Origin of the sequence: Janthinobacterium sp. TND4EL3, from assembly GCF_900156175.1 — a bacterium.
GTDB lineage: Bacteria > Pseudomonadota > Gammaproteobacteria > Burkholderiales > Burkholderiaceae_D > Janthinobacterium.
This window is the reverse complement of record NZ_FTMV01000007.1, coordinates 55,764-113,434: the sequence shown is the minus strand read 5'-3', so window position 1 is coordinate 113,434 and position 57,671 is coordinate 55,764. Positions and strand designations below refer to the sequence as shown.

The 57,671-nt window shown below is 62.4% G+C and carries 49 protein-coding genes (2 of these 49 cut by a window edge); 20 read left to right on the top strand and 29 right to left on the bottom strand.

What is annotated here, in order from left to right; genetic code table 11:
- Positions 1-1,831 carry the 3' portion of a putative bifunctional diguanylate cyclase/phosphodiesterase gene (locus BXA07_RS12930; RefSeq protein ID WP_244556262.1) on the top strand. Its footprint begins 254 nt before the window's first position, so 1,831 of the gene's 2,085 nt are visible here — the last part of the coding sequence; its start codon lies off the left edge, out of view; its stop codon occupies positions 1,829-1,831.
- Here BXA07_RS12930 and BXA07_RS12925 read toward each other — a convergent pair.
- Positions 1,828-2,868, bottom strand: a complete 1,041-nt coding sequence (locus BXA07_RS12925) for a porin (RefSeq protein WP_076568457.1) — start codon at positions 2,866-2,868, stop codon at positions 1,828-1,830. The two genes, BXA07_RS12930 and BXA07_RS12925, sit on opposite strands and share 4 nt — an antisense overlap.
- Positions 2,869-3,380: 512 nt before the next feature.
- On the opposite strand from BXA07_RS12925, the gene BXA07_RS12920 reads away from it, so the two are divergent.
- The 4 genes from BXA07_RS12920 (at position 3,381) to BXA07_RS12905 (ending at position 9,973) form a co-directional block, all read left to right on the top strand.
- Positions 3,381-6,188, top strand: a complete 2,808-nt coding sequence (locus tag BXA07_RS12920) for a valine--tRNA ligase (RefSeq protein WP_076568317.1) — start codon at positions 3,381-3,383, stop codon at positions 6,186-6,188.
- 114 nt (positions 6,189-6,302) lie between these two features.
- Positions 6,303-6,770 (top strand): DUF2147 domain-containing protein, encoded by a 468-nt coding sequence (locus tag BXA07_RS12915; protein ID WP_076568316.1) that lies wholly within the window; start codon positions 6,303-6,305, stop codon positions 6,768-6,770.
- Positions 6,771-7,044: 274 nt separating this feature from the next.
- Complete coding sequence (locus BXA07_RS12910; RefSeq protein ID WP_076568315.1) at positions 7,045-8,820, top strand: Ig-like domain-containing protein; 1,776 nt, start codon at positions 7,045-7,047, stop codon at positions 8,818-8,820.
- Positions 8,821-8,833: 13 nt separating this feature from the next.
- A complete protein-coding gene (locus tag BXA07_RS12905) occupies positions 8,834-9,973 on the top strand; it encodes an OmpA family protein (protein WP_076568456.1) in 1,140 nt (379 codons plus the stop codon).
- A 38-nt stretch (positions 9,974-10,011) separates the two neighbouring features.
- On the opposite strand, the gene BXA07_RS12900 is transcribed toward BXA07_RS12905, so the two are convergent.
- The 11 genes from BXA07_RS12900 to tyrS form a co-directional block, all read right to left on the bottom strand.
- Positions 10,012-10,482, bottom strand: a complete 471-nt coding sequence (locus tag BXA07_RS12900) for a YaiI/YqxD family protein (protein WP_076568455.1) — start codon at positions 10,480-10,482, stop codon at positions 10,012-10,014.
- Between the two features lie 32 nt (positions 10,483-10,514).
- The gene (gene ruvB / locus BXA07_RS12895; protein ID WP_076568314.1) at positions 10,515-11,570 is read right to left on the bottom strand and encodes a Holliday junction branch migration DNA helicase RuvB; all 1,056 of its coding nucleotides are present in this window, start codon (positions 11,568-11,570) and stop codon (positions 10,515-10,517) included.
- Between the two features lie 6 nt (positions 11,571-11,576).
- Positions 11,577-12,155, bottom strand: coding sequence for a Holliday junction branch migration protein RuvA (gene ruvA / locus BXA07_RS12890; protein ID WP_034784779.1), 579 nt, complete (start codon positions 12,153-12,155; stop codon positions 11,577-11,579).
- Between the two features lie 58 nt (positions 12,156-12,213).
- Complete coding sequence (ruvC, locus tag BXA07_RS12885) at positions 12,214-12,753, bottom strand: crossover junction endodeoxyribonuclease RuvC (RefSeq protein WP_076568313.1); 540 nt, start codon at positions 12,751-12,753, stop codon at positions 12,214-12,216.
- A gap of 190 nt (positions 12,754-12,943) precedes the next feature.
- The gene (purH, locus tag BXA07_RS12880) at positions 12,944-14,530 is read right to left on the bottom strand and encodes a bifunctional phosphoribosylaminoimidazolecarboxamide formyltransferase/IMP cyclohydrolase (RefSeq protein WP_076568312.1); all 1,587 of its coding nucleotides are present in this window, start codon (positions 14,528-14,530) and stop codon (positions 12,944-12,946) included.
- Between the two features lie 102 nt (positions 14,531-14,632).
- Positions 14,633-14,866: a helix-turn-helix domain-containing protein gene (locus BXA07_RS12875; protein ID WP_008445162.1), complete on the bottom strand. Its 234-nt coding sequence runs from the start codon at positions 14,864-14,866 to the stop codon at positions 14,633-14,635.
- A gap of 166 nt (positions 14,867-15,032) precedes the next feature.
- The gene (gene dusB / locus BXA07_RS12870) at positions 15,033-16,073 is read right to left on the bottom strand and encodes a tRNA dihydrouridine synthase DusB (RefSeq protein WP_076568311.1); all 1,041 of its coding nucleotides are present in this window, start codon (positions 16,071-16,073) and stop codon (positions 15,033-15,035) included.
- 107 nt (positions 16,074-16,180) lie between these two features.
- On the bottom strand, positions 16,181-16,825 hold the full coding sequence (locus BXA07_RS12865; protein ID WP_076568310.1) for a histidine phosphatase family protein: 645 nt from the start codon (positions 16,823-16,825) through the stop codon (positions 16,181-16,183).
- Between the two features lie 3 nt (positions 16,826-16,828).
- Entirely contained in the window at positions 16,829-17,467 is a 639-nt protein-coding gene (locus BXA07_RS12860; RefSeq protein ID WP_076568309.1) for a YbhB/YbcL family Raf kinase inhibitor-like protein, read from the bottom strand.
- 32 nt (positions 17,468-17,499) lie between these two features.
- Complete coding sequence (gene dtd, locus BXA07_RS12855) at positions 17,500-17,946, bottom strand: D-aminoacyl-tRNA deacylase (protein WP_076568308.1); 447 nt, start codon at positions 17,944-17,946, stop codon at positions 17,500-17,502.
- A complete protein-coding gene (gene tyrS, locus BXA07_RS12850; protein ID WP_076568307.1) occupies positions 17,943-19,208 on the bottom strand; it encodes a tyrosine--tRNA ligase in 1,266 nt (421 codons plus the stop codon). The genes dtd and tyrS overlap by 4 nt, the downstream gene beginning before the upstream one ends.
- 152 nt (positions 19,209-19,360) lie before the next feature.
- On the opposite strand from tyrS, the gene BXA07_RS12845 reads away from it, so the two are divergent.
- A complete protein-coding gene (locus BXA07_RS12845) occupies positions 19,361-20,728 on the top strand; it encodes a M23 family metallopeptidase (RefSeq protein ID WP_076568306.1) in 1,368 nt (455 codons plus the stop codon).
- 123 nt (positions 20,729-20,851) lie between these two features.
- Positions 20,852-21,946, top strand: coding sequence for an anhydro-N-acetylmuramic acid kinase (locus BXA07_RS12840; protein WP_076568305.1), 1,095 nt, complete (start codon positions 20,852-20,854; stop codon positions 21,944-21,946).
- A 153-nt stretch (positions 21,947-22,099) separates the two neighbouring features.
- Here the strand turns inward: BXA07_RS12840 and erpA are convergent, their stop codons facing one another.
- From erpA to rplM, 5 genes are all read right to left on the bottom strand, one after another.
- Positions 22,100-22,462, bottom strand: a complete 363-nt coding sequence (gene erpA, locus BXA07_RS12835; protein WP_029496047.1) for an iron-sulfur cluster insertion protein ErpA — start codon at positions 22,460-22,462, stop codon at positions 22,100-22,102.
- Positions 22,463-22,558: 96 nt separating this feature from the next.
- Positions 22,559-22,948, bottom strand: coding sequence for a bactofilin family protein (locus tag BXA07_RS12830; RefSeq protein WP_034785332.1), 390 nt, complete (start codon positions 22,946-22,948; stop codon positions 22,559-22,561).
- A gap of 90 nt (positions 22,949-23,038) precedes the next feature.
- Positions 23,039-24,076, bottom strand: a complete 1,038-nt coding sequence (gene argC, locus BXA07_RS12825) for an N-acetyl-gamma-glutamyl-phosphate reductase (protein ID WP_076568304.1) — start codon at positions 24,074-24,076, stop codon at positions 23,039-23,041.
- 178 nt (positions 24,077-24,254) lie between these two features.
- Positions 24,255-24,647, bottom strand: coding sequence for a 30S ribosomal protein S9 (gene rpsI / locus BXA07_RS12820; protein ID WP_076568303.1), 393 nt, complete (start codon positions 24,645-24,647; stop codon positions 24,255-24,257).
- A 9-nt stretch (positions 24,648-24,656) separates the two neighbouring features.
- Positions 24,657-25,085: a 50S ribosomal protein L13 gene (gene rplM / locus BXA07_RS12815; RefSeq protein WP_010393282.1), complete on the bottom strand. Its 429-nt coding sequence runs from the start codon at positions 25,083-25,085 to the stop codon at positions 24,657-24,659.
- 225 nt (positions 25,086-25,310) lie between these two features.
- Between rplM and BXA07_RS12810 the strand changes: the two genes are divergently transcribed.
- Complete coding sequence (locus BXA07_RS12810; protein WP_076568302.1) at positions 25,311-25,739, top strand: OsmC family protein; 429 nt, start codon at positions 25,311-25,313, stop codon at positions 25,737-25,739.
- A 160-nt stretch (positions 25,740-25,899) separates the two neighbouring features.
- Here BXA07_RS12810 and coq7 read toward each other — a convergent pair whose 3' ends face one another.
- Both coq7 and BXA07_RS12800 read right to left on the bottom strand, forming a co-directional pair.
- Positions 25,900-26,544, bottom strand: a complete 645-nt coding sequence (coq7, locus tag BXA07_RS12805) for a 2-polyprenyl-3-methyl-6-methoxy-1,4-benzoquinone monooxygenase (protein ID WP_076568301.1) — start codon at positions 26,542-26,544, stop codon at positions 25,900-25,902.
- 87 nt (positions 26,545-26,631) lie between these two features.
- Positions 26,632-27,063, bottom strand: a complete 432-nt coding sequence (locus BXA07_RS12800; RefSeq protein ID WP_076568300.1) for a hypothetical protein — start codon at positions 27,061-27,063, stop codon at positions 26,632-26,634.
- A 148-nt stretch (positions 27,064-27,211) separates the two neighbouring features.
- Between BXA07_RS12800 and BXA07_RS12795 the strand changes: the two genes are divergently transcribed.
- The 4 genes from BXA07_RS12795 (at position 27,212) to BXA07_RS12780 (ending at position 33,855) form a co-directional block, all read left to right on the top strand.
- On the top strand, positions 27,212-27,991 hold the full coding sequence (locus BXA07_RS12795) for an ABC transporter ATP-binding protein (protein WP_076568454.1): 780 nt from the start codon (positions 27,212-27,214) through the stop codon (positions 27,989-27,991).
- A 4-nt stretch (positions 27,992-27,995) separates the two neighbouring features.
- A complete protein-coding gene (locus BXA07_RS12790) occupies positions 27,996-29,192 on the top strand; it encodes an ABC transporter permease (protein WP_076568299.1) in 1,197 nt (398 codons plus the stop codon).
- Between the two features lie 180 nt (positions 29,193-29,372).
- Positions 29,373-30,266 carry an ABC transporter ATP-binding protein gene (locus BXA07_RS12785; RefSeq protein WP_076568298.1) on the top strand — a complete coding sequence of 298 codons (894 nt, stop codon included), beginning with the start codon at positions 29,373-29,375 and terminating at the stop codon, positions 30,264-30,266.
- A gap of 10 nt (positions 30,267-30,276) precedes the next feature.
- Positions 30,277-33,855 carry an ABC transporter permease/M1 family aminopeptidase gene (locus BXA07_RS12780; protein ID WP_076568453.1) on the top strand — a complete coding sequence of 1,193 codons (3,579 nt, stop codon included), beginning with the start codon at positions 30,277-30,279 and terminating at the stop codon, positions 33,853-33,855.
- A 53-nt stretch (positions 33,856-33,908) separates the two neighbouring features.
- Here BXA07_RS12780 and BXA07_RS12775 read toward each other — a convergent pair whose 3' ends face one another.
- The 4 genes from BXA07_RS12775 to BXA07_RS12760 all read right to left on the bottom strand — a co-directional run bounded on the left by BXA07_RS12775 (position 33,909) and on the right by BXA07_RS12760 (position 37,558).
- Positions 33,909-34,229, bottom strand: a complete 321-nt coding sequence (locus BXA07_RS12775; RefSeq protein WP_139335552.1) for a hypothetical protein — start codon at positions 34,227-34,229, stop codon at positions 33,909-33,911.
- A 231-nt stretch (positions 34,230-34,460) separates the two neighbouring features.
- Complete coding sequence (locus BXA07_RS12770; protein WP_076568296.1) at positions 34,461-35,924, bottom strand: catalase; 1,464 nt, start codon at positions 35,922-35,924, stop codon at positions 34,461-34,463.
- A 93-nt stretch (positions 35,925-36,017) separates the two neighbouring features.
- Complete coding sequence (locus BXA07_RS12765; protein ID WP_076568452.1) at positions 36,018-36,674, bottom strand: DsbA family protein; 657 nt, start codon at positions 36,672-36,674, stop codon at positions 36,018-36,020.
- Between the two features lie 20 nt (positions 36,675-36,694).
- Positions 36,695-37,558, bottom strand: a complete 864-nt coding sequence (locus BXA07_RS12760) for an MBL fold metallo-hydrolase (RefSeq protein ID WP_076568295.1) — start codon at positions 37,556-37,558, stop codon at positions 36,695-36,697.
- Positions 37,559-37,832: 274 nt separating this feature from the next.
- Between BXA07_RS12760 and BXA07_RS12755 the strand changes: the two genes are divergently transcribed.
- From BXA07_RS12755 to pcaC, 4 genes are all read left to right on the top strand, one after another.
- Positions 37,833-39,233 carry an alkaline phosphatase gene (locus BXA07_RS12755; protein WP_076568451.1) on the top strand — a complete coding sequence of 467 codons (1,401 nt, stop codon included), beginning with the start codon at positions 37,833-37,835 and terminating at the stop codon, positions 39,231-39,233.
- A gap of 29 nt (positions 39,234-39,262) precedes the next feature.
- Positions 39,263-40,675: an alkaline phosphatase gene (locus BXA07_RS12750; protein ID WP_076568294.1), complete on the top strand. Its 1,413-nt coding sequence runs from the start codon at positions 39,263-39,265 to the stop codon at positions 40,673-40,675.
- Between the two features lie 76 nt (positions 40,676-40,751).
- On the top strand, positions 40,752-41,483 hold the full coding sequence (locus BXA07_RS12745) for a hypothetical protein (protein ID WP_076568293.1): 732 nt from the start codon (positions 40,752-40,754) through the stop codon (positions 41,481-41,483).
- A gap of 61 nt (positions 41,484-41,544) precedes the next feature.
- Complete coding sequence (gene pcaC / locus BXA07_RS12740; protein WP_076568292.1) at positions 41,545-41,943, top strand: 4-carboxymuconolactone decarboxylase; 399 nt, start codon at positions 41,545-41,547, stop codon at positions 41,941-41,943.
- A gap of 71 nt (positions 41,944-42,014) precedes the next feature.
- Here the strand turns inward: pcaC and BXA07_RS12735 are convergent, their stop codons facing one another.
- The 3 genes from BXA07_RS12735 to dprA form a co-directional block, all read right to left on the bottom strand.
- Entirely contained in the window at positions 42,015-44,681 is a 2,667-nt protein-coding gene (locus tag BXA07_RS12735) for a DNA topoisomerase III (RefSeq protein WP_076568291.1), read from the bottom strand.
- Between the two features lie 273 nt (positions 44,682-44,954).
- Positions 44,955-45,419 carry a Smg family protein gene (locus BXA07_RS12730; RefSeq protein ID WP_076568290.1) on the bottom strand — a complete coding sequence of 155 codons (465 nt, stop codon included), beginning with the start codon at positions 45,417-45,419 and terminating at the stop codon, positions 44,955-44,957.
- Positions 45,420-45,513: 94 nt separating this feature from the next.
- Positions 45,514-46,617, bottom strand: coding sequence for a DNA-processing protein DprA (gene dprA / locus BXA07_RS12725; protein WP_076568289.1), 1,104 nt, complete (start codon positions 46,615-46,617; stop codon positions 45,514-45,516).
- A gap of 311 nt (positions 46,618-46,928) precedes the next feature.
- Here dprA and def point away from each other — a divergent pair, with 311 nt between their 5' ends.
- A complete protein-coding gene (def, locus tag BXA07_RS12720; RefSeq protein WP_076568288.1) occupies positions 46,929-47,471 on the top strand; it encodes a peptide deformylase in 543 nt (180 codons plus the stop codon).
- A gap of 96 nt (positions 47,472-47,567) precedes the next feature.
- Complete coding sequence (gene fmt / locus BXA07_RS12715; protein ID WP_076568287.1) at positions 47,568-48,524, top strand: methionyl-tRNA formyltransferase; 957 nt, start codon at positions 47,568-47,570, stop codon at positions 48,522-48,524.
- Positions 48,525-48,598: 74 nt separating this feature from the next.
- On the opposite strand, the gene BXA07_RS12710 is transcribed toward fmt, so the two are convergent.
- Positions 48,599-51,073: an IPT/TIG domain-containing protein gene (locus BXA07_RS12710; protein WP_139335550.1), complete on the bottom strand. Its 2,475-nt coding sequence runs from the start codon at positions 51,071-51,073 to the stop codon at positions 48,599-48,601.
- Positions 51,074-51,693: 620 nt separating this feature from the next.
- Between BXA07_RS12710 and metH the strand changes: the two genes are divergently transcribed.
- On the top strand, positions 51,694-55,488 hold the full coding sequence (metH, locus tag BXA07_RS12705; RefSeq protein ID WP_170909657.1) for a methionine synthase: 3,795 nt from the start codon (positions 51,694-51,696) through the stop codon (positions 55,486-55,488).
- A gap of 121 nt (positions 55,489-55,609) precedes the next feature.
- Positions 55,610-55,981: an SPW repeat protein gene (locus BXA07_RS12700; RefSeq protein ID WP_083708197.1), complete on the top strand. Its 372-nt coding sequence runs from the start codon at positions 55,610-55,612 to the stop codon at positions 55,979-55,981.
- Between the two features lie 215 nt (positions 55,982-56,196).
- On the opposite strand, the gene BXA07_RS12695 is transcribed toward BXA07_RS12700, so the two are convergent.
- Both BXA07_RS12695 and BXA07_RS12690 read right to left on the bottom strand, forming a co-directional pair.
- Positions 56,197-57,477 carry an EAL and HDOD domain-containing protein gene (locus tag BXA07_RS12695; protein WP_076568285.1) on the bottom strand — a complete coding sequence of 427 codons (1,281 nt, stop codon included), beginning with the start codon at positions 57,475-57,477 and terminating at the stop codon, positions 56,197-56,199.
- 136 nt (positions 57,478-57,613) lie between these two features.
- A protein-coding gene (locus tag BXA07_RS12690) for a class II glutamine amidotransferase (protein ID WP_076568284.1) crosses the window boundary here: on the bottom strand, positions 57,614-57,671 show its 3' portion. Its footprint extends 722 nt past the window's final position; the window shows 58 of its 780 coding nt (coding positions 723-780); its start codon lies off the right edge, out of view — the gene reads right to left on this strand; the stop codon is at positions 57,614-57,616.

Sequence of the window (57,671 nt, the reverse complement as noted above, 5' to 3'; positions counted from 1 at the left end):
CCTGCTGGCCACGGCCTATGTGTACCAGCTGGTATCGCGCAATTCCGTGATTGCCCGCATCACGGGCGAACGCACGGCAGCCTTGCAGTTTGCCAATTTGCGCCTGTCCGAGGATATCGCCGCGCGCATGCGCAATGAAAAATCGCTGCGTTTGCGCGAGCGCATCATCGAAGTGTCGGCCAATGCCATCATCCTGTGCAGTGCCGATGCGCCCGGCCACCTGATCGAATACGTCAATCCCGCTTTCGAGCGCATCACCGGCTATGCTGCCGCCGAAGTCATCGGCCAGCGCCTGGAAGACTTGCAGGGCCCCGAGCAGGGGCGGCAGGACATGCACGCCATTACGGCGGCCCTGCGCGAACAGCGCGAGGGCAAGGCCATCGTGCGCAATTTCCGCAAGGATGGCAGCTGCTACTGGAGCGAGCTGTTCGTCGCGCCCGTGCGCGACGATGGCGATGGCCCCGTGAGCCACTTTGTCGTGGCGCAATACGACATCAGCACCGTCATGCGCTTCGAGCAGGAACTGGAATTCCAGTCGCGCCACGACATCCTCACGGGCCTGGCCAACCGTGCCCTGCTGCGCGAACGGCTGGAGCAGGCGATGGCCGTGACGCGCCGCAGCACCCTGCCCCTGTGGGTGGTGTTCATCGATCTCGACCGCTTTAAATTCGTCAACGATACCCTGGGCCACGATGCGGGCGACCAGGTGCTGAAGAACGTGGCCGAACGCCTGCGCGACGCCACGCGCGACGTCGACACGGTGGCGCGCCTCGGCGGCGACGAATTCGTGCTGCTGCTGCCCCAGCACGGCAATGGCGAGCCGGGCGCCGCCATGCTGCAGCGCATCCAGGACGCCGTGGCGCAGCCGCTGCAACTGGGCGAGTATGAATTTTGTCTCAGCTGCTGCATGGGCGTGGCCGTGTATCCCGACGATGGCCAGAATGCCGACACCCTGATCAAGCATGCCGACATCGCCATGTACCGCGCCAAGGAGCAGGGACGGGGCCACTGGCAATTCTATGCCTCGGGCATGAATGCGGGCACCCTGGAGCGGCTGGGACTGGAAAGCGAATTGCGCCACGCGCTGGCGCGCGGCCAGTTCCACCTCGAATACCAGCCCCAGCTGGATCTGGCCAGCGGCGCGGTCGTGGGCATGGAAGCGCTGCTGCGCTGGCAGCATCCGCAGCTGGGGCGCATACCACCGGCCAGCTTCATCGGCCTGGCCGAAGAGATGGGCTTGATCACGCCCATCGGCGACTGGGTCTTGCGCACGGCCTGCGCACAGGCACGCGCCTGGCAACTGGCCGGACATGGCCCGCTGCGCCTGGCCGTCAACCTGTCGGCGCGGCAATTCAAACAAAAAAACCTGCTGCAGGCGGTGGCGCAGGCGCTGGCCGAGACGGGGCTGGCAGCGGCCCATCTGGAACTGGAATTGACGGAAAGCATGGTCATGCATGACGTGGAACAAGCCACGGCCATCATGGGCAATCTGAAGGCGCTGGGCGTGCAACTGTCGATCGACGACTTCGGCACCGGCTATTCCAGCCTGGCCTACCTGCGCCACTTCCCCATCGACGTGCTGAAAATCGACAAGACCTTCGTCAGCGACATCACGCACAGCATGGACGACGCGGCCATCGTGCGCGCCATCATTTCGCTGGCGCACAGCCTGCGCCTGAAGGTGATTGCCGAAGGCGTGGAAACGGCGCAGCAGCTGGCCTTCCTGCGCCAGCACGGCTGCGACCAGATGCAGGGCTATCTGTTCAGCCGTCCGCTGGCCGCGTCCGCCTTCGAGCAACTATTACTGCAGGGACAACTCCTGCCCGCTTAAAAAGCGTGGCGCATGCCGATGTTGAAGGCGCGGTTACCGCTACCCGCTTCCGTGGCGTTGCCCACCATGTAGGCGGCGTCGTTGCGGTTGCGGATGTGTGCGTAGGCAAGATATACCTTGCTGCGCTTGGACAAGGCGTAGGTGGCGCCGATGGCCAGCTGCTGCGCATCGCGGTTGGCCGCGTCGCGGTCATCCTTGCGCACGTACGAGGCCAGCAAGGTCGTCGCGCCGAGCGGCACGGAGACGCCGACGATGGCGTCGCGGCTGTCCGTCGAAGCGGCGGGCGCCTGCGCCGCGCCATACGGGTTTTCCGCGAAGAACATCGAACTGCCCTCGCCCGTGTTGCGGCCATAGCCGGCAAACGCCGTGGCCACGCCGAGGTTGTAGTTGCCCGCCAGAATGGTGTTGTTCGCGTCAGCCTTGCCCGGCTCGCCGGCACGGCTTTGGCGCGCCAGGCGCAGGGTCAAGGGACCGTTGACATAGCCCAGGGACAGGCCCAGCGAACGTTGATCTGCCGCAATACCCGTGTGTTCGCCAGCACCATACATGACGGTGGCCGTCACGCCGCGCAGTTCGGGCGAGGTGTAGCGCACGGTATTGTCGATGCGCGTGGCCGAAAAGCCGGCCAGGTTGGTCGCCGCGCCCGCGAAGCCGCCCTCGAAGGGGTCGGCCACGTCCGTCAGGGCCTGGCTTTGCAGATTGTACTGGCGTCCCACGGTGAGCATGCCCAGCGGGCTGTCGATGCCGACAAAGGCCTGGCGGCCGAACAATTGCCCTGCCTGGTCGGAGCGGCCCGTGTCGCTCAGGACGCCCGCTTCCAGGGTGAACACGGCTTGCAAGCCATTGCCCAGCGCTTCCGTGCCGCGCAAGCCCAGGCGCGAGCCGGCCGAGATGCCGCTGGTGATCTTGCTGACGCCGCCTTCCTGCACCAGGCCCGCATCCATCAGCCCATAGACATCGACGGACGACTGGGCATGGGCGGCAGGCAAGGCGCCGAGGGTGGTGGCAAGACCTGCAACGATGGCGATTTTTTTCATGATGATTTCCTTGTAAAAGCGAAACCAGGAAAGCAGCGGCCACGGCAAGGCCACAGGCGGCAAGGCGCCATGCGGGGTGTGCCGTATCAAAAGACGACGCGCCGGACAACAGATCCTGGCTAAGCTGTGGCGGCAGCGAGCAATGGGGCTCCGCTTTGATTCCGCCGTGAATGGTGCACCGCTGGCGGTGCGCGTGGCTCAGGCGCCCGGCCCGGAGGGGACGCACTGAAAGTGGCTGGCATCGCTGATGCGCTGGCCTTGAGACGCGGACGAGTGCTGGATATGAAACTTTAATACAACCGCGTCTGCTGGCGCCGTCCGCAAGGATGGGGCAGGAGGCGCCGAGGCCGGCATTATAGCATCGGCCACCCTTTCAGCCCCGTTTTATTGCGCCTTCTGTTGTTAGTTCGTGGCCCGCCAGGCCGCCAAAACACTGAAAAAGGCCTGTTGCGACGCTGCAGGCGATGCCGCGTCATCTATAATGGTTCCTTTTGCCAATCACACGCCAAATCATGGAATTAGCCAAGTCTTTCGAGCCCGCCGACATTGAACAATTCTGGCGCACCGAGTGGGAGCAGCGCGGTTACTTTAGCGCCACCCTCGATGCCGGAAAACCTTCCTTCAGCATCCAGTTGCCGCCGCCGAACGTCACCGGCACCCTGCACATGGGCCATGCGTTCAACCAGACCATCATGGATGGCCTGACCCGCTACCACCGCATGCTGGGCCACAACACGGCCTGGATACCGGGCACCGACCACGCGGGCATCGCCACGCAAATCGTCGTGCAGCGCCAGCTGGACGCGCAAAAGATTTCGCGCCATGACCTGGGCCGCGAGAAATTCGTGGAAAAAGTGTGGGAATGGAAAGAAAAATCCGGTTCCATCATCACCGGCCAGATGCGCCGCCTGGGCGCCTCGGCCGACTGGCAGCGCGAATACTTCACGATGGATGAGCCGCGCTCGAAAGTGGTCACCGACGTCTTCGTGCGCCTGTTCGAACAGGGCCTGATCTACCGCGGCAAGCGCCTGGTGAACTGGGACCCCGTGCTGGGCACGGCCGTGTCCGACCTGGAAGTGGTGTCCGAAGAAGAAGACGGTTCCATGTGGTACATCAAATACCCGCTGGCCGACGGCAGCGGTTTCCTGACGGTGGCCACCACGCGTCCTGAAACCATGCTGGGCGACGTGGCCGTGGCCGTCGATCCGACGGACGAGCGCTACACGGCGCTGGTGGGCAAGATGCTCAAACTGCCATTGACCGACCGCGAAATCCCCATCATCGCCGACGAATACGTCGACAAGGAATTCGGCACCGGTTGCGTGAAGATTACCCCCGCGCATGACATGAACGATTACGCCGTCGGCCAGCGCCACAAACTGGCGCAGATCGTCATCCTGACCCTGGACGCGAAGATCACGGACGACGCGCCCGCAGCGTATCGCGGCATGGACCGCTTCGCCGCGCGCAAGCAGATCGTCGCCGACCTCGACGCGCAAGGCTTGCTGGAACAGGTCAAGCCGCACAAGCTGATGGTGCCGCGCGGCGACCGCACGGGCGTCGTCATCGAGCCGATGCTGACGGACCAGTGGTTCGTCGCCATGAGCAAACCGGCCCCGGAAGGCACTTTCTTCCCCGGCAAGTCGATCGCGGAAACGGCGCTGGACAAGGTCGCCAGCGGCGAAATCAAGTTCGTGCCGGAAAACTGGAGCACCACCTACAACCAGTGGCTCAACAACATCCAGGACTGGTGCATCTCGCGCCAGCTGTGGTGGGGCCATCAGATCCCGGCCTGGTACGACGACAAGGGCAATATCTTTGTTGCGAAAACGCAAGCCGAAGCGGAAGCCAAGGCGCAGGCCGCCGGCAGCACGGGCCCTCTGAAACGCGACGACGACGTGCTCGACACGTGGTTCTCGTCCGCCCTGGTGCCGTTCTCGACGATGGGTTGGCCTGAAGAAACCACGGACATGAAGGCCTTCCTGCCCTCGTCCGTGCTGGTGACGGGTTTCGACATCATCTTCTTCTGGGTCGCGCGCATGGTCATGATGACGGCGCACTTCACGGGCAAGGTACCGTTTGAAACCGTCTACGTGCACGGCCTCGTGCGCGATTCGACGGGGCAGAAGATGTCCAAGTCGAAGGGCAACACGCTGGACCCGATCGACCTGATCGACGGCATCGACCTGGAAGGCTTGATCGTCAAGCGCACCACGGGCCTGATGAACCCGCGCGACGCGGAAAAGATCACCAAGGCGACGCGCAAGGAATTCCCGGAAGGCATTTCCGCCTACGGCACGGACGCCGTGCGCTTCACCATGGCCAGCTATGCGTCCTTGGGCCGCAACATCAACTTCGACCTGGGCCGCTGCGAAGGCTACCGCAACTTCTGCAACAAGATGTGGAACGCCACCCGTTTCGTCATGATGAATACGGAAGGCAAGGATTGCACGGCCAACGACGTTGATCTGTCGCAAGCGGACAAGTGGATCATCTCGCTGCTGCAAAAGGCGGAGCTGGACGTGGCCAAGGGCTTCGAAGACTTCCGTTTCGACAATATCGCCGCCACCATCTACAAATTCGTCTGGGACGAGTATTGCGACTGGTACCTGGAAGTAGCCAAGGTGCAAGTGCAGCAGGGCACGGAAGGCCAGCAGCGCGCCACCCGCCACACCCTGCTGCGCGTGCTGGAAGTGGTGCTGCGCCTGGCCCATCCTATCATCCCGTTTGTCACGGAAGCCCTGTGGCAAACGGTGGCGCCTTTAGCCGGCAAGACGCTCAAGGTGGAAGGTGATTCGATCATGATGCAGCCGTATCCGATCGCCAACACGGACAAGATCGACGAATCGGCCGAAGCGTGGATGCAGCAGCTGAAGGCCTTGACGGACGCGACGCGCAACCTGCGCGGCGAAATGCAGATCTCGCCTTCCGTGCGCGTGCCGCTGATCGTCGAAGCGGGCAATGCCACGGAAAAGGCCGCGCTGGCCTCGTACGCACCGTACATCCAGTCGCTGGGCAAGCTGGCCGACGTGCAGATCGTCGATGCGCTGCCGGACTCGCCAGCGGCCGTCGCCATCGTCGGCACCACCAAGCTGATGCTGAAAGTGGAGATCGACGTGGCGGCCGAACGTGAGCGCCTGGGCAAGGAAATCGCCCGCATCGAAGCGGAAATTGCCAAAGTCAATAGCAAATTAGGCAACGAAAGCTTCGTCGCGCGCGCCCCGGCTGCCATCGTTGCGCAAGAAAACGAGCGCTTGCTCAGTTTTTCGGCGACAATTGAAAAACTGCGCGAACAGTTTGCTAAACTAGCCAGCGCATAAGGCAAGTTTGGAAGGATTGCGCGGCGTTCCCGTGACGCCGCGCAGCACTCTTGGTCTTGCCTTGGTATATAAACTGTTCGTGACACGATCAAAAAAAACCAAAGGAGACTAACGATGCGTACTGTATTGAAAACCAGCGTCACCGCAAGCATCATGATGGCCGCCCTGGCCATCGCCGGCAGCGCCGCCGCGCGCGACGGCAACTTCACCCCAGTCGGCACGTGGAAAACCATCGACGACGCCAGCGGCAAGCCGAAATCCCTCGTCGTCATCACGGAAAGCAACGGTGTCTTGCAAGGCAAGATCGACAAGCTGTTCCGCGGCCCGAACGAAGATCAAAATCCCAAGTGCGACAAGTGCACGGGCGCCAACAAGGACCAGCCCATCATCGGCCTGGTGATCCTGTCCGGCCTGAAATATGACGGCAAGGAATGGACGGGCGGCGAAATCATGGACCCGGCCAATGGCAAGACCTACAAGAGCAAGGCCGAACTGATTGAAGGCGGCACCAAGCTGCAAGTGCGCGGCTATATCGGCGTGCCGATGTTCGGCCGCTCGCAGACGTGGGTGCGCGAAGAGTAAGCACCGCGTCCCTGCCCTGTCGAAGCCGGCCCTGCGCCGGCTTTTTTGTGTCTGTTTTCCGCACACGGCCGTTGTTTTCCAGGCCGAATCGCTCGCGTTTGCGCCAATTAGCTGCCAAAGACAGCCTATGCGCGCCACCGAACATACTTGAAGTTTCCTAAATGAAATAGTGCATGTCTGTGACGCCATCGCCTGTAGCGAAGGGCGGCATGGCTCTGCCGGATGACCTCATCCGCGGATGCCCGGCAATGACTGCCATGCACAAAGGAACCATATGACACTCTTCAAGCGATTTTTGAGCCCGCTGCTCTTCCCGGCCGGTTTGCTGGCCATGGCCATCCTGGCCGGTTGCGGCGGCGGCGACCAGGGACGCGATCCCATCCTCGGCTTGCCGGGCGCCACCTTGTCCAGCCTGGCCGTCACGCCAGCCACGGCCACGGTCGCCATCGGCGCCGGCCAGCAATTCACGGCCATCGCCACGTATAGCGACGGTTCTTCGCAAGACGTCAGCGCCAAGGCGGCCTGGACATCGGCCACGCCCGCGACCGCGACAGTCAATGCGGGCACGGGCCTGAGCACCGGCATCGCCGCCGGCAACAGCAACATCAGCGCCGCGTTCGGCGGCAAGAGCGCGGCGGCCCAGCTGACTGTCTCGCCGGCCACACTCACGGCCATCGCCATCTCGCCGCTCGCGCCATCGATCGCCATCGGCGCCACGCAGCAATTTGCGGTGACGGGCAGCTTCAGCGACGGCGCCACGCGCGACGTCACGGCCGTATCGGCCTTCGCCTCCGCCAGCCCCGCCACGGCCAGCATCGCCGCGGGTGGACTGGCGCTGGGCAAAGTTGCCGGCACGACACAGATCACTGCCACCACGGGCACGCTCACGGCCAGTACGCTCTTGACCGTCAACCCGGCCACCTTGCTGTCGATCACCGTCACGCCGCAAAACCCCATCGTGCCAGTGGCCGCCACGCGCCAGCTGGCCGTCCTTGCCGCGTATTCGGATGGCAGCAGCGTTGACGTCACTGCCGGCAGCACCTTCGTGTCAGTCACGCCAGCGGCAGCCACGGTCGCCAGCGGTGGCCGCGTCACCGGCATTGCCTTTGGCAGCAGCGTCATGAACGCGAACTTCAACGGCAAGACAGCCAGCACCACCGTCACCGTGCCTGCCGCCACCGTGGTCAGCATCGCCGTCACGCCGGCCACCGCCAGCGTCGCCGTTGGTGCCCAGCAGCAATTCGTCGCCACGGCAACGTATTCGGACAGCTCGAACGCCATCATCACCAACAGCGCCAACTGGACCTCGGCCACCATCGCCAACGCCACCGTACTGAACACGGGTATCGCCACCGGTGTTGCCGCCGGCACCAGCAGCATCACGGCCACGGCTGGCGGCCAGTCGGGCAGCGCGCTGCTGACCGTGACGGCAGTGGCCATTCCACCGCTGTTCAATTCCATCAATCTGGGCCGCGCGGCGCCGTTCGGCGTGCTGGCAGGCACCTCGATCACCAACAATTCGGGCGGCACCACCCTGATCACGGGCGACGTCGGTGCGCCCTCGCAAACGGTCGATCCGACCCAGGCGGCCGGTTTCACCAACTACAAGTCGGGCGCCATCCTGGCCGGCGCCATGACGGACCTGCAAGCAGCGATCACGGACGGCAATAGCCGCAGCTGCGACGTCAGCTTTGCCGGCGGCATCGACCTGGGCGGCCAGACCTTCGGCCCCGGCGTGTATTGCTATGCGGGCGCCATCAGCATCACGGGCACGCTGACCCTGAACGGTCCCGGCGTGTACATCTTCCGCACGGCATTGACGCTCGATTCGACCGTCAATTCGGTGGTTGCCCTGAATAATGGCGCCACGGCCGACAACGTCAGCTGGCTGCCCGTCGGCCCCACCACCCTGGCCGCCAACAGCGTCTTCAAGGGCAATATCCTGGGCCAGTCGGCCGCCATCACGGTGGGCGACAATACGACCCTGCTCAATGGCCGCGTGCTGACGGCTGCCGCCGTTACCCTGCGCAACAACCAGATCACCAAATAAACGGGACATGACCATGACGATCGCACACACACTGGGCGCCCTGGGCGTGATGACGGCCTCGCTGCTGGCAGCGAACCCGGCGCAGGCGCAGGACAACACCTTCATCAATCCGGACTGGGCCAGCAGCGCCTGGTACATCGGCGCCGGCGTGGGCCAGTCGCGCGCCAATATCGACGAGCCGCGCCTGCGCGCCAGCCTGGCCGCCAACGGGGAGACGGTCACCGGTTTCAGCAAGGACCAGCGCGACACCGGCTATAAATTGTTTGTTGGCCGGCAACTGAACCAGTATGTCGCCGTGGAAGCCGGTTACTTTGACCTGGGCAAGTTCGATTTCCAGTCCACCACCAGCGGCAACGGCGTGCTCAACGGGCAAGCGGGCTTTCGCGGCGTGAACCTGGACCTGCTGGGCCAGCTGCCGCTGTCGCAGCGTTTGTCCCTGCTGGGCCGTGTCGGCATGCACTACACCAAGACCAACACGGAATTCAGCGGCAACCGCCTGCTCGGTTCGACGAACACGCATGCCAGCGAGCGCAAGCTCAATGCCAAGCTGGGCCTGGGCCTCGAATACAAGTTCAGCGAAGCGCTGGCCCTGCGCGGCGAAGTCGAGCGCTACCGCGTGAACGATGCCGTCGGCAACCGCGGCGACGCCGACCTGTATTCCGTCAGCCTCGTGTATAAACTGGGCCGCCCGGCCAGCGCCACGCCCGCCTACCAGCCGGCGCCCGAGGTCGCGCCCGTCGTCACGATGGCGCCGCCCTTGATCGAAGCCAAGCCGGCGCCGGCCCCCGTGTCGGAAAAAGTGTCGTTTGCTTCCGAAGCGCTGTTTGATTTCGATCAATCCACGCTCAAGCCGCAAGGCAAGGCGGCGCTGGACCAGTTGCTGGGCCAGTTGAACGGCATGGACCTGGAAGTGATCGTCACGGTCGGCCATACGGATGCCGTCGGTCCGGATGCCTACAACCAGAAGCTTTCCTTGCGCCGCGCCGAAGCCGTCAAGGCTTACCTGGTGGCGCAAGGCGTGGAAACGAACCGTATCTACACGGAAGGCAAGGGAGAAACCCAGCCCGTGGCCGACAACACGAGCGCCGCCGGGCGCGCCAAGAACCGCCGCGTGACGGTGGAAGTCGTGGGCACGAGAAAAGTCATGCGTTAAGTTTGACGCGCACAAAAAACCGGCTTGCGCCGGTTTTTTTACGTCTGCGGCGCTGCCGGCCTGCGGTGATGCTTGCTCAGATGCCGGTCCAGGCTGTTGGCGAACTGTTGCCGGTCGGACTGGCTGAAGGCGGCCGGGCCGCCCGTGTCCACGCCGCCGCTGCGCAATTCTTCCATGAAGGCGCGCATCGTCAGTTGCTGGGCGATATTGTCTTTCGTATAAAACTCGCCGCGCGGGTTCAGCGCAAAACCGCCCTTGGCCAGCACGTCGAACGCCAGCGGGATGTCGCCCGTGATGACGAGGTCGCCGGGATTGAGCAGCCGCACGATTTCCTGGTCGGCCACGTCGGCACCGGATGGCACTTGCACGGTACGGATGAAGCGCGACGGCGGCACGCGCAAGCCCTGGTTCGCCACCAGGGTGAGCGGCAGCTCCAGGCGGTCGGCCACGCGGTACAAAATGTCCTTGATGACAACGGGACAGGCATCGGCGTCGATCCAGATCTGCATGCCCGGCATGCCCGGCCTTCCCTCGTCCGCCATCACAGTTCCCACGCTTCGCCGCCCGGGCCCATGCGCGGCGCGCTGACGCCGAAGTGCAGGTAGGCGGCCGGCGTGGCGACACGGCCGCGCGGCGTGCGCTGCAAGAAACCTTGCTGTATCAGGTAAGGTTCCAGCACGTCTTCGATGGTGTCGGCCGCTTCGCCGATGGCGGCCGCCAGGTTGCCGATGCCGACGGGGCCGCCGCCGAACTTGAACAGCACGGCTTCGAGCAATTTACGGTCCATCACGTCGAAACCGGCGGAATCGACGTCGAGCATGGCCAGCGCACGGTCGGCCACCACCTTGGTGATGTCGCCATTGCTTTTGACCTCGGCGAAATCGCGCACGCGGCGCAGCAGGCGGTTGGCGATGCGCGGCGTGCCGCGCGCGCGCTGGGCGATCTCAATCGCGCCTTCCGGGTCGATGGGCGCCTTCAGCAAGGCGGCGCTGCGCGTGACGATCTTCGTCAGTTCGCCCGTGTTATAGAACTCGAGGCGCGCGACGATGCCGAAGCGGTCGCGCAGCGGGTTGGTCAGCATGCCGGCGCGCGTGGTGGCGCCCACTAATGTAAACGGCTGCAGATCGAGTTTGACGGAGCGGGCGGCCGGGCCTTCGCCGATCATGATATCGATTTGATAATCCTCAAGGGCCGGATACAGGATTTCCTCGACGACGGGCGACAGCCGGTGGATTTCATCGATGAACAGGACGTCGTTCGCTTCCAGGTTCGTCAAAATCGCCGCCAGGTCGCCCGGGCGCTCCAGCACGGGGCCGGACGTCTGGCGCAGATTGACGCCCATTTCGCGGGCGATGATGTGCGCCAGGGTCGTCTTGCCCAGGCCCGGCGGGCCGAACAGCAAGGTGTGGTCGAGCGCTTCCTTGCGCTGGCGCGCGGCCGTGATGAAGATTTCCAGCTGGTCGCGGATCTTTTCCTGCCCCACGTACTCGTCGAGCTGCTTGGGCCGCAAGGCCCGTTCGATCGCCTCTTCATTGTGCGAGATGGGCGCCGCGTCGATGATGCGCTGTTCCGTGAAGCTGTCGGTCTGGATGCTCATGCCCTATCAGCCTTTCGACAGCGCTTTCAGCGCCAGTTTGATGCCGTCCGACACACCACTGCCGGCCGGCACGTTTTTCACGGCGGCCAGCGCTTCCTTGTCCGAGTAACCGAGCGCGACCAGCGCGTTGAGGATGTCCGACTGGGCATCGGGCGCCGCGTGCGCGCCCAGCGGACCAAGATCCGCTCCGATCTTGCCCTTCAATTCCAGCAGCAGCCGTTCCGCCGTCTTCTTGCCGATGCCCGGGACTTTCACGAGGCGGCCCGAATCCTGCAGCGTGATGGCCTGCGCCAGGTCGGCAATCGTCATGCCCGAGAGAATCGACAGGGCCATGCGCGCGCCCACGCCCGTGATCTTGATCAACTGGCGGAACACGGCCCGCTCGGCCGCATTGCCGAAGCCAAACAGCAGGTGCGCATCTTCGCGGATGGCCTGGTGCGTGAACAGCACGACTTTTTCGCCCACGTGGGGCAAGTTGTAAAAGGTGCTCATCGGCACGTCGACTTCATAGCCGACGCCCTGGCAATCGACCAGCAATTGTGGCGGATTTTTTTCGAGCAAAATACCGGAGAGACGGCCTATCATCGCGTGTTCCTAATGTTGTGTATCGTGGTTTTTATGGATTATGAGGGCCATGCCGCAGTTAACCTACTAAACGGCCGCGCTTCATGCGCAAGCCCTGCAGCTGGGGTGCCAGCGCACCGAGCATGGCCAGCGCATCGACGCTGTTGGCGTGGCAAATGGCCACGCCCAGGGCATCGGCCGCATCCGTGCCCGGCAAGCCGGGCAAGGACAGCAGCCGGGAAACCATCTCCTGCACCTGCTCCTTGGCCGCCTTGCCGTGGCCCGTGACGGCCTGTTTCACTTGCAGGGCCGTGTATTCGGCCACCGACAGGTCAGAATTGACGAGTGCGCAAATGGCCGCGCCGCGCGCCTGGCCCAGCAGCAAGGTCGATTGGGGATTGACGTTGACAAACACTTTTTCGATGGCCGCGCAATCGGGCTGGTAAGTGCCGACGATCTCGCTCACGCCCTGCAGGATGATCTTCAGGCGCGGCGGCAATTCCCCTTCGGAACCCGTCTTGACGGTCCCCGACGCGATATAGCGCAGCTTGTTGCCGTGTTTTTCAATGACCCCAAAGCCGGTCGTACGCAGGCCAGGATCGATGCCAAGAATAATCATCGCCAGATTCTATAATGAATACGGCAGGCACCGGTGAATAACCGGTGCCTGCCGTTTTGTCACACTTAAGGAAGGTGGGATAAACCGTAGCGAGCGGCGATGCGGCGTGGCCGAGAAGCGCAACTGTGCTGTAGCACAGTGAGCATCGCAGGCCGCGCCCCGCGCCGCGCCGTAGGTTTAGACCGCCTTCTTAATGACGGAAGTGACGCGTTCCGGTATACAACATGACCACGCCGCGCTCGTCCGCCGCATCGATCACTTCCTGGTCGCGCATGGAGCCGCCCGGGTGGATGACGCAGGTCGCGCCCGCGTCGACGACGACGTCAAGGCCGTCGCGGAACGGGAAGAAGGCGTCCGACGCCACGACGGAGCCCGCCAGCGACAGGCCCGCGTTTTGCGCCTTGATCGAGGCGATGCGGGCCGAGTCGATACGGCTCATCTGGCCTGCGCCCACGCCCAGGGTCATGTTATTGCCGCAGAAGACGATGGCGTTCGACTTGACGAATTTCGCCACTTTCCAGGCGAACATCAGGTCCGACAATTGCTGCGGCGTCGGCTGCAGCTTGCTGACGACGCGCAAGTCGCCGATGCCGACGTTTTTCGCATCCGGCGATTGCACCAGCAGACCGCCGCCGACACGCTTGAAGTCCATGGCGTTGACGCCATTGCCCAGCGGAATTTCCAGCATGCGCACGTTTTGTTTGCTCGACAGAATTTGTTTCGCTTCGGCGGAGAACGATGGGGCGATCAGCACTTCGACGAAGAGCTTGGCGATTTCGCCGGCGGTGGCGCCGTCCAGTTCGGTATTAAACGCGATGATGCCGCCGAATGCCGAGGTCGGGTCCGTCTGCAGGGCGCGCGCATACGCTTCGGCCGCATTCTTGCCCAGCGCGACGCCGCATGGGTTCGCATGCTTGACGATGACGCAGGCAGCGCTTTGCTCGAAACCGCCCATGCTCTTCACGCATTCCCAGGCCGCATCGGCATCGGCGATGTTGTTGTACGACAATTCCTTGCCCTGCAGCTGGCGGTAGTTGGCCAGTGCGCCATCGATGGTGACGAGGTCGCGGTAGAAGGCGGCGCTCTGGTGCGGGTTTTCACCGTAGCGCATGTCTTGCACTTTTTCAAAGGCAACGTTCAGGATTTGCGGATAGGCGCCGCGCTCGGCGTGCACTTTCGTCGGGCCCAGGCTGGTCAGGTAGTTGGTGATGGCGCCATCGTATTGCGCCGTGTGCGCAAAGACTTTTTTCGCCAGCATGAACTTGGTGTCATAGCTGACGTCGCCGGCCTTGCCGTCGGCCGAGCGGATTTCCGCCAGCACGGCGTCGTAGTCGGTCGGATCGCAGATGACGACCACGTCCTTGTGGTTCTTGGCCGCCGAACGCAGCATGGTCGGGCCGCCGATATCGATGTTTTCGATCGCGTCTTCCAGCGTGCAATCGGCCTTGGCGACCGTGCCCTGGAACGGGTACAGGTTGACCACCACCATGTCGATGGTCGGCATGTCGTGCTCGACCAGTTTCGACATGTGCTCAGGGAAATCGCGGCGCGCCAGGATACCGCCATGCACTTTCGGGTGCAGGGTCTTCACACGGCCATCGAGCATCTCCGGGAAACCCGTGTAATCGGCAACTTCCGTGACGGGAACGCCGTTGTCTGCCAGCAACTTGGCGGTGCCGCCCGTGGACAGGAGGTTGACGCCGAGGGCGGACAGGGCGCGGGCGAATTCGAGAACGCCGGTCTTGTCGGAAACGGAGAGGAGAGCTTGTTTGATCATGGCTGTGGCTAGGTGGTTAAGTGTTCTTGGCGAATGGCGCCGCTCAGTCGTCTGGCTGAGGCGGCGGCGGATTCAAATCTTGGCGTCACTTGCATGCCGGCATTACAGCAAACCGTGCTCCTGCAATTTCTTGCGCAGGGTATTGCGGTTGATGCCCAGCATCTGCGCGGCATGCGACTGGTTGCCATCGGCGCGTGTCATCACGACTTCCAGGATGGGCTTTTCCACGGTCAGCACGACCATGTCATAGATATTCGATGCTTGCTGTTCGCCCAGGTCATTGAAGTAATCTTCTAGACTTTTCTGTACGACTTCCTGAATGCTTTCTTTGCTCATTTTTATGCTTCAACCGGCTGAACACCTGGCCATCGGGCGCCGCGTCGCTCATGCGGTCCGCGTGCTGCCCTCTTGCCTCGGTGTTGTAATTAATATTGCATGACGCTCTGTATAGGCGCTCGCCCTTGTACTGCTGGTACCTGACACACCACTTGTTGCTATCTGCTCATGCTGCCGTGGCCGTTTCTATTAGGCCACTTTCACTGGATTCGGAGAGGCGGTATTGTAACCGTTCGCCAAATTTCCATTGCGACTCAAAAAATTGATCCACGGCCAGCAATTGCGCGTCCGTCGACTCCAGCAAGTTCATTTGCTGGCGGAACGCCTCGCCGCCTTCCAGATCCTTGACGTACCAGCCGATGTGCTTGCGCGCCGTGCGCACGCCGAGAAATTCCCCGTAAAACGCGTAATGGGCGCGCAAATGCTCGTCCATCAGGGTGCGCACTTCGTCCACGTAGGGCGCCGGCAACAAGGTGCCGGTACGCAAGAAATGGTCGATTTCGCGGCAAATCCACGGCCGGCCCTGCGCCGCGCGGCCGATCATGACGGCATCGGCGCCCGTTTGATCGAGCACAAAGCGGGCCTTCTCCGGGCTGGTAATGTCGCCATTGGCCACCACGGGGATGCCCACCGATGCTTTCACGGCGGCAATGGTTTCATATTCGGCATCGCCCTTGTAGCCATCGGCACGCGTGCGGCCGTGCAAGGTCAGCATCTGGATGCCCGCTTGCTCGGCGATGCGGGCGATTTTCAGGGCGTTCTTGTTTTCGCGGTTCCAGCCCGTGCGAAATTTCAGGGTGACGGGCACGTCAACGGCGTTGACGACGGCGTGCAGGATCTTTTCGACCAGGCTTTCGTTTTGCAGCAGGGCCGAACCGCACCAGCTGTTGCACACCTTTTTGACGGGGCAACCCATGTTGATGTCGATGATCTGCGCGCCCCGGTCCACGTTGAACTTGGCGCAGTCGGCCAGGTCTTGCGGATCGGCACCGGCGATCTGCACGGCTTTCGGCTCCATTTCGCCTGCGTGGTCCGTGCGGCGCGAACTTTTTTCCGTCGCCCACAGGCGCGGATTCGACGCCGCCATCTCCGACACGGCGTAACCGGCACCGAGCTGCTTGCACAACTGGCGGAAAGGCCGGTCCGTCACGCCCGCCATGGGAGCGACGAAAACGTTGTTGCGCAGAATGTGAGGGCCGATTTGCACTGAAGAACCTGGAATGGACGGAGGAACCTGCTATTTTAACCGATTCCCTGCCTAATTAATAAGCACTATTTTTTTGGCTCAGTGCGTCAGAGTGACAATGAGGCCGCTTAACTCAGCTCGTCCATCGCGGGCACGCTCAGGTGATCGATGTCTCCCCAGTGCTCCAATTGCAGCTTACCATCCGCGTAAGAAAAACGGTTGACGCTGGCATTTTGGACCTGGAAGTCGCGCGGACTGTCGAGCGCCATGCCGATCGCCTCGCGGTAGGCGCACTCGAGCACGCCGCCGTGCGCCACGATGGCGATCGTCTGGCCGTCATGGCGTTCGGCCCAGCGGGCGATGGCGCCATTCGCGCGCGCATAGAACTGGCGGAAGCTCTCGGCGTCGCGCTCGCCCGACGGCATCACGGCGTCGATCTGGCGCGATTGCCATTGCGCATACTCGTGCGGATAGCGCGCGGCAATATCGGCATACAGCAAGCCCTCGAAGGCGCCATAGCAGCGCTCGCGCAGCAAGGGGTCCGTCTGCACGGGCAGATTTTTCAATTGAGCAATGGCTTGCGCCGTCTGCTGCGCCCGTTGCAGATCGCTGGCGAGGATGGCGGCCAGCGGCTCATCTGCCAGCGCCTGCCCCAGCGCGGCCGCCTGCGCCAGGCCCGCCTCGTTGAGGGCGATGTCGATATGGCCCTGCAGGCGGCGGCCCGCATTCCAGGCCGTTTCGCCATGGCGTATCAGTAAGATCGTGGTGCTCATGCTTTATTTCTTCAGGGTAAGTGCCAACTCGGGGTTGAGCGAGTAGGCGACGACGAGCTGGGCTTCGTCGAGGATGTGGCCGTAGAGCGCGGCATGGGCTTGCTGCCCCGTAAAACGTTCGGGCAAGGCCAACTTTGGCACGTCGAGCGCATACAGGCGGAAAATGTAGTGGTGGATGCGTTCGTCATTCCACGGCGGGCACGGGCCATCATAACCGTAATAATCGCCGGCCATGGCGGCATCGCCTGCAAACCAGCCCGTGTAGTCATTCAAACCTTGCCGCAGCCCATTACCAGTAGCGGCCGCCTTGCCGCGTGGCGTGATGCCGCTGGAAAATTCCCCGGCGGCAATGGAACGCATGGCGGGCGGCACGTCGAGCAAGCTCCAGTGATAAAAATCGCCGCGCGGCGCCGCCAGCGGCAAGACCTGGCCTTCAACATTGACCAGGCTGGCGTCCTGCGGCGCATCGGGATCGATGCAGAACAGCACCAGCGACTCGGTGCCGTTCGGCACCTCGTCCCAGGCCAGATGGGGATTGCGGTTGCCGGCAAGGCGCACGCGGCTGGCCGGATCGATCTCGGCAAAGGCATGGTCGGCCGGCATCAGGCCGCCATCACGAAACGTCTCGCTCCACAATTTCATCGCTTGCTCCCCTTGTAGTTATTGTTTTGCACTTATTTAGCGTTCACTTGCAGCCAGAAGGTGACGGGGCCGTCGTTCGTCAGCGACACCTGCATGTCGGCGCCGAACTGCCCCGTTTGCACGGTCGCATGGCGGCTGCGCGCCTGGTCCACGAAATGCGTGAACAGGCGCAAGCCGTCCTGCGGCGCGGCCGCCGGCGTGAACGACGGGCGCGTGCCGGACTTGGTGTCGGCCGCCAGGGTGAACTGCGGCACCAGCAGCAAGCCGCCGGCCACGTCCGTCACGCTGCGGTTCATCTTGCCCGCCGCGTCGGCAAACACGCGGTAACCGAGCAGCTTGGTCAACAGGGCGTCCGCTTCCTTCTCCGTATCGCCGCGCTCGGCGCACACGAGCACCATCAGGCCGGCGTCGATGGCGCCGACGGTGGCGCCGCCGACGTCGACTTTGGCCTGCGTGACTCTTTGCAGCAGCGCGATCATGCCGTCAAGGTGACGCGCGCGAAACTGCGCTTGCCAACTTGCAACACGAATTCGCCGGCCGCCACTTGCAAGCCCTTGTCGCTGATGACGGTGCCGTCGATGCGCACGCCGCCCTGGTCGATCTTGCGCATGGCTTCCGACGTCGATGGGCACAGGCCAGCCTGTTTCAGCAATTGCGGGATGCCCAGCGGCGCGCCAGCCAGGGTCACTGCCGGGATATCGTCGGGAATGCCGCCCTTCGAGCGGTTGACGAAGTCGGCCAGCGCATCTTCGGCCGCCTGCTGCGAGTGGAAACGGGCGACGATTTCTTGCGCCAGCGCAACCTTGGCGTCGCGCGGATTGCGGCCTTCCTCGACTTCGCGCTTCAACTGGGCCAGTTCGGCGATCGAGCGCCACGACAGCAGCTCGTAGTAGCGCCACATCATGACGTCGGAAATGCTCATCAGCTTGGCGAACATGGTGTTGCCCGGTTCCGTGATGCCGATGTAATTATTCTTCGACTTGGACATTTTTTCCACGCCGTCCAAACCTTCCAGCAGCGGCATGGTCAAAATACACTGCTGCTCCTGTCCGTACTGCTTTTGCAGTTCGCGGCCCACCAGCAGGTTGAACTTCTGGTCCGTGCCGCCCAGTTCCAGGTCCGATTTCAGGGCCACCGAGTCGTAACCCTGCATCAGCGGGTACAGGAATTCATGGACGGAAATAGGAATGCCGCCCTGGAAGCGCTTGGTGAAGTCGTCGCGCTCGATCATGCGCGCCACCGTGTAGTGGGAAGCGAGCTGGATGATGCCGCGCGCGCCCAGCGGATCGCACCACTCGGAGTTATAGCGGATTTCGGTCTTGCTGGCATCCAACACCAAAGATGCTTGCGCGAAATACGTCATCGCGTTAATCTCGATCTGTTCCTTCGTCAGCGGCGGACGCGTGACGTTGCGGCCCGAAGGGTCGCCGATCATGGAAGTGAAGTCACCGATCAGGAAAATGACTTGATGGCCGAGGTTTTGCAGCTGGCGCATCTTGTTCAGCACGACAGTGTGACCCAGATGCAAGTCGGGTGCAGTGGGGTCCAGGCCCAGTTTGATGCGCAGCGGAACGCCCGTTTTTTCGGAGCGCGCTAATTTTTGCGCAAATTCGCTTTCGATCAAGAGTTCGTCGACGCCACGCTTGGTAATCGCGAGGGCTTCTTGTACTCTGTCCGACAGCACAAGCGCGGTCTGAGCGGCGTTAGCCTTTGTAGGCGATGCGGTGGTGTTGATTTCCATAAAATTTGACTGTATATCTCAAAATGGTAGTAGGTTTGCGGAGTTTGTTATAATGCTCGATCCCATCAATCTTGCCGTATGAGCGAACCAAAATAACAACAACAAAGAGCGATAGTTCAGGTCACGTTCAAGGGCAAATTTTAACTGATTGCATGAACCCTATACATAAAATCACAGGCTCACGCTTGTACACACAGCTGACGACGACACGCAAGGCACGCATTATTGGCGCGTCGGCGGTGCTGCTCGCCGTGGCCGCCTTCGGCGCGGTCGCTGTGTCGCCCATGGCGCCGGACGCATCCGACCTGCCGGTCACGTCGATCGCCCAGAATCTGGAAATGCCGGATATCGCCTCGCAAATTTCCGCGATGGAACAGGTAGACCAGAATTTCACCCACGAAGAAAAAGTCCGCGCCGGCGATACCCTCGCCACCCTGCTGACCCGTCTCGGCGTGGATGATCCGGCGGCCGCCAATTTCATCAAGACCGACAAGATCGCGCGCGGCGTGATGTTGCTCAAATCGGGCAAGCGCGTGCAAGCGCAAACGTCCGAAACTGGGGAACTGAACTGGATGCGCGCCACCCTCGTCGATGGCACCGACAAATCGGTCAAGAACATCCTGATCTCCCGCAAGGGCGACAAGTTCGTGGCCACGGAAGTGGCAGCCCAGCTGGAACGCCGCGTTGAAATGCACGCGCGCAAGATTACTTCCACCCTGTTCGCCGCCACCGACTCCAGCCTGGACGGCACCCGCCTGCCAGACTCGATTTCCGCGCAAATCGTGGAAATGTTCTCCACCAATATCGACTTCCGCTCCGACCTGAAACGCGGCGACTCGTTTAATGTTGTCTACGAAACATTCTGGCAAGATGGCGAATTTGTCCGAGCGGGCCGCATCCTGGCCGGTGAATTCACCAACCGCGGCACGACTTACCAGTCCGTTTGGTTCGAAGACCCAGCCAGCAAGCAAGGCGGCGGTTACTACAGTTTCGACGGCAAGTCCCTCAAAAAAGCCTTCCTGAAATCCCCCCTCGAATTTTCCCGCATCTCGTCCGGCTTCTCCATGCGCGTGCACCCGATTTCCGGCAACTGGAAAGCGCATAAAGGCATCGATTTCGCTGCAGCAACTGGCACGCCTATCCGCGCTTCCGGCGACGGCGTGGTCGATTCCGTCGGCAGCCAGAACGGCTACGGCAATGTTGTTGTGCTGAAACACTGGGCCAACTACACCACCGCCTATGCCCATATGAGCCGCTTCGCTTCGGGCCTGAAAAAAGGTCAAAAAGTGAGCCAGGGCGATGTGATCGGTTACGTCGGCACCACCGGCTGGTCCACGGGCGCCCATTTGCACTATGAATTCCGCGTCGGCGGCGTGGCACAAGACCCAAGCAAGCTGAACGTACAAGCCCAGGCACCGTTGACGGCTGCCGAGCTGAGCCGCTTCCGCATGGTGTCGGCTGACATGATGCACCGCTTCACCCTGCTGCGTCCGAACGACACGGCACTGGCTTCGCGCTAAACCACACTGCCTTCGGGCAACACATAAAGGCACCGCCCATGCAGATGGCCGGTGCCTTTGTTTTATGTGCACGAGAAAATACGGCACAATGCATCCATCACTTACGCACGCGAGGAAACACCCATGCTGTATATCGGTTTGATGTCGGGCACCAGCCTGGACGGCGTTGACGGCGCGCTGGTCGACTTTGCCGACGATGGCAGCGTACGCAGCCTGGGCGACGCCTACATTCCCTTTCCCGCCAGCCTGCGCGCCGACCTGATGGCGCTGCAAAGTGCCGGGCAGAATGAAATCGAGCGCGAGGCGCTGTCGGCCAATGCGCTGGTGCAGCATTACGCCGACTGCGTCGCCATGCTGCTCAGCGGCGCGGGCATCGGCCCGGACGCCATCGCCGCCATCGGCGCGCATGGCCAGACCATCCGCCACCGCCCCGAACTGGGCTTTACGCGCCAGCTGAACAACCCGGCCCTGCTGGCGGAGCTGACGGGCATCGACGTCATCGCCGACTTGCGCAGCCGCGACGTGGCGGCCGGCGGCCAGGGCGCGCCGCTGGTGCCCGCTTTCCACCAGGCCATTTTCAACGAGCCCGGCCACACGCGCGTGCTGGCCAATATCGGCGGCATCAGCAATATCAGCGTGCTGCACGGGGACGGCACGGTGACGGGCTACGACACGGGCCCCGGCAATGCGCTGATGGATGGCTGGGCCTTGCAGCACCTGGGCCAGCCCTACGACGCCAACGGCGCCTGGGCCGCCACGGGCCAGCTCATCCCTGGCCTGCTGGCGGATTTGCTCGGCGAACCGTATTTTGACTTGCCGGCGCCGAAAAGCACGGGCCGCGACCTGTTTCACGCCGACTGGCTGAATAGCAAGCTGAGCAACTATCCGCAAGCCAAACCTGCCGACGTGCAGGCGACCTTGACGCAATTGACGGCCGCCAGCCTGGCGCAGGCCATCGCGCGCGACGGGGCGCAGGCGGAAAACGTGTATGTGTGCGGCGGCGGCGCGCAAAACGCCAGCCTGATGGCGGCGCTGGCCGCTGCATTGCCGGGCATGGCGGTGGCATCGACGGCAGCGCTGGGCGTGGCACCCAGCCAGGTCGAAGCGCTGGCATTCGCCTGGCTGGCCTGGCGTTTTACGCAGCGCAAGCCGGGCAATTTGCCGGCCGTGACGGGGGCGCAGGGCTTACGGGTGCTGGGCGCGCTGTATCCGCGTTGAGCAGATGTAGAAACACAAATAGCGGATCGATGATCCGCTATTTTTATATTGCGCCTGAAAAACGTTCAGGGCAAGGCGCATTGCCGAAGACAGTACGAAGTGTACGGCGAGGCAATGCCACGCCGCCATGGACGTTTTCTCAGGTGTGCCAGCTTAGACGGAGAAGGACGAACCGCAACCGCAGGTCGAGGTCGCCGTCGGATTCTTGATCACGAACTGCGCGCCTTCCAGGTCATCCTTGTAGTCGATTTCCGCGCCGACCAGGTACTGGTAGCTCATGGAATCGATCAACAGCTGGACGCCGTTCTTGACCATGGTGGTGTCATCTTCGTTGACGATTTCGTCGAACGTAAAGCCGTACTGGAAGCCGGAACAGCCGCCGCCCTGCACGAAGACGCGCAATTTCAGGTCGGGATTGCCTTCTTCTTCGATCAGCTGCGCGACTTTTTCAGCGGCGCTATCGGTAAAGATAATAGGGGAAGGGATCACATCTTGCATTTCAGCGACGGCATTCATATCAGGCACTCCTCAGAAAACATTCGGTCATTATAGACTGTTGGCGCAACTCTCGCTCTGCCAGCCCTCGCCGCCAGCCACCACTGTTGTTCCGGATCACATTTCCGACACAGCCAGGTGCAGCACGGGGTCGGCGCTGTCGTGGCGACTGAGCTTGCCTTGCACCAAGGCGCCGCTGTGCATTTCCAGCACCTTGTAATAGACCTCCCCTACAATGCGGGCTTTTGGCTGGATTTCAAGCATTTCGGACACGTACACGGGGCCGTTGATTTCGCCGCTGACGACCAGGCTGGAGCAGCGCACCTCGCCGTCGATGCGGCCCGCCTCGCCCAGCACCACATAGGTGGGCTCGCCCGGCTCGCCAGTGACATTGCCGCGCACATGGCCGTCGATGCGCAGGCCACCGCAGAACAGCAAGTCGCCCTCGATCCGCGTCGAGGCGCCGATCAGGGTATCGATGGGGTTTTTCGCGTTGCGCTCGAACATGAACGTCATCCTGTTGGTGTACGTGGCAGTCCAATTTATCACAGGTCCGGCAAAAAGGCGCCGGACCTGCGCAAGCACTTGTGCCTATTTTTATGGCAGCAAGGCGATATGTTGCAAACCGGCCGTTTCTTTCAAGCCAAACATCAAGTTCATGCATTGCACGGCCTGGCCCGAGGCGCCCTTGACGAGGTTGTCCTGCACCACCAGCACGATGACGGTATTGCCGCCTTCAGGGCGGTGCAAGGCCAGGCGCAGCATGTTCGAGCCGCGCGTGGAGCGGGTTTCCGGGTGCGAGCCGAACGGCATCACGTCGACGAAAGGCTCGTCCTTGTATTGTGCTTCGAACAAGGATTGCAATTCTTCATTGCTGACGTCCTTGTTCAGCTGCGCGTACAGGGTCGAATGCATGCCGCGGATCATCGGCACCAGGTGCGGCGTGAAGGTCAGCGCCACTTTCTCATCCGTAAAACGCTGCAATTGCGCCGTCGTTTCCGGCAGGTGACGGTGGCCGGCCACGCCATAGGCCTTGAAGCTGTCGCTGCTTTCCGAGAACAGGATGCCGATTTCCGCCTTGCGGCCGGCGCCGGACACGCCCGACTTGCAGTCGGCGATCAAGCCGCCCGCGTTGACCAGGCCCGCCTTGAGCAGCGGATAGAAGCCCAGTTGCATGGTGGTCGGGTAGCAGCCGGGGTTGGCGATCAGGCTGGCCTTTTTAATATCTTCACGGTTCAGTTCCGGCAAGCCGTACACGGCCTGTTCGATCAACTCGGGCGCCGTGTGGGGAATCTTGTACCACTGCTCGAACTTGGCCTGGTCTTTCAGGCGGAAATCGGCGGCCAGGTCGATGACTTTTACGCCGGCGGCCAGCAGCGCCGGTGCTTGCGCCATGGCAACACCGTGTGGCGTGGCAAAGAAGACCACGTCGCACTGCTCCAGGTTCGCCTTGTCCGGCGAGGAAAACGCCAGGCTCACGTGACCACGCAGGGAAGGATACATGTCAGCAACGGGCAAGCCATCTTCCTTGCGCGACGTAATCGCCGTCAACTCGACATCTGGATGGGTTGCCAGCAAGCGCAGCAATTCCACGCCCGTGTATCCAGTGCCGCCGACGATGCCAACTTTGATCATTTTCTTTCCTTGTGTGTAGGGTACAGATGCAATATGGGGAAGTACGCAGCCTGCCCCGCAGGGGCAATGCGCGTATTTTACAGCGCAACGCCGAGTCACGCTGAAATGCAAAAAAGCCGCGGAACCGAAGTCCAGCGGCTTTTCGACCAGCGCCCCGCAAGGCGCTGTAGCGTAAGAATTAACGCTTCGAGAATTGCTTTGCGCGACGTGCTTTGCGCAGACCAACTTTTTTACGCTCGACTTCACGTGCATCGCGGGTCACGAAGCCGGCTTTCGCCAGTTCCGGTTTCAGCGCGACATCGTAGTCGATCAGAGCGCGGGTGATGCCGTGACGAACTGCACCAGCCTGGCCCGACTCACCGCCGCCATGGACGTTGACTTTGATGTCGAAACGCTCGACATTGCCGGTCAGTTCCAGAGGTTGACGGATGACCATCAGACCCGTTTCGCGCGAAAAGTATTCGTTTGCTGGTTTGCCGTTAACAACGATCAAGCCTGTGCCAACTTTGATAAAAACCCGAGCCACTGCACTTTTGCGACGGCCGGTTCCATAATTGTAATTACCGATCATGTCAGTTCCTTAGAGAACAAGTGCTTTAGGTTGCTGAGCAGCGTGCGGATGGGAACCTTCCGCGTACACTTTCAGCTTCTTGATCATTGCGTAGCCGAGTGGGCCTTTAGGCAGCATGCCCTTGACCGCTTTCTCAAGCGCGCGACCTGGAAAACGCTGTTGCATTTTCTGGAAGTTGGTTTCGTAGATGCCGCCTGGATAGCCAGAGTGACGGTAGTAAATTTTCTCAGTAGCTTTGGTACCGGTCACACGCAGTTTGCCTGCGTTGATGACGACGATGAAGTCGCCGGTATCGACGTGAGGAGTAAATTCTGGTTTGTGTTTGCCGCGCAGTCGGAGTGCCACTTCGCTGGCAACACGTCCGAGGACTTTGTCCGTCGCGTCAACCACGAACCAATCGCGCTGGACTTCATGTCCTTTAGCGGAAAATGTTTTCATGTTGACTTCCTAATAGATTACACGCTCAAATGGTGGTTCCGCCGATGCTGCTGTGCGGACTCTGCCTTATTTACTTTTCCTGAGCGAACGGAAAGCCGACAAGTATAAGCGGCTTTGCCTTGCCGCGTCAAGCCGCAATGCAGACCGGCTGCGGGCTGGCGGCCGGCACATGGATGGGCATTCCTCTATTACAATACAAAACGCTTACAATTTTCGGAGAGTACGATGGAATGCAAAGTCAGCTGGAATGGCCCGTCGGGCATGAGTTTTCGGGCAGAAACCGGTTCCGGCCACATGGTGAGCATGGATGGCGCGCCCGAAGGCGGCGGCCACAACCTGGCGCCACGCCCCATGGAAATGGTCTTGCTGGGCACGGGCGGCTGCACCGCCTATGACGTGGTGCTGATCCTGAAACGGGGCCGCGAAGCCGTCAGCGGCTGCGAAGTGACCCTGAAGGCCGAGCGCGCCGACACCGATCCGAAAGTATTTACCAAAATCCACTTCCACTTCACCGTGCGGGGCAAGGCCCTGAAACCGACGGCCGTGGAACGTGCCGTGGCTTTGTCGCATGATAAATATTGCTCGGCGTCGATCATGCTGGCGAAAACCGCGGAAATTACGCATTCCTTCGAGATCATCGAAGAAAGCGCCTGAGCCAACCTCCTGCGCGTCGGCATAGGCGGCCTGCGATGCTCACCGTGCTCCAGCACGGTTGCGCTTCTCGACCACCTCTCCCTTCCGCTCGCTGCGGTTTTGCCGGGCGCTTCACGGCTCAGGCATGCATGAAAAAGGCGCTCTTCGGAGCGCCTTTGTTTTAAATGTAGTACGCCGTCTTGGTCATGACTTTCCCCATCAGCCCCATCAGCGCCTTGACGGGCGCCGGGGTATCGATGGCGCCCAGTCGCTGGGCGGCGGCGCCATGCTCCACTTCGTCGATGGCCATCTGCTTGACGATGGCGCGTGACTTGGCGTCTTGCGGGGGCAATTCCTGCAAGTGGCTGGCCAGGTGCGCTTCCACCTGGCGCTCCGTTTCCACCACAAACCCCAGGCTGCGGCCGTCGCCCATGCGCGCGGCAATCGTGCCCAGCGCAAACGAACCCGCGTACCACAGGGGATTGAGCAGGCTCAGACGCGAGCCCAGCTCCGTCAGGCGCTGCGCCGTCCAGGCCAGGTGGTCTTCCTCTTCGCGTCCCGCCTCGTCGAACTGGGCGCGGATGGCCGGGCTGTGCGCATAGCGCGCCTGCGAGTTGTACAGGGCCTGCGCGCACACTTCACCGACATGGTTGACGCGCATCAAGCCGGCGCTGTGGCGCTGTTCGGCCGCGCTCAGCTCCGCATCGGGCGCATGCGCGGCCGGCGTGGGGCGCGAGGCCGAGGCCACGCCCGCGATCACGCGCAGGGCCTTGTCGGCGCCGACAATCAAACGATCCAGGGGGTCAAAATGGCGGTTCGCGGTCATCGTGGCTATGCTCATGAGTAGTAAAACATGAATTATAGGACGATCAGGGCCAGCCGTCCCCACGCCGCGCGCAGGGTGAACGGGGCTTTATTGACCTGTGCGCGCTTTTTCCTGCTCGATCCAGTCCACCACGGGGCCGACGGCGTCGAGGCCGGACAGGCTTTTCGCCACGCCCAGGTTGAGCGAAATCAGGAAGGAAATGCTGTCAACGGGAATGTCCGGGCAATGCTCGGCAAACGCGGCGCGAAACCGCTCCGATTGCAAGACACGCAAGACTTTCTCGCCGCTCATGAATTGCAGCACGCTGGCAATGCTGTGCCCGCCACCTATCGAGTGGTAGATAAAACGGTTGTAGCGCGCGTCGATCTGCTTGAAATCGAGCGTTTCCTCCGTCATCAGTCCCGCCAGGTAGTACAGGCCCAGGCTGACGCGGAAGAAACCGATGGCTTCGGCGCTGGTCATGCCGGCGCGCGCCACGGCCAGTACCTTGTCCTGCATCGCCTGATCGATCGTTCGCATTGCCCTCTCCCGCGCCGTCCGCCGGCGCCCACCGGGCCAGCTTGCATGAAGATGCTGTTTTTTTCAATAGACCAAACGATATTTCCGCCTTGCAAGTTACATTTTTTACATGCTACCCTAGCTCCTCCCTATCAAATGGATGAACTACATGATCGAGGTCAAGCACCTGGCAAAACGTTTCCGCATGCCGCCCCACAAGGGCAAGGACGTGCGGCTCAGCGATCCACGCGAACACGAGGGCTGGTTCCACGCCGTGCGCGACGTCAGTTTCAGCTGCGCACCCGGCGAAGTGCTGGGCTTGCTGGGACCGAATGGCGCCGGCAAGACGACCACCCTGCGCCTGCTGTCGACGGCCTTGCAGGCCGATGCGGGCAGCGCCCTCGTCAACGGCGTCGACGTGCTGCGCCAGCCGCTGGTGGCGCGCCAGAGCATCGGCTTTTTGTCCGGCTCGACGGGCCTGTACGGCCGCCTGACGGCGCGCGAGAACGTGGAATACTTTGGCCGCCTGCACGGCATGCCGGCCGACAAGCTGAAACGCCGCTGCGACGAGCTGTTTTCCCTGCTGCAAATGGAGGAATACGGCAGCAAGCGGGCCGATCAGTTGTCGACGGGCATGAAACAGAAGTGCGCGATCGCCCGCACCGTCGTGCACGAGCCGCAGGTGGTCATCCTCGACGAGCCGACCACGGGCCTGGACGTCATGTCGGCCAAGATCCTGCTCGACTTCATCGCCAGCTACAAGGCGCTGCGCGTGCCGCTGATCTTTTCCACGCACCACCTGCACGAGGTGGAAAAGCTGTGCGACCGAGTCTGCATCATCAACCGCGGCACCACCGCCTTCAACGGCACCATCGACGAGCTGCGCCATCTGGGCGGCAGCGCTGACTTGTACGACGCCTTTGTCAGCGTCATCAACCAGGGAGCCTGAGGCCATGTGGACCATTTACCTGAAAGAGCTGCTGGAACTGACGCGCGACCGCAAGACGCTGATCTTTACCATTCTCATCCCCATCTTTGCCATGCCGCTGATCTTTGGCGGCTTCGCTTATGTTTCCAGCAATATGTTCAAGAACGCCAAGACCGCGGAAATGCGCTATGCGCTGTTCGGCAAGGACCATTCGCCGGGCCTGAGCGCGCGGTTTGCCCAGCAGCACAACTTGCGCGAAGTAGCGCTGGGCAGCGAGGGCGACATCCGCCGCGCCATCGGCGACGACACCATCAAGTTTGCCGTCGTCATCCCGCCGCATTTTGAACAATCGCTGCAGCAGCAGGCGCAAGCCAAGGTAACCCTGCACTACAACAGCGCCAGCTCCGTGGACGTGACGCACCAGCGCGTGCGCGAGATCGTCGAGGGCTACAACGCCAGCCTGCGCGAAGGAGCCTTGTCCGCGCTGAACCTGAGTCCGGCCCAGCTGGCCTTTGCCCTCAATCCCATCGTGCTCGACAAGCAGTCGACGGCCAACGAGCGCGAGCAGATGGGCGCCATCATCGGCGGCATGGTGCCGTACCTGCTGCTGATGGTGTGCCTGACGGCGGCCATGTACCCGGCCATCGACCTGGGCGCGGGGGAAAAGGAGCGGGGCACGCTGGAAACCCTGCTGCTGGCGCCCGTGCCGCGCAGCGCCATCGTGCTGGCCAAGTTCCTCGTGCTGTTTACCGTGGGCATGACCTCGGCCGTATTGATGGTGGGCAGCATGGGCATCCTGCTGGCCATCTTCGGCAGCTCGCTCGAAGGCCACATGGCCATCCTGGTACACAGCATCGGCTTGCCCGACCTGGCCATGGTGACCTTGATGCTGGTGCCGACGGCCGCCATCTTCGCCTCGCTGCTGCTGTCGATCTCGATCTATGCGAAGAGCTACAAGGAAGCGGCCGGCATGATCACGCCGCTGATGCTGTTTGTCATCCTGCCCACGGTGACGGCCATGCTGCCCGGCGTCGAGCTGAACTGGATCTGGGCCATGGTGCCGCTGACGAATGTGTCGCTGGCCATGAAGGAGCTGGTCAAGGGCACCATGGATTACCGCATGTTCGGCGTGATCCTGGCTTCGACCACCGTCATCGCGGGCGCCCTGCTGATGCTGTGCCGCTGGTGGTTTAACCGGGAATCGGTATTGTTCCGTAACTGATATTCCGCGACGCGCCGGGAAGACCACCGCCGGCGCGCCGTCCACCCTCGCCAACTGCACTCTGGGCACGCGAAAATGCCGTGCATCGCATGCAACTGCCCAGTACGTCTTAAATTCAATACAATGCCAGCATAGAGTAGCCCTGTCGCATCGGGCAGCAACGCATGAGTTAGGAGTTGTATGGAATTGCAGATTCGCAAATTGTCGAAAACCTACGCGAACGGCGTGGTGGCGCTGGACAACGTGTCGTTGACGATACCGCCGGGCATGTTTGGCTTGCTGGGCCCGAACGGCGCCGGCAAGTCGACCCTGATGCGCACCCTGGCGACCCTGCAGGAATGCGATTCCGGCTCCATCTTCTTCGGCGACTACGACGTGCTCGACGACAAGGACGAAGTGCGCCGCATGCTGGGCTACCTGCCGCAGGACTTCGGCCTGTACCCGAAAGTGACGGCCTACGAGCTGCTCGACCACTTCGCCACGTTGAAAGGGCTGTCGCAGCGGGCGCGCCGGCGCGAAGTCGTCGATGGCCTGTTACAGCAAACCAATCTGTTCGACGTGCGCCACCAGCGCCTGGGCAGCTTTTCCGGCGGCATGCGCCAGCGCTTCGGCATCGCGCAAGCCCTGCTGGGCGACCCGAAACTGATCATCGTCGACGAACCGACGGCCGGCCTCGACCCGCAGGAGCGCGTGCGCTTCCATAATCTGCTGTCCGACATCGGCGAAGACAAGACCGTGATCCTGTCGACCCATATCGTCTCCGACGTGGCCGACCTGTGCGCCAACATGGCCATCATCAACAAGGGCCATTTGCTGCTGTGCGGCAAAACCCAGGAACTGATCGACGAAGTCAGCTGCAAGATATGGGCGCGCTTCGTCGAAAAGAAAGAACTGGCCAGCTTCCAGCAGCGCCACGCCGTCATTTCCACGCGCCTGCTGTCGGGCCGCACCCTGATCCACGTCTACAGCGACGACGACCCGGGCGACGGTTTCGAGGAAGCCATCGGCGACCTGGAAGACCTGTATTTCGCCACCATTGCCGGGCGCCACCGCGTCGCCCCGCAGTGCGACTGAGGGCGCGGCCATGTTTGCCATCGCCCGCTTTGAAGCGCGACAGCGGCTCAAGCTGCTGTCGACCTGGGTGTATTTCGCCATGTTCCTGGCGCTGGCCATGCTGTGGATGGCGGCCGCCGGCGGCGTCTTCAAGGAAGCGAGCATCAGTTTCGGCGGCAAGTTCCTGATCAACGCACCCCGTTCGCTGGCGTTCACGTGCAGCCTGCTGGGCTGTTTCGGCGCCGTGGTGGTGGCCGCCATGATGGGCCGCTCGGTGCAGCAGGATTTCGAGTACGGCATGCAGCATTTCTTCTTCAGCGCGCCCATCAAAAAGTACCAGTACGTGTTTGGCCGCTTCCTCGGCGCCTACCTGGTGCTGGCGGTGGTGTTTTCCAGCATCGTCATCGGCGCCTGGCTGGGCGCCTGGCTGCCCGGCATCGACCCGGAACGGCTGGGGCCGCAACGACTGCTGGCCTACCTGATGCCCTACGTCTTTACGCTGCTGCCCAACCTGTTCATCTTCGGCGCCATCTTCTTCGTCATCGCCGCCCTGACGCGGCGCATGCTGCCCGTGTACATCAGCTCGGTGGTCATGCTGATCGGCTACCTGGTGGCGCCCTCGCTGGCGCGCGACCTCGACTACAAGACCCTGGCCGCCCTGATCGACCCCTTCGGCACGACGGCGCTGATACGCCTGACGGAATACTGGCCGAACGCGGAGCGCAACACGCGCCTGGTGACGCTGGAGGGCGTGTACCTGCTGAACCGCGCCATCTGGTCCGGCTTCGCCCTCGTGGCCTTGCTGCTCGGCTACTGGCGCTTCCAGTTCCACGCGACGACGGACGCGGGCGCCAGCAAGCGCCGCAGCGAGGGCGAGGCGCCGCAGCGCCTGTCGAACGCTTCGCTGTCCACGCAGGAAACGCCGGACTTCGCGCAACGCAACCTGGCCGCCCTGCTGCTCAAGATGAGCTGGCTAAACCTGCGCGAAACCATCAAGAACATCTATTTTGTCGTCATCGTGCTGGCCGGCGTGCTGACCATGTATGCGGGCGCGCTCGACATGGGTTCCATCTACGGCACGAATACCTATCCCGTGACGGAAAAAGTGCTGGAAATGGTCAGCGCCTCGTTCGCCCTGTTCATGCTGGTCATTACCACCTTCTATGCGGGCGAACTGGTGTGGCGCGAACGCGAGACCCGCATCCACCTGATGCTCGACGCCCTGCCCGTGCCGAACTGGCTGCCCCTGCTGTCGAAACTGTTCGCGCTGATCGGCCTGCAAGCGCTGCTGAGCCTGGTCATCATGCTGTGCGGCATGTCGATCCAGGTCTTCAAGGGCTATTACCGCCTCGACCCGGGCCTGTACCTGGAATCGCTGTTCCTGTCGCACCTGCCCTATTACGCGCTGATCGCCGTGCTGGCCATCTTCCTGCAGGTGTTGATCAATCACAAGTACCTGGCGTATTTCGCCATGATCCTGTACTACATCGCCAGCGTCAGCTTTGCCTCGCTGGGCCTGGGCGACCCGCTGCTGCTGTACGCCAGCACGCCGGACTTCGTGTATTCGGCCATGAACGGCGCCGGCCACTATGTGCTGCGCGAACGCTGGTACTTGCTGTACTGGAGCGGCGCGGCCGTCATGCTGACGGTGCTGTCGCTGCTGTTCTGGCCCCGCGGCGCGCAAGACAGCTGGCGTATCCGCCTGCGCCTGGCGCGCCACGGCCTCACGCATGGCGTGCTGGCCAGCTTTGCCATCGGCGCCGTGATCTTCGTCAGTAGCGGCGCCGTGCTGTTCTACGTCTTCCACGTGGCCAACGATTACAAATCCGACTATGCGCGCGACGCGGACCGGGCCAGCTTCGAGCGCCAGTACCGCAAGTTTGCCGCCACGCCGCAGCCGAGAATTACCGACGTGAAACTCGACGTGGCCATCTATCCGGCGCAGCGCACGCTCATCGTCACGGGCCGCTACATGCTGCAAAACAAGACCAGCTTGCCGATCAGCCACATTTTTGTGCAGCAAGACCCGACGGCCACCATGCGGCTGCGGTTCGATACGCGCGTGCATCCGGGCCTCGATGACGGCAAGCTGGGCTTTTACAGCTACCGCCTGGCCGCACCGCTGGCGCCGGGCGCCACCCTGGGCCTCGATTTCGACATTCGCTATGCGCCGCGCGGCATCCTCGGCCTGGGCCAGGACACGCCGGTCGTGGCCAACGGCACCTTCTTCACGAATGCCGTGCTGCCGCACATCGGCTACCAGGCGCAGCTGGAACTGACGGACCCGCGCGACCGCAAGAAACACGGCTTGCCGCCACGCGAACGGGCCTTGCCGCGCGACGACGCGCGTGGGCTGGCCGACAACTACGTCAGCAGCGACGCCGACCGCATCAATTTCGACGCCACCGTCAGCACCGTGGACGGCCAGACGGCCATCGCGCCGGGCATGCTGGACAACGACTGGATTGACAAGGGCCGCCATTACTTCCATTACACGATGGACCAGCCCATCCTGAACTTCTACTCGTTCCAGTCGGCCCGCTATGCCGTCAGGCACGAGCGCTGGCAGGACGTGGCCATCGACGTGTATTACCATCCGGGACACGAATACAACCTCGATCGTTTCGTGCGCGGCAGCAAGGAAGCGCTCGAGTACTACACGAAGAACTTCGGCCCCTACCAGCACAAGATCCTGCGCATCGTCGAGTTCCCCCGCTACGCCACGTTTGCCCAATCGTTCCCGAACACGATACCGTATTCGGAAGGCCTGGGCTTTATCGCCAGGGTCGACGACAAGAATCCGAAGGACCTCGACTACCCGTTCTACGTCACGGCGCATGAAGTGGCGCACCAGTGGTGGGCGCATCAATTAGTGGGCGGCAACACGCGGGGCGCCACCGTGCTCAGCGAAACCCTGGCCGAGTATTCTGCGCTGATGGTGATGAAGAAAACCGTGGGGCCGGCCAAGATGCGGCGCTTCCTGCGCTATGACCTGAATCAATACCTGATGGGACGCAGCGGAGAGCGCAAGAAGGAATTGCCGCTGGCAGAGAACGAAAACCAGGCCTATATCCACTACCACAAGGGCAGCCTGGCCATGTACTTGCTGCAAGACATGATCGGCGAAGACAAGGTCAACGGCGTGCTGCGCGAGCTGCTCAAGACCCATGGCCAGAAGGGGCCGCCGTATGCGAGCGTGACGGCGCTGATCACGGGCTTGCGCCAGGTCACGCCGCCCGAGCAGGCTTACCTGATCGACGACCTGTTCGAGAAAATCGTGCTGTTCGACAACCGCGCCCTGTCGGCCACGGCCACCAAGCGCAGCGACGGCAAGTACGCCGTCACCATCAAGGTCCAGGCGAGCAAATTGACGGCCGGCGAACAGGGCGAGGAACACGAGGCCCCGCTGCACGACTGGATCGAAATCGGCGTCGACGACGCGACGGGCCATCCACTGCTGCGCGAACGCCTGCGCATGACGGCACGCGAAGCGAGCTATACCGTCATCGTCGCCAGCCGGCCCGTCAAGGCGGGCATCGATCCCGACAACAAGTTGATCGACCGCAAACCCGATGACAATATGATCACCGTCGAGCTCGACGAACCATGACGAAAAATGGCCGCCCTGAACAGGTGGCCATTTTTTTTCGTGTCACACGGGATTCAGGCTGCGGCGCAGCGCGTCACCAGACTCAGGCTGATGCCCATTTCCGTCAGGTGCTGCATGTCGGCCAGGCTCAGGTCGAGCGGCGCATCGACCGTGTCGTCGCCGTTCAGTTCCAGTTGCAACTCGGCCACGATACGCGGCATGGTGAAGCTCACGCCGCGCGAACGGCATTCGGCCAGGTAGCTGCGTATGCGCGAAGGCAAGACTTGCGACTTGGGCGCTTGCGCGATGAGCACTTCGAACCCGGAATCAAGGTAGACGCGGCCGCCCGCCTTCGGCTCGCCCTTGCGCCAGGCATGGTCTGGATCGGTAGGCAAAACTTCCAGGATGGATCTGAGCGTGGGGTCATCCCCATGCACCGACAACTTCGCCATATTCATATTGCAAGACTTTCTAGTCAGGACGCCGCCAGGAAGGCGGCGCGATCATCAGACCGACAAGTCTACGCATGGAAGGCAAATATGTCCATACGGCAATATTTTATATCGAGCACTAATTTGTGCTGCATCAAACAGGCGGAACAAGCTTGTTCCGCCTGCAACACACCATTACAGGGCTACGCCGCGTGCCTGCAAGGCGGCCCGCACGCCCGCGCCGTAGGCGGCATCGGCGCGGTCGAAGTGGCCCAGCTGACGCTGCAAGGTTTCCGGCCGCACCTGACTCAAGGGGCCAGCCAGGTTGTCGAACAGGTTTTGCCTGGCCTGGGCGGACATCAGCCGGAACAGGTTGCCGGCCTGCGTGTAATCGTCTTCCACACCGCGCCCGTCGTAGCGCGCCGCGCCGCCCGACAGCGCCAGCGCCGGCTCGCCATGGCCCAGCCCTTGCGGCTGCGTGCCTGCCGCCGCCACGTTTGCGTAGTTCTGCGCCGAACTGCCATTGTGGATGGCCATGCCGCCGTCGCGCTGCTGGTTATGGAAGGGGCAGCGGGCCGCATTCACGGGTAAGTGCTGGTGGTTCGTGCCGACGCGGTACAGCTGGGCGTCGTGGTAGGCGAACAAGCGGCCTTGCAGCATCTTGTCCGGCGAGTATCCCATGCCGGGCACGGCATTGGCCGGCGAAAACGCCGCCTGCTCGACTTCCGCATGGTAATTGTCCGGATTGCGGTTCAGCTCGAAAATACCGACCGGCAACAGCGGGAAGTCCGCGTGCGGCCACACCTTCGTCAGGTCGAACGGGTTCCAGCCCGTGCGCTGCTCCCAGGCATCGAGCTGCTCCTGCGTCGCCACCTGCAGCTTGACTTCCCACTGGGGGAAATCGCCGCGCGCGATGGCGCCGAACAGGTCGCGCTGGGCGTAGTCGGGGTCGGCACCGGCCAGGCGGCCAGCCTCCGCCGCAGGTAAATTCTTGATGCCCTGGCGTGTCTTGAAATGCCATTTCACGTACACGCGCTGGCCGTCGGCATTAATCAGGCTATACGTGTGGCTGCCGAAACCATCCATGTGGCGGTAGCCGTCCGGCGTGCCCCGGTCCGAGAACAGCATGGTGACCTGGTGCAGGCTTTCCGGCGCGTGGCTCCAGAAGTCGAACATCATCTCGGCCGATTTCAGATTGCTTTGCGGATCACGCTTTTGCGTGTGGACAAAGTCGGGGAACTTGATCGGGTCCTTGATGAAGAACATGGGCGTGTTATTGCCAACCAGATCCCAGTTGCCCTCTTCCGTATAGAAGCGCACGGCGAAGCCGCGCGGGTCGCGTTCCGTATCGGCGCTGCCGCGTTCGCCGCCTACGGTGGAAAAGCGCGCGAACGTGGCCGTCTGCTTGCCCACTTCGGCAAATAATTTAGCCTTGGTGTAGCGCGAGATGTCATGCGTGACGGTAAAGGTGCCGTAGGCGCCCGAGCCTTTCGCGTGCACGACGCGCTCGGGGATGCGCTCGCGGTTGAAATGCTGGAGTTTCTCGATCAGGTGGAAGTCTTGCAGCAGCAGGGGGCCGCGGGGACCCGCGCTGATGGAGTTCTGGTTGTCGGCGACGGGGATGCCCGAGGCGGTACTGAATGGCGGCGGTTGGCGCATGGCTGCTTTTCCTTCGTTGTTGACTAATGGAACCAGTGTAACGAGGTCAACAACAAAGGAAAAGCTAATTGATTTTATCGAACCGATAGCTATTTACAATGTACATCCATGGGCATCGCACACACCACCCAGCTGCGCCTGCAACTTCGCCGGCTGGCCCAGGAAGCCGCCGATATCGATCACGGACAGCTTGCCGCTGCCATCGTCGAGCACGAACGTGGGAAAGCCCTGGCCGCCCACCTGCGCCAGCAGGGCGCGGCTGGCGTCGATGTGCCGCTGCGTGGCGGCGCCCGCCTGCCGCGCATACTCGGCCCCGAATGCCGCCCCGTCCATGCCCTGCTCTTGCGCCAAGGTCACCAGCACGGGCAGGTCGGCGATGCGCAAGCCGTCCACGTAATGGGCGCGCTGCACGCGCTGCAGCATGTCCAGGCCCTTGCCGGCCAAGGCTTCCGCCGCCAGGATGGCCGTGATCGGCGGTTCGGAATCCATCATGGCCGTCGTGTCGTTGAGCAATCCGTCAATATAGGCGTCGCCGAAGGGCTGGCCCGACAATTGCTCGATGCGCCGGTCATGCGGCAGCACATAGCCGCGCCAGGCGGGCGTGATCCGGCGGCGATTGCTGCCCGTCATCATGCCGCCGCCGTGGAAGGCCACCGTCAGTCCGGGCACGGCGCGCGCCGCCTCGACCAGCGGCGCGGCGCCGTAGCACCAGCCGCACAGGGGGTCGAAAATGTAGTGCAGTGTGGGCATGGAGACCTCCTTGTTGCCGCTTACCATTTCATTTCACCCTTTGCCACCTTGGCGCTCGTTTCCAGCGCGCCATCGAGGCCCAGTTGCGGGTAGTGCTGTTTCATGGCGGCGATCAGGGCGGCCGCATTGGCGGCCTTGGCCGTTTCCGCTTCGAACGTCACCAGGTAGTCGCGCGTGAAACCGATGCTGTCCGGCGTCATGGGCGAGCCCACCTTGAAGTGGCCAGGCACGACGGTGACGGGCTTCAGCGCCGCGATGCCATCCAGGGTCTTGAGCCAGTCCTGGCGCGATTGCACGCTTTGCGTATCGGCCGTCCACACGTGCAAGTTGCCAAACAGCACCACACCGCCGACGACGGCCTTGATCGATGGAATCCACACATAGGTGCGCGCTGGCGTCGGGCCGGCGATATCGAGCGACTGGCCTTCCAGCGTGATGCGCTGACCCTTCAATGCTTCGGGGATGACGATGGCCTGCGGCGCATTGTCCTTCAAAATCGGCCCCCAGTAGGCGACCTTGGCGTCGGCCTTGCGGCGGATCTCGGCCACGGTATCCGGCGTGGCGACGATTTTTGCCTGCGGGAAAGCTGCCTTGATCACGTCGAGGCCAAAATAGAAATCGGGGTCGCTGTGGCTGATGTACACGGTCGTCAGTTTCTTGCCGCTGGAACGGATCTTTTCCACCAGCTTTTGCGCTTCGGCGCGCGAGAACTGCGCGTCGATCAGCACGGCGTCATGCTTGCCGGCCACCAGCACGGAAGCGACGGGGAAGATGGCCGCTTCGCCCGGATTGAACACCTCCAGTGTCAGCGGCGCTGCGGCCGAGGCGGCGCCGGCGGCGAAGACGGTGGCAACGAGAATACTGGTAATGGATTTGGAGAACATGATGCGCCTTCACAAGATGATTGGGATGCATGCATCTTACGTTGCTTGATTCGGCAGAAAAACCCGATAAACCGCAATGGTTTGTTTCTTATTTCGATGCAATCAGATACTGGCATGCACGCTGCCATCCACATCGTCGTATCCAAATGTGTCACAGCGTCATGATGTTGTCACATTGAATTGTTATCTTGCCAGCTCTTTCAAACCTAGCCGGATGAACCACATGACTCGCAGAAAAATTTCCGTCGCTGGCTGCAGCGTCGCAATCTCCCTGATGCTGGCCGCCTGCGGCAGCGACGCCAAAAAAGACGAGGTGGTGGTCGAAGCCCCGCCGAAAAACGTCATTTTCTTCCTTGGCGATGGCATGGGCCTGACCACCATGACGGCTGCGCGCATCTACTCGGTGGGCGAAGACGGTGCGCTGACCATGGACACGCTGCCGGAAACGGCCTTCGTCAAGACGTTCTCGAACGATGCGCAAGTCACCGACAGCGCGCCGTCGATGGCCGCCTACATGACCGGCGTCAAGATGAACAACGAAGTCATTTCCATGTCGGCCAACACGGTCGCCATCGATCCGGGCAAGGACGCCAACGGCAACAAGCTGGTCAACAAATGCGGCACCGGCAACGGCACGCCCGCCACCACCCTGCTGGAACTGGCCAAGGCCAAGGGCTTTGCCGCCGGCGTCGTCAGCACGGCGCGCGTGACGCACGCCACGCCGGCAGCGACCTACGCGCACATCTGCCACCGCGACCTGGAAAACGATATCGCCGCGGCCCTGGTGCCGGGCGGCACCGGCTACAACAGCGCCCTGGGCACCACCGGCCTGGAAGTGGTCCTGGGCGGCGGCGCGCAGTTCTTTACGCCATTCAAGAACGGCGGCAAGCGCTCCGACGACCGCGACCTGGTGGCCGAACTGAAAGCAAAGAGCTACACCATTGCCAACAACGCCACCGACTTCAAGGCCGTCGACGGTACCAAGACGGACCGCCTGTTCGGCGTGTTCACGTCCAGCCACATGAGCTACGACCTGGACCGCGATGCGGCCAAGGAACCTAGCCTGGCAGAAATGACCACCAAGGCCATGGACGTGTTGGCCAAGAACAAGAAGGGTTACTTCCTGATGGTCGAAGGCGGCCGCATCGACCATGCGCTGCACGAAACGACAGCCAAGAAGGCCCTGCAGGACACGGTCGCCTTTGACAACGCCATCAAGGCCGCCATCGAAAAAGCCAAGCTGACCGACCCGACCCTGGCCAATACCCTGATCGTCGTCACGGCCGACCATGACCACACCCTGGTGCTGAACGGCTACGCCAAGCGCACGGGCAAGACGGCCGCCGGCAACCCAGGCGTGCTGGGCCTGGTGAAGAACTACGTCACCGGCGCGGTCGAGAAAGACCTGGACGGCGCACCGTACTCGATCATCGGCTTCGGCAATGGCGAAAACCGCACGCAATCGAGCCGCGCCGCCATGGCCAGCCTCGATGAAACCGTCACCAGCGCCAACACCTACCATCAGGAAGCGGTGATCCGCACTTCGGCCGGCAATGAAACCCACGGTGGCACCGACGTCTTCCTGGGCGCCATCGGCAAGGGTTCGGAAACCTTCCTGGGCACCATCGACAACACCACAGTATTCGGCCTGGTCAAGACCGCCGGCGGTCTGTAATCCCCAAGACACAAGAATTGGACACGCATATGAAACTTGCACTGAAATCCACCCTGAAACTGTCGCTGCTGACCACGCTCGTGGCAGCCAGTGTTGCCAATGGCGCCTACGCCGCCGACGCCAAGAACGTCATCTTCTTCCTCGGCGACGGCATGGGTCCTTCCGTCGTGACGGCGGCGCGCATCTACAAGTACAAGGAAGAAGGCAGCTTGAACATGGACAAGCTGGAACGCACGGCGCGCATCAAGACGTTCTCGAACGATGCGCAAACGACGGACAGCGCCCCATCGATGGCCGCCTACATGACCGGCGTCAAGATGAACAATGAAGTCATCTCGATGGCGCAGGACACCATCGCCAAAGAGCCCAGCCGCGACGTCAACGGCAACCTGGGCGTGGATAACTGCCCGGCCGGCGGCAAGAGCGTGCCGACCATCCTGGAACTGGCGAAAGCCAAGGGCAAGGCCGTGGGCGCCATCACCACCACGGAACTGACGCACGCCACGCCGGCGACGACCTTCTCGCACATCTGCAACCGCAATGCGCAATACGCGATCGCCGCGCAGACGGCGCCGGGCGGCGCCGGGTACAACACGGCCCTGGGCGACGGCGTGGACGTGCTGATGGGTGGCGGACGCAACCACTTTACGCCATGGTCCGCCAGCAACAAGGGCGGCCGCGCCGACGGCCGCGACCTGCTGGCCGAATTCGCGGCCAAGGGCTACACGGTGGCCGCCAACAAGACGGAAATGGCGGCCGCGCCGAGCGGCAAGAAATTCATCGGCCTGTACAGCGCGAAGAGCCACCTCGACTATGAACTGGACCGCACCTCGTCCAAGCCATCGGCCGACGGCGCCAACCAGCCTAGCCTGTCGGAAATGACGCTGAAAGCCATCGACTTGCTGTCGAAAAACACCAATGGCTACTTCCTGATGGTCGAAGGCGGCCGCATCGACCACGCCTTGCACGGCATCAATGCCAAGCGCGCGCTGGTCGACACCATCGCCTTCGACGACGCCATCAAGGCGGCCATCGACAAGGTCAGGGAAACCGATCCGAAGCTGGAAAACACCCTGATCGTCGTCACGGCCGACCACGACCACACGCTGGCGTTCAACGGCTACGGCAAGCGCGGCAATCCTATCCTCGACATCAACCGCGGCTACAAGGATAACCAGCCAAGCAAGGATGAGGACGGCAATACCTACACCACCCTGGTGTTCGGCAACGGCCCGAACCGCCCTGACCTGCGCACCAACGTCGACAGCGCCACGGCCCTGTCCGACAACTACCTGCAAGAAACAGGCGTGCGCCTGGCCAGCGAAACCCACGGCGGCGGCGACGTCAAGCTGCTGGCCACGGGCGCCGGCGCCAAGGCCTTCAAAGGCACCCTGGACAACACCAAGGTGTTTGACCTGCTGAAGGCGGCCTTCGGCTTTTGATGTAGCACAACAAGCGTAACCCCAAGGGGCGGAAGGCAATCTTGCCCTCCGCCCCCTTTGCACATAAAGGCAACACATGAAATCGACCCTGATCGCCGTCCTCCTCGCCGCCGGCTTCGCTGGCACCGCGCAAGCGGCCGCCCCTGCCGCTCCCGCCGACCTGGACCTGGGCATCACCTATTACAGCCGCGTGCTGACGCCGGAAGGCGTGACGCGCGAGAGCCGCTACGAGGAAAAAATGCTGCGCCGTCCCGGCCACGTGTGGGTCGAACGCGTGCTGGCGCCGGCGACGGACGCGCACGCGGGCCACAAGCATGGCGACAACACCAAGGTGGCGCTGAAAACCTCGACTGCGGCCACGCAGCATGAACACAAGCACTTCAATCCCGTGCTGATTCCACGCCATGTGATGCTGGAAAAGAACACCGTGCGCATCGAATACATCGACGCGCACGACAAGATCGTCGTCGCCATTCCCAAGGCCGAGTACGAAAACGTCAATTTCGACGGTTCCTGGGAAAACAGTTTTTACCTGCTGGACCCGAAACTGGTGACCGCCATGCCCCTGTCGAAACAGGCATCGAACGTGCCGGGCGCGCGCTGGCGCGAAGTGGAAAAAAATGGCGTGTTCCAGCGCATCCTGTGGGATGAGCAAAAACAGATTCCGCTGGTCATCGAAAGCGGTGACCGCGCGAATACCTTCTACCGCAGGGTCGACGTCAAGCTGCAGCCGACCGTCAGCAAGGTCCAGCCATGGGCCAACCTGCAACATTACGCACAGCGCGAATACTCGGACTACCTGGACTAAGCTTGACCGCCCCATGCCCGCTCGCTAGTATCTGGACAGAGTATTCCACAGGGAGCGCGGCATGGATGAACAATTCGAGAACGGTTTGCGCATGCGCAAACAAGTGATGGGCGACGCCTTTGTCGAACGCGCCTTTGCCCAGGTGGACGCCTTCACGGCGCCCTTGCAGGACTTCGTCACGCGCAACGCCTGGGGCACGACCTGGTGCCGCGACGGCCTGGATTTAAAGACGCGCAGCCTGGCGACGATCGCCATGCTGACGGCCCTGGGCCGCGCCCAGGAGTTGCGCGGCCATGTGCGCGGCGCCGTCAACAATGGCGCAAGCATGCAGGAAATCCAGGAAGTGCTGCTGCATTCGGCCGTGTATTGCGGCATGCCGCTGGCCATCGACGCCTTCCGCTCGGCGCATGACGTGCTGCGGGAAATGGGCCTGGTGGCGCCGGCCGCGCCGCCAGCCTGACCATAACCCCATCAAATCGGGACGTAAAAAAAGCCAGGGGCATCCCTGGCTTTTGTCTGGCTGATGCAGGATTACTCCGCCGCAGCCGCCTTCTTCGCCGGCGCCTTTTTGGCGGCCGGCTTTTTCACGGCCGCAGCCTTCTTCGCCGGTGCCTTCTTGACGGCTGCCGCTTTCTTGACGGCCGTTTTCTTCGCTGGCGCCGCGCCTTCTTCGCCTTCAACCTCGGCGGCGGCTGCCTTGGTCTTCGCACCCGGCTTGGCCTTGCGCTCTTCAAACTCGAAGCTCACCTTGCCATCCTTGCCCCGCACGAGGAAAGCCTTGAACGGACGGCGCGTGCGCTGCGATACAAAGCCCGGCAGCAAGTCGGTCTTGCCATCGTTGAGCAGTTTTGCCATTTGTTCCGGCAAGATTTCCTGCTGCAAGATGATGCGGCCGCTGCGGAAATCGCACGTCTTCGGCTTGGCCACGCTGTGTTCGCACACATAGGCCAGGCCCATTTCGTACACGCCGGCATTGCACTTGGGGCAAGGTCCCACGGGCGTCTGGCCCGTGAAATCGACGCCTTCGCCATCTTCGCTTTCGTCGTTCTGACCGAAATCAAATTCCAGCTTGAAATTCTTGATCTCTTCATCGCGCACGATGCGCAGGATGGCGGCGAACGGACGGCCCATCTTCGAGCGGAAGCCTTGCAGCGGGCCGATGGTGCGATCCTTCAGCAATTGTTCCACTTCGGCGATTTCGAACTGGCGCGAACCCGGTGTCTTGCTCATCGAAAATTCGCACTTGGTGCAGGCGAAACGGCGGTAGTTTTCCTTCACCACGCCGCCGCAGTTCGGGCACGGCGTTTCCAGGGTCGCGTAATCGCCGGGAATCGTGTCGTTATCGTATTCCTTGGCGCGCTTGACGATGATTTGCGTCATCTGCGCGATTTCGCGCATGAATTCTTCGCGCGAAATCTTGCCTTTTTCCATCTGCGACAGCTTGTATTCCCACTCGCCCGTCAGCTCCGGTGCCGTCAACTCATTGACGCCCAGGCCTTTGAGCAAGGTCATCAGTTGCGACGCCTTGGCCGTCGGGATCAATTCGCGGCCTTCGCGGATCAGGTAGCGTTCCGTCAGCAAGCCCTCGATGGTGGCCGCGCGCGTCGCTGGCGTGCCGAGACCCTTGCCGGCCATCGCATCGCGCAGCTCGTCGTCGTCGATCAGCTTGCCGGCGCCTTCCATGGCCGACAGCAACGTTGCTTCCGTGAAGCGCGCGGGCGGCTTCGTCACGAGGCCATTGGCGCTGACGCTTTCCGTCTGCACTTTTTCGCCCTTGGCGACGGGCACCAGGTTGCCGTTGCCATTGCTTTCCTTGTCCGCGTCCGTCGACGCTTCCTTGCCGTAGATGGCCAGCCAGCCCGGATTGGTCATGACCTTGCCTTCAGTCTTGAACTGATGGCCGGACACTTCCGTGTAGCGCGTGGTGACCTGGAATTCCGCAGGCGGGAAGAACACGGCCATGAAGCGGCGCGTGACCAGGTCGTACAGCTTCTGTTCCGGCTCGGACAAATTCTTTGGCGCAATCGTCGTCGGGATGATGGCGAAGTGGTCCGAGATCTTCGTGTTGTCGAAGATGCGCTTGTTCGGCTTGACCCAGCCCTTGTCGATGATCTGCTTGGCGAACTGGTGGTAGTTGCTGTTGTCCTTGACCGTTTCCAGCGCCTGCAGCACGGTCGGCATGTAGTCTTCCGGCAGGTGGCGCGAATCGGTACGCGGATACGTCAAGACCTTGTGCTTTTCGTACAGGGCCTGGGCCAGGCCCAGCGTATTCTTGGCCGAGAAGCCGAAACGCGAGTTCGCTTCGCGCTGCAGGCTGGTCAGGTCGAACAGGCCCGGCGCCATCGAGGTCGTCGGCTTCGATTCTTCCGTGACGGTGCCTTGGCGGCCGCGGCAGGCAGTGGCGATCGAGTCGGCAGCAGCCTTGCTCCACAGGCGCTCGGCGCGCTTCTCGGGGTCGTTCTCGTCCTTCTTGAACTTCGTGTCGAGCCAGCGGCCTTCATAGATGCCGGCCGCGCAGACGAATTCGGCACGCACTTCCCAGAAGTCGCGCGGGACGAATTTTTTAATTTTATCTTCGCGTTCGACGACGATGGAGAGCGTCGGCGTCTGCACGCGGCCCACGGTGGTCAGGTAAAAACCGCCTTCCTTCGAATTAAACGCCGTCATGGCGCGCGTGCCATTGATGCCGATCAACCAATCGGCTTCCGAGCGGCAGCGGGCAGCGTCGGCCAGCGGCAGCATTTCTTCGTCGCTGCGCAGGTGTGCGAAACCGTCGCGGATGGCGCCCGGCGTCATCGACTGCAGCCACAAGCGCTTGACCGGTTGCTTGGCCTTGGCGTTTTGCGCGATCAGGCGGAAAATCAGCTCGCCTTCTCGCCCCGCATCGCATGCGTTGATGAGGGTGGAAACGTCTTTACGTTTGATCAGCTTGTTTAATACTTTGAGGCGCGCTTCCGTCTTCGGGATGGGATTGAGCGCGAAATACGGTGGAATCATCGGCAAGTGCGCGAAACTCCATTTGCCGCGCTTCACGTCGAATTCTTCCGGCACGGCGATCTCCAGCAAGTGGCCGACCGCCGACGACAGGACGTATTCATCCGATTCAAAGTACTCATCGTGCTTGGTGAAGCCGCCAAGCGTCTTCGCGATATCGTTCGCGACAGAAGGCTTCTCGGCGATGATGAGGGTTTTTGTCATATTTTTTGGTCTCGAAAAATGCTCTAGGATAGTTTCAGCATGCGCATCATACAGTGCATTGCCAGGCGCCGACGCTTTTGTCTGCGCAAGGCCTTGTGACTTGTGGTCTTGTCAAGCGGCCAATGATAAGCGCCTATTGAAGAATTCGGCAAGTTATCTGCAAGCAAGAATGCGCCAGCGCAAACACATTGGTCTGGCGTGCGCGGTGCCGCAGCATATAGTAAGGGAGATGGCGCGGCAGCGGCGCCAGGTGCGGCCGGGGGCGTGTATCGGCTAGTGCAGCAGGCGCGGCGGGAGATCTTCGTCGTCGACGAATAAGTCGTCGAACATCAGCGCGTCCGGTTCCTTGCCCTGGCTCCACAGCAGCATCAGCACGATGACTTTCAGCTTGCCCAGCGAGACGGGCGCCTCGTCGAGCGCCAGCGCCCGTTCGATGACGATTTCGCGCTGCAGCGGCGTGAGCACCTTGGCGCTTTCGAGGAACTGGATGAAACCGATGGCGGCCGTGCCCAGCACATCGCTTTCCTGCTGCACGTAGAAGCGCGTGCCCGTGGATGCGGCCGTCAGGGTTTGCTCGACGCCGGCCATGGCGTTCAAGTCCGTCAGCCACACGAGGGCTTCGGAAATCTCCACGTCGTCGAAACCGACGGCCGACAGCTTGCGCGCCAGGACTGCCGGCTCGGGGCAGGCATCGGGGCGATAGTAAGTCTCGTAGAGGTACACCAGGATATCGAACATGGCTCTACTCTAGCAGCTAAGTTCGCTAAGACACAAGGGTGCGCACCGACAAAGCGCCCCCGTGCGGCAAGGCCGCCACACAAGTGACAAGCTGTCATTTGCAGCGTTGAAACAGTCCTCCCGGCAAGCGTTCCACCAGGCCCGCCAGTTCCAGCGCCAGCAATTCGGCCATCAGCGCACCCATGGCCAGGCCGCTGCGCGCGGCCAGGGTATCGGCGTCGACGGGATCGTGGCCCAGCGCGGCCAGCAGCGGCGGTTCGTCTTCCCCCGCTGGCGGCAGCGTGGCAATGCCGCCCAGCCATTGCAGCTCTTGCAGCACGTCATCGGCCGACTCGACCAGCTTGGCGCCCTGCTTGATCAGCGCATGGCAGCCCTTGGCCAAAGTCGCGTGGATGGAGCCGGGCAAGGCATACACGTCGCGCCCCTGCTCGCCGGCCAGGCGCGCCGTGATCAGGGAACCCGATTGCGCCGCCGCCTCGATCACCAGCACGCCGCGCGCCAGGCCGCTGATCAGGCGGTTGCGGCGCGGAAAGTTCCCCGGCATGGCCGGCAAGCCCAGCGCGTACTCGCTGACGATGCAGCCTTGTTCGGCAATTCTTTGCGCCAGATCAAGGTTGCGTCGTGGATACACGAGATCGGCGCCCGTGCCGATCACGGCCACCGTGGCGCCCGCGCCGCGCAAACCGCCCTCGTGCGCGTGCGTGTCGATGCCCAGCGCCAGCCCGGAAATGATGGTCAAACCCGCGGCGCTGAGGGCGCGGGCGAACGCGGCCGCATTCTGCATGCCTTGCGCGCTGGCATTGCGGCTGCCGATGATGGCCACGCCGGGCCGCGACAGCAGTTCCGCCCGCCCCCGCACATATAACAACAGCGGCGGATCGGCGATTTCCAGCAGCAGCGGCGGATAGCCGGCATCGGCCAGGGTCAGCACGGCATTGCCGGGCCCCTGCAGCCATTGCAGGGTGAGTTCCAGCTGGCTGTTGGCCAGCGGCTTGGGCGGCTGCGCGATGGCGCGCGCCACGCCGGCCGGCACCACTTCGCGCAAGGCCTCGAACGGCGCGGCAAAGATTTGCGGCGGCAAGCCGAAGCGGGCCAGCAAGGCGCGTGCCGCCACCGGCCCCACGCCGGGCAGATGCTGCAGGCGCAGCCAGCCCGCCAGTTCCGTGACCGTGTCCGCCGTCGTTGCGATTGCATGCATGACAACCTCGCTGTGTACTGTGCCCCTCCCATGCTAGCGCCATGGCAGGCGCGCGATACCGACGCGCGCAAGGATGCGTGCAATGGCGGCGCAAAAAGCCCCCCATCCACAGCTGCATGGGCGTCTGTGATAAAATTTCCCTTTGCAGCAGACGATTAGCGCACTGGCAAACGCATCTGCCGCGACGTTGCGCCCTACGCGCCCAAGCTTGGCGTACTCACAATAAAATAGAAGTAGCCCTGCCATCGTCCGCATGGCCCTGGCATGAATAATCAGGCGCACCGGCGCCCACCTTAACCAGTCGAATCCGTATGTCCATATTAAATATCCTGCGTTACCCCGATCCTCGCCTGCACACGGTCGCCAAGCCCGTCACCGAATTTGACGCGCGCCTGCAAACCCTGATCGACGACATGGCCGAGACCATGTACGACGCCCCCGGCGTCGGCCTGGCCGCATCGCAAGTGGACGAGCATATCCAGATGATGGTGATCGACATCACCGAAGAGAAAAACCAGCTGCAAGTGTTCATCAACCCGGAAATCACCTGGGCCAGCGAAGAAAAACAGGTCTACGACGAAGGCTGTCTGTCCGTGCCTGGCGTCTACGACGGCGTCGAGCGCCCGGCCCGCATCAAGGTGCGCGCCCTGGACCGCCACGGCAAGCAGTTCGAGCTGGAAGCCGATGGCTTGCTGGCCGTGTGCATCCAGCATGAGATGGATCATCTGCTGGGCAAGGTATTCGTCGAATACCTGTCGCCGCTCAAGCGCAACCGCATCAAGACCAAGATGATCAAGGAAATCCGCGGTCTCGAGCGCGAAGCGAGCTTGCGCGCGCAGAACCGCCGTTTCTAAGCTACTGCTGATAGACTAAGCAACAACAGTCGTCGTAACACCACGCCAGCCTGGCGCCTCCGGCGCGGGCCTGCGCACCTCACGTCAAGGATTAATATGAAAGTGATCTTCGCAGGCACGCCTGAATTCGCCGCCACGGCCCTGAAAGACTTGCACGAAGCGGGATTCGAGATTCCGCTGGTGCTGACCCAGCCCGACCGCCCTGCCGGACGCGGCATGCAGCTGCACGCCTCGGCCGTCAAGCAGTACGCGCAGCAGCACGGCATCGAGGTGCTGCAACCGCTATCCCTGCGCATGGACAGCAAGGACCCGCAGCGCGCCGCGGAAGCGAAAGCGGCCCATGAACGCCTGCTGGCCACCGATTACGATGTGATGGTGGTGGCGGCCTACGGCTTGATCTTGCCGCGCAGCACGCTCGACATCAAACCCTGCATCAATATCCACGGTTCATTGCTGCCGCGCTGGCGCGGCGCCGCGCCGATCCACCGCGCCATCGAGGCCGGCGACGATGAAACGGGCGTAACCATCATGCAGATGGAAGAAGGCCTCGATACGGGCCCCATGCTGGCCATCGAGCGCACGCCCATCGAAGCGGGCGACTCCACCGCCACCCTGCACGACAAATTGGCCAAACTGGGTGGCAAGATGATCGTCGAGACCCTGCGCAAGATGCAGCAGCAGCCGCTCGAAGCCGTGCCGCAGCCGGAAGCGGGCGTCACCTACGCGGCAAAGATCGCCAAGGAAGAAGCGGCGCTCGATTTCAGCCAGCCCGCACTGGAACTGGGCCTGAAGATCCGCGCCTTCAATCCGTTTCCCGGCGCCTGCGGCCAGGTCGATGGCGTGACCATCAAGATCTGGGCCGCCGACGTGCTCGACGCGGACAGCAAGGAAGCGCCGGGCCAGGTGCTGGCGGCCGACGCCCAGCACGGCATCGTCGTCGCTTGCGGCAATGGCTCGCTGCGCCTGACGGAATTGCAGAAACCGGGCGGCAAGCGCCTGGCCGCGGCCGAGTTCATCAAGGGATTCCCCCTCGAAGGCAAGCGTTTCGCGTAAGCGTCCCCCGTCGCACCGACGTCCATAAAAAAAGGGCTTGCCGCGGCAAGCCCTTTTTGCGTCCAGCCACAGCCTTAGCGGCGCTGCACCTTCATCAAACGTCCGCCCACGGACGACGACAGGCTGACCTCGAAGCGGCCGCCGGCCGGCAAGGCGCTCACGTCGACGCTGGCGTTGCCACCCGTCAAGTCACTGGCGACCACCGTCTTGCGGCCATCGGCGGCCACGTGCAGCACGGCGGCGTACGGTTCCGCCTCGGCATTCCATACCAGCGCCAGCTTGCCGCCGCTTTGCGTCACGTCAAAACTGGCGTCGTTGGCGGCCGACCTGCCGCGGCGCGCCGGGCGCTCCAGCTGGGCCAAAGCCTTACCTTTTGACAATACCTGCACGTCGCTGATGTCGCCCGGATTGGCGAAACTGACGCGGAAATGGCTGATGGCGCTGCCGCCGTGGTCGGCCAGGGCGGCTGCATCGAAAGGCAAGTCCATCGTCTGCCCGGACGAAGTCAGTACCCGCAGGGTGTACGCGTGGCCGCTGCCACTGGCGGCGGCGCCCATGCGCGCGGACGAGGCGACGGCAGGATGCAGGGCCACGCCGGCCGGCGTGATGCGGCCGGAAATGGTCAGATAGCCATTTTCGGCAAGCGCCATGCTGGCGGCCAGCACATTGCTGCCCGTCACTTGCGTGCTGCGTTTTTCCAGGAATTGCTGCACCCGCGCATAACTGTAGTCGGAGAACCAGGCGCCGCTGCAATAGCTCATCACGTCCTTCATCGGCGTGCTGCCGTAGACGGCCTTGCTCAGCTGGCCGATGCTGCCCGCGTAGTTGCTGTTGTACAGGGGTTGCGGTCCCAGTTCGCCATTCGGATACGGGTAGTCGGTGACCGCATTGGCCGGACCGCCGCAGGCAATGTGCTCCAGCGAGTGATTGTGGCCCAGTTCATGTACGAGCGTGGTCAGCCATTCAGGCCAGCGATTGCCGAACGGATCGATCGCCGCGCTGGTGCTGAACTTGGCGTCCACGCCGATGGCCGACGTAAAGTCGTTGTCGCCGGTGCGCTGATTGACGTACGCCAGGCCGGCGGCGCGGGTGACGGACATCTCCGGCACCAGGCCGTAATAATAGGCGCCGCTGTCTTCCTGCACGCGCTTCCTTTCCAGCGCACTCAGGGTATTGCTCCACCAGCTGTCGGCCGTGCTGCTGCCGGGCGCGGACAGGGCGGCCCGCGTGCTGATGCTGATATTTTCCGCCGCATATGGATACACGCGCAGCAGCGCGGCTCGGATCGTTTCGACGTCAGGCACTTGCGCCACGCCATCGTCGGTGCTCAAGGGCACCAGCACCAGGCGGATCCTGGCCAGGCTGGCCACCACGGGCGCCGCTTCCTGGCTCACCTGCACGCCATCGCTGCCGACGGCCGTCACGCGCACGCGCACGCCGGGCAAGATCCAGCTGGCCGGCAGGATGGCGCTGAAATTGCCATTGAAGCTGTAATCGCTTTTTTCAGTCGGCAACACAGCGGGGCCGCTCATCGTGAAACTGCCCAGGCTGGCGCCATTGGCGGCCGTGGCGCTCACGGTCACGGCCGGGCTGGCCTGTCCCGCTTGCGGGGCCAGCACGGGCACGCGCACGGCGGCCGGCTTGCCGCGCGTCAGGCGCAGGGCCGTGTTGCTGGCGTTCAGGTTGAGAACTTGCGCAAAATCAATGCTTCCCAGGGTAAAGGCCGACACCGTGCCCGCATTCACGGCGATGCGCGCGGCGGCCGACAGCATCACATTGCCTGTCGCCGCGGCCGGCGCGGACAGCAGCAGCTGGCTGGCGCTGGCACTGACGATGCTGGCCGGCGTGCTGCCCACCGACGCGGCAGTGACCTGGTCGAGATTGCTGCCCTGCACGGTCACGGACAGCGTCGCACCGGTGACCAGCGAGCTGATCGAGGTCACCGTCACGCTGGGCAGGACGATATAACTGTCGCTGCTGGCGACGTCGTTGTACGGGCCACGCAAGGTCAGCGGTCCCGTCGCGGCCCCTTCAGGCACCACCACGGTGACGCTGGTCGGGTCCTGGCTCTGCGGGATGGCCGAGGCGCCGCTGCCGAACTGTACCGCCGTGACGGCGCCCATGCCCTTGCCCGTCACAGTGACGCTGGAACCGGCGCCGCCCGTTGCCGGCGCGATGCTGGCCACCGTCACCGGCTGATACACGTTGACGCTGTACGCCGTGGTGGCCGTGCCGGCCGCGCTGACGACGCTCAGGACGCCCGTTACGGGCACGCCCGGCATGGCCAGGGTGACGCTGGTATCGCTGGCGGCGCTGGCGACGACGGTCACGGCGCCCACCTGGAATGCCGTCGCGCGGCTCAAATTGGTGCCCGTGAGCACCAGCCCGGCGCCGACGGCGACATTCGTTGCCGACACGGCCGTCACGGCAGGCGCAATGACGGCCGTGCCCGACGACGCCCCACCTGCAGTCTCACTACCGCCACCGCCACCGCCGCAGGCGGACAGGCCCAGCACGAGAAACAACGCCACAAGCAAATGATTTTTCATGACTGGCAACCATGGTCAAACAGCGCAATGCCGGGGATGAGGCGGGGAATATGAGACATATGGGTGACTTTTGGTGAGAATGTAATTTCCAGGAACCAATATTATCGGCGACTTTGATTCCGAGTAACAACTATCAATGCTTTTGATTCAATTTGTTTTAACAACAAATAAAATATTCGTGGAAAAAATTTGATTTAAAACATTACTCTGCATTGCTGGAACTCAAGTTACGGCAGCCATTGCCACTGGCTTCATGAGAAATCATGCGCACGCTACCCAGGACAGGAGAACGTTGCCAAGCATAGAGGGAAGGTAATCGCCAGCAACATTCATGAAGAAATTGGCGTTTTCCGCAAGATTTCCAGGAATGGCACTGCTAGCGTGGCCGCGAGCGGGCCAAAGTGTTGCGCGGGTCACCACGGACGGGCCTGGCGCCGCTTTTGCTCAAAACCAAAGCAGCCTGATGCCGTATAATTTTAGACCCGGTGATTCAGGCGATTGCCACCTTCTGCCTGCCCTACCCGGCCGGCTCTCTCCGTCAGCCGACCCTGCTGGCCTGCAACCGCCCTGCAACTGCCTTGTCGCCGCGCCGCCGCCCGTTTGCCTATTGAAAGCATGAAATGAACGATACCGTGATCCCCGCCATGTCCCCGACCGAAGCCACCTTGCGCGCCATCCTGGCGCAGCGGATCATGATACTCGACGGCGCCATGGGCACGATCATCCAGCAATACAAGCTCGACGAAGAAGCCTACCGTGGCGGTCCTGCCGGCCGTTTCATCGATTTCGCCGCCCCGGCCGACAGCGGCGCGCGCGAACTGTTCGTCAAAGGTAACAATGAGCTGCTGACCCTGACGCAGCCGCACATCATCCAGGAAATCCACGAGCGCTACCTGGCGGCAGGCGCCGACCTGATCGAAACGAATACCTTCGGCGCCACGACGATCGCGCAAGACGATTACCACATGGCCCACCTGGCCTATGAAATGAACGTCCAGGCGGCAAAACTGGCGCGCGCCGCGTGCGACAAGTATTCCACTCCGGACAAGCCGCGCTTCGTCGCCGGCGCCCTGGGCCCCACGCCAAAGACGGCGTCGATCTCGCCCGACGTGAACGACCCGGCCGCGCGCAATATCAGTTTCGACCAGCTGGTGGCCGCCTACCTGCAACAGACGCAGGGCCTGGTGGAGGGCGGCGCCGACGTGTTGCTGGTGGAAACCATCTTCGATACCCTGAACTGCAAGGCGGCCCTGTTCGCCATCGACCTGTTCTACGAGCAGAATCCGCACGTCGCGCGCCTGCCGCTGATGATTTCGGGCACCGTCACGGACGCCTCGGGCCGCATCCTGTCGGGCCAGACCGTGCCCGCCTTCTGGAATTCCGTGCGCCACGCGAAACCGCTGACCATCGGCCTGAACTGCGCCCTGGGCGCGGCCCTGATGCGTCCGTATGCGGAAGAGCTGGCCAAGATCGCCGACACGTTTGTCTGCATCTACCCGAATGCGGGCTTGCCCAACCCCATGAGCGACACGGGTTTCGACGAGTTGCCAGCCGACACCTCCGCCCTGCTGCGCGAATTTGCCGACGCGGGCTTCCTGAACATGGCGGGCGGCTGTTGCGGCACCACGCCCGAGCACATCGCCGCCATCGGCGCGTTGCTGTCGAAAAACACCCCGCGCACCGTGCCGGCCCCGTCGCACGACCTGCGCCTGGCGGGCCTGGAACCGTTCGTCGTCAACGACGAATCGCTGTTCGTCAACGTGGGCGAGCGCACCAACGTCACGGGCTCGAAGGCGTTTGCGCGCATGATTCTCAACGAGCAATACGACGAAGCCCTGTCCGTTGCGCGCCAGCAAGTGGAAAACGGCGCGCAAGTGATCGATATCAACATGGACGAGGCCATGCTCGATTCACAGGCCGCCATGACGCGCTTCCTGAACCTGATCGCCTCCGAACCCGATATTTCGCGCGTGCCCATCATGGTCGACTCGTCGAAATGGTCCGTCATCGAAGCGGGCCTGAAATGCGTGCAGGGCAAGGCCATCGTCAATTCCATTTCCATGAAGGAAGGCGAGGAAGAATTCCTGCGCCAGGCGAAACTGTGCCGCCGCTACGGCGCGGCCGTCATCGTCATGGCCTTCGATGAAAAGGGGCAAGCCGACACCTTCGAGCGCAAGATCGAGATTTGCGCCCGCGCATACCATTTATTGATCGATGCGCTGGACTTCCCGCCGGAAGACATCATTTTCGACCCGAACATCTTTGCCGTGGCCACCGGCATCGAAGAGCACAACAACTACGCCGTCGACTTCATCAATGCCACGCGCTGGATCAAGGAAAACTTGCCATACGCGAAGATCTCGGGCGGCGTGTCGAACGTGTCGTTCAGTTTCCGCGGCAACGATCCGGCCCGCGAAGCCATCCATACCGTCTTCCTGTACCACGCCATCAAGGCCGGCATGACCATGGGCATCGTCAACGCCGGCATGGTGGGCGTGTACGACAACCTGGACCCGGAATTGCGCGAGCGCGTGGAAGACGTGGTGCTGAACCGCCGCGAAGACTCGACCGAGCGCATGATCGAATTTGCCGGCACGCTGAAGGCGGGCGGCAAGGCCGAGGCGCAAACCCTGGCCTGGCGCGAAGGAACCGTACAGGAGCGCCTGTCGCACGCGCTGGTGCATGGCATCACGCAATTCATCGTGGAAGACACGGAAGAAGCGCGCCAGCAGTTGCTGCACAATGGCGGGCGCCCGATCCACGTGATCGAGGGCCCGCTGATGGCTGGCATGGACGTGGTCGGCGATCTGTTTGGCCAGGGCAAGATGTTCCTGCCGCAAGTGGTGAAATCGGCGCGCGTGATGAAGCAGGCCGTGGCCCATCTGATTCCGTTCATCGAGGAAGAAAAGCTGCTGGAAGAGCAGCGCACGGGCATCGTGGCCAAGCCGAAAGGCAAGATCATCATGGCGACCGTGAAAGGCGACGTGCATGACATCGGCAAGAATATCGTCACGGTAGTCTTGCAATGCAATAACTTCGAAGTGGTGAACATGGGCGTGATGGTGCCGTGCTCGGAAATCCTCGCCCGCGCCAAGGTGGAAAACGCCGACATCATCGGCCTGTCGGGCCTGATCACGCCGTCGCTGGAAGAAATGGCGTATGTCGCCAAAGAAATGCAGCGCGACGAACATTTCCGCATGCTCAAGATTCCCCTGCTGATCGGCGGCGCCACCACCAGTCGCGCCCACACGGCCGTGAAAATCGCGCACAACTACGAAGGCCCCGTCATCTACGTGCCGGACGCTTCGCGTTCCGTTTCCGTAGCGCAATCGCTGCTGACGCCGGAGCAGCGCGACAAGTATGTGGAAGACATTGAAATCGACTACGCGCGCATCCGCGAGCAGCACGCCAACAAGAAGGCCCTGCCCATATTGCCGCTGGCGCAGGCCCGTGCCAACAAGATGGTCGTGCCCTTCGACGGCGCCTGCAAGCCCGTGAAACCGAAGTTCATCGGCCGCCGCGTGTTCAAGAACGTGGATCTGGCCACCCTGGCCAACTATATCGACTGGGGCCCGTTCTTCCAGACCTGGGACCTGGCCGGCCCCTTCCCCGCCATCTTGACGGATGAAGTGGTGGGCGACGCCGCCACCAAGGTGTACGCAGAAGGCCAGGCCTTGCTGAAGAAACTCATCGACGGGCGCTGGCTGACGGCCAACGGCGTCGTGTCCTTGCTGCCAGCGAACAGCGTCAATGACGACGATATCGAGGTGTACACGGACGATACGCGCAGTAGCGTGGCGTTCACGTATTACGGCATGCGCCAGCAAGGGGTCAAGCCCGTGGTCGACGGCGTGCAGCGCCCGAACCAGTGCCTGGCCGACTTCATCGCGCCGAAGGCTTCGGGCGTGAAGGATTACATCGGCATGTTTGCCGTCACGTCCGGCCTGGGCATCGAAAAGTACGAAAAGCGCTTCGAGGATGCGCACGACGATTACTCGTCCATCATGCTCAAATCGCTGGCGGACCGCCTGGCAGAAGCGTTTGCCGAATACCTGCATGAGCGCGTGCGCAAGGACTTGTGGGGCTACGTGCCGGACGAGCACTTGAGCAACGACGACATGATCGCCGAGAAATATGTCGGCATCCGCCCGGCGCCCGGCTACCCGGCCTGCCCCGAGCACACGGTCAAGAAAGAAATGTTCGAAGTCATGCAGGCAGAGGAAATCGGCATGCAGCTGACGGAATCGTATGCCATGTTCCCCGGCGCGGCCGTCTCCGGCTTCTACTTTGCCCATGCGGAGTCGAAATACTTCGTCGTCGGCAAGATCGGCATGGACCAGGTGGAAGACATGGCCAAGCGCCGTGGCGCCAGGGTCGAGGACGTGGAACGCTGGCTGGCGCCGAACCTGTCGTAGTGCCATAATATAAGCACAAGGCGCGCGGAACTTTTCGCGCGCCGCAGCGCACTAATGCAGTATGCCGGCCGGCATGCTGCATGCCCGCTCCGGCCCGTTCCCCAACTGGCAAGGAGGTATTATGGCAACCAATTTCAAACTGAAACGCTGGCAGGATCAGGTGATCCTGCTGCTGGGCCTGTGGCTGATCGTGTCGCCCTGGGCGTTTTCCTATCCCGAAGGCTCGCCGCAGATGCTCAACGCCCTGCTCTCGGGCCTGGTCATCGCCGTGCTGGCCGCCTTCGACCTGTACAAGACCTATTTCTGGGCCGTCGTCGTCAACCTGCTGGTGGGCGTCTGGGTGGCCGTCTCGCCATGGGTACTGCGGCTGGCCGACCAGCGCGTCGTCATGTGGAACGAGCTGATCGTCGGTATCGCCGTCGTCATCCTGGCCCTGTGGGAACTGCGCACCGACCCCGAGCTGCACAAGCACTGGCCCGGCGCCGCGGCGTAGCGGCGCAAAAAAGCCCTGCCACGGCTAAGCCGTGCAGGGCTTTTTAAAATACGAACAGCACCGCAGATACGCGACGTCTCAGCACCTGACAAAACCGTAGCGAGCGGAAGGAAGAGGTGGCCGAGAAGCGGAGCCGTACTCAGTACGGGGGCGCCGAGCCGGTGAGCATCGCAAGCCGCCTATGCCGACGCGCAGTAGGTTTGGTCAGGTGCCAACTACAGAGCGTAGCGAACTACGTTGTCGCTCCATTCGTAGGCCGCCATTTCCAGCTCCACCAGGTCGTCCGGCGACATGGCCAGGTCACGCAGGGTCGGCACGATCTCGCCTTCCATGTCTTCGATGCGCTCGATGCATTCGGCCAGGCGCAGCAGGTCGCCGTAGAAGCCTTCGCGCGACAGCAGCGCTTCGGCGACTTCGTCGATCACCTCGATCTGTTTCAGGATTTCCGCCATCGGCACGCCGAACAGGGTGTCCATCAAGGACATGATACCGACCGTAAAGGCGATATCGGCCGAGTGGGCGTGGCTCGGACGCAGTTTATGGGCCAGCAATTCGAGCAGGCGGCCGCGCGTGGTGGCCAGCATCAGCAGCGGCGTCATACTATGGCCGCGCTTGCTTGGTTCCGCGTACAGCATGATCTGCAGCCAGCGCTGCAACTGGCGGCGGCCCAGCACGGTCACGGCCTGGCTCAGCGAATCGATGCGCTGGCGGGCGCCCACGGCGGGCGTATTGACCAAGCGCAACAGGTTCAGGGCCAGCGACACGTCGCGCTTGATGGCGCGCTCGATATCCATGTTGTCGGCGTCCGAAGTGACCAGGGTCATCAGTTCCATGACGGCCAGTTGCGATGGCGACAGTTTTTTGCCCGTCATGATGGCGGGCTTGGCAAAGTAATACCCCTGGAAGTAATCGAAGCCCAGGTCCAGGCCCGACTTGAATTCTTCGCGCGTTTCGACCTTTTCCGCCACCAGTTTCTTGTTTTCCTGCTTGAAACGGGGCGCCAGTGCAGCCAGCACCTTGGGATCGACGGTGCTCATGTCCATCTTGACGTACTGCACCAGCGGCAGCAGTTCCTGCACCTGCGCCGTATCGGCCACGACGTTTTCCAGCGCAAAGGTAAAGCCATGGCCCACCAGTTCACTGATGCGCGCACGTACTGCCGGCGTGACGGGCATCGATTCGACAATTTCCAGCACGACTTTTTCACGCGGCAGGAAGACGAAGATGTCGCTCATGATCACGTCGGCATCGACGTTGACGAAGCCGAGCGCATCGCCGATGACCTTTTCCATGCCCAGCTGGGAAGCGTGGGCAATGACGGAAGCCGTGGCGGACAGGTCGCTGGTAATGTTGGCGGGCCCGACCGGTGCGTTGCGGAAAAGCAACTCATAGCCAAACAAGGCTTGATTGCGGTCAAGGATAGGTTGTCGCCCCAGATAAAACTCGCGCACGCGCAAGGGTTTCGGGGTGATGTCGTTGCTGGAAATATCGATCATTAACTCTTCATCAATCACGTCGAGTGACACCGGCCGCGCCGCGCCCGCATCAAGGTTCACTATTGACAATACTTTAGCTGAATTCCGCCCGCGCTGTGGGTATTTTGGCAGCAATCAAGGCGATTGTCGTCAAAAATCAGGCTGCCGGGGCCAGTTGCACCATCCCGTCGACAAATAGTTTCAATTCGCCCGGT

Excerpts from the sequence above, each read along its gene's own strand:
- BXA07_RS12865 (WP_076568310.1), bottom strand. The coding sequence starts at position 16,825 with ATGAGCACCACGATCTTACTGATACGCCATGGCGAAACGGCCTGGAAT.
- BXA07_RS12875 (WP_008445162.1), bottom strand. The coding sequence starts at position 14,866 with ATGAGCAAAGAAAGCATTCAGGAAGTCGTACAGAAAAGTCTAGAAGAT.
- BXA07_RS12800 (WP_076568300.1), bottom strand. The coding sequence starts at position 27,063 with ATGCGAACGATCGATCAGGCGATGCAGGACAAGGTACTGGCCGTGGCG.
- BXA07_RS12905 (WP_076568456.1), top strand. The coding sequence starts at position 8,834 with ATGACGATCGCACACACACTGGGCGCCCTGGGCGTGATGACGGCCTCG.
- BXA07_RS12790 (WP_076568299.1), top strand. The coding sequence starts at position 27,996 with ATGTGGACCATTTACCTGAAAGAGCTGCTGGAACTGACGCGCGACCGC.
- BXA07_RS12810 (WP_076568302.1), top strand. The coding sequence starts at position 25,311 with ATGGAATGCAAAGTCAGCTGGAATGGCCCGTCGGGCATGAGTTTTCGG.
- BXA07_RS12845 (WP_076568306.1), top strand. The coding sequence starts at position 19,361 with ATGAACCCTATACATAAAATCACAGGCTCACGCTTGTACACACAGCTG.
- metH (WP_170909657.1), top strand. The coding sequence starts at position 51,694 with ATGAACGATACCGTGATCCCCGCCATGTCCCCGACCGAAGCCACCTTG.
- BXA07_RS12915 (WP_076568316.1), top strand. The coding sequence starts at position 6,303 with ATGCGTACTGTATTGAAAACCAGCGTCACCGCAAGCATCATGATGGCC.
- BXA07_RS12910 (WP_076568315.1), top strand. The coding sequence starts at position 7,045 with ATGACACTCTTCAAGCGATTTTTGAGCCCGCTGCTCTTCCCGGCCGGT.
- BXA07_RS12760 (WP_076568295.1), bottom strand. The coding sequence starts at position 37,558 with ATGTTCTCCAAATCCATTACCAGTATTCTCGTTGCCACCGTCTTCGCC.
- BXA07_RS12730 (WP_076568290.1), bottom strand. The coding sequence starts at position 45,419 with ATGTTCGATATCCTGGTGTACCTCTACGAGACTTACTATCGCCCCGAT.
- fmt (WP_076568287.1), top strand. The coding sequence starts at position 47,568 with ATGAAAGTGATCTTCGCAGGCACGCCTGAATTCGCCGCCACGGCCCTG.
- erpA (WP_029496047.1), bottom strand. The coding sequence starts at position 22,462 with ATGAATGCCGTCGCTGAAATGCAAGATGTGATCCCTTCCCCTATTATC.
- def (WP_076568288.1), top strand. The coding sequence starts at position 46,929 with ATGTCCATATTAAATATCCTGCGTTACCCCGATCCTCGCCTGCACACG.
- BXA07_RS12925 (WP_076568457.1), bottom strand. The coding sequence starts at position 2,868 with ATGAAAAAAATCGCCATCGTTGCAGGTCTTGCCACCACCCTCGGCGCC.
- BXA07_RS12755 (WP_076568451.1), top strand. The coding sequence starts at position 37,833 with ATGCTGGCCGCCTGCGGCAGCGACGCCAAAAAAGACGAGGTGGTGGTC.
- argC (WP_076568304.1), bottom strand. The coding sequence starts at position 24,076 with ATGATCAAAGTTGGCATCGTCGGCGGCACTGGATACACGGGCGTGGAA.
- BXA07_RS12710 (WP_139335550.1), bottom strand. The coding sequence starts at position 51,073 with ATGAAAAATCATTTGCTTGTGGCGTTGTTTCTCGTGCTGGGCCTGTCC.
- BXA07_RS12780 (WP_076568453.1), top strand. The coding sequence starts at position 30,277 with ATGTTTGCCATCGCCCGCTTTGAAGCGCGACAGCGGCTCAAGCTGCTG.
- BXA07_RS12920 (WP_076568317.1), top strand. The coding sequence starts at position 3,381 with ATGGAATTAGCCAAGTCTTTCGAGCCCGCCGACATTGAACAATTCTGG.
- BXA07_RS12750 (WP_076568294.1), top strand. The coding sequence starts at position 39,263 with ATGAAACTTGCACTGAAATCCACCCTGAAACTGTCGCTGCTGACCACG.
- BXA07_RS12700 (WP_083708197.1), top strand. The coding sequence starts at position 55,610 with ATGGCAACCAATTTCAAACTGAAACGCTGGCAGGATCAGGTGATCCTG.
- pcaC (WP_076568292.1), top strand. The coding sequence starts at position 41,545 with ATGGATGAACAATTCGAGAACGGTTTGCGCATGCGCAAACAAGTGATG.
- ruvA (WP_034784779.1), bottom strand. The coding sequence starts at position 12,155 with ATGATAGGCCGTCTCTCCGGTATTTTGCTCGAAAAAAATCCGCCACAA.
- BXA07_RS12830 (WP_034785332.1), bottom strand. The coding sequence starts at position 22,948 with ATGTTCGAGCGCAACGCGAAAAACCCCATCGATACCCTGATCGGCGCC.
- tyrS (WP_076568307.1), bottom strand. The coding sequence starts at position 19,208 with ATGGAAATCAACACCACCGCATCGCCTACAAAGGCTAACGCCGCTCAG.
- rpsI (WP_076568303.1), bottom strand. The coding sequence starts at position 24,647 with ATGATCGGTAATTACAATTATGGAACCGGCCGTCGCAAAAGTGCAGTG.
- BXA07_RS12765 (WP_076568452.1), bottom strand. The coding sequence starts at position 36,674 with ATGCCCACACTGCACTACATTTTCGACCCCCTGTGCGGCTGGTGCTAC.
- BXA07_RS12795 (WP_076568454.1), top strand. The coding sequence starts at position 27,212 with ATGATCGAGGTCAAGCACCTGGCAAAACGTTTCCGCATGCCGCCCCAC.
- BXA07_RS12745 (WP_076568293.1), top strand. The coding sequence starts at position 40,752 with ATGAAATCGACCCTGATCGCCGTCCTCCTCGCCGCCGGCTTCGCTGGC.
- BXA07_RS12840 (WP_076568305.1), top strand. The coding sequence starts at position 20,852 with ATGCTGTATATCGGTTTGATGTCGGGCACCAGCCTGGACGGCGTTGAC.
- dtd (WP_076568308.1), bottom strand. The coding sequence starts at position 17,946 with ATGATCGCGCTGCTGCAAAGAGTCACGCAGGCCAAAGTCGACGTCGGC.
- dprA (WP_076568289.1), bottom strand. The coding sequence starts at position 46,617 with ATGCATGCAATCGCAACGACGGCGGACACGGTCACGGAACTGGCGGGC.
- ruvC (WP_076568313.1), bottom strand. The coding sequence starts at position 12,753 with ATGATTATTCTTGGCATCGATCCTGGCCTGCGTACGACCGGCTTTGGG.
- BXA07_RS12900 (WP_076568455.1), bottom strand. The coding sequence starts at position 10,482 with ATGCAGATCTGGATCGACGCCGATGCCTGTCCCGTTGTCATCAAGGAC.
- ruvB (WP_076568314.1), bottom strand. The coding sequence starts at position 11,570 with ATGAGCATCCAGACCGACAGCTTCACGGAACAGCGCATCATCGACGCG.
- BXA07_RS12695 (WP_076568285.1), bottom strand. The coding sequence starts at position 57,477 with ATGATCGATATTTCCAGCAACGACATCACCCCGAAACCCTTGCGCGTG.
- rplM (WP_010393282.1), bottom strand. The coding sequence starts at position 25,085 with ATGAAAACATTTTCCGCTAAAGGACATGAAGTCCAGCGCGATTGGTTC.
- BXA07_RS12770 (WP_076568296.1), bottom strand. The coding sequence starts at position 35,924 with ATGCGCCAACCGCCGCCATTCAGTACCGCCTCGGGCATCCCCGTCGCC.
- purH (WP_076568312.1), bottom strand. The coding sequence starts at position 14,530 with ATGATCAAACAAGCTCTCCTCTCCGTTTCCGACAAGACCGGCGTTCTC.
- BXA07_RS12785 (WP_076568298.1), top strand. The coding sequence starts at position 29,373 with ATGGAATTGCAGATTCGCAAATTGTCGAAAACCTACGCGAACGGCGTG.
- BXA07_RS12860 (WP_076568309.1), bottom strand. The coding sequence starts at position 17,467 with ATGAAATTGTGGAGCGAGACGTTTCGTGATGGCGGCCTGATGCCGGCC.
- BXA07_RS12735 (WP_076568291.1), bottom strand. The coding sequence starts at position 44,681 with ATGACAAAAACCCTCATCATCGCCGAGAAGCCTTCTGTCGCGAACGAT.
- coq7 (WP_076568301.1), bottom strand. The coding sequence starts at position 26,544 with ATGACCGCGAACCGCCATTTTGACCCCCTGGATCGTTTGATTGTCGGC.